Below are 57,671 nucleotides of genomic sequence, written 5' to 3'. Positions count from 1 at the left end.
TTCGGCGACAAACTCACCCTGCCGCAGATTGATCGTATCCGCTGGAATCTATTCCCTGAAATTCGCATAAACGCGCCCCAGCAAGGGCTGTTCGATGCGGAGGGTGAAGACGATGAACCAGAGGTAGGGCAGGGCGGGGCCAATGAGGGAAAGCCGGTGGTCGCGAGCCAGCCAAGTTACAACACCATCCCAGACATTGTCCGCGTGATGGACCTGCAGCAAGAACAGCTGGCCCGGAGCATGGGTGATGGCCACCGGGTTATCCATGGCGTGGCCGGCTCTGGCAAGACGCTGATCCTCGGCTATCGTTGTCTGCACTTGGCCCAGGCCGTCACCAAGCCGATTTTGGTGTTGTGCTTCAATATCACCTTGGCTGCCCGACTGCGAAGTTTTATTGCCGAAAAGGGCATCGAAGAGAAAGTGCAGGTGCACCACTTCCATGAATGGTGTGGCCGGCAAATGCAAACCTACAACGTGGACCCGATCGCCGCCACACCAGAGCTAAAACCCTGGGAACGGCAGGTGGAAACCGTTATACAGGCCGTGGATAAGAATCAGATTCCTCGTGCCCAATACAGCGCGGTGATGATCGACGAAGGCCACGACTTCGAGCAGGACTGGCTGGCCCTGATTGTGCAGATGATCGACCCGAACACCAATTCCCTGCTGCTGCTCTATGACGATGCCCAGTCCATCTACAAGAAACGCAATCTCAAGTTTCCCCTGTCCAGTGCCGGCATTCAGGCCCGTGGTCGAACCACCATTTTGAAACTGAATTACCGCAACACCCGCGAAATCCTTAGCTACGCCTACGATTTCGCGAAGGACTTCCTGCAAGCTCAAGATGCCGACGACGACCACATTCCCCTCATCGCACCGGAGGTGGCCGGTGTGAGCGGCCCGCCACCGGCGTTTCGCAAATTCGACAACTTCAACGACGAAGCCCACTACATCGCTCGCTGCATTCACAAATGGCACCAAAGCGGCCGCCCCCTCAACACCATTGCGGTGATCTACGGTTACACCTGGCAGGCAGACACTCTGCAACGAGCCCTCAACGCCGAAGGCATTCCCCATGCCTGGTTAAAAAACAGCGCCAGCAAGAAAGCCTACGACGCGAATGCGCAGCGGGTGGCGCTACTTACCCGGCAAAGCAGCAAGGGGCTGGAATTCGATACCGTGGTGCTGGCAGGGCTGGGCGGATTGAAAGACGACCAGGAGAACCTGGAGCGCGAGGTGCGGCTATTGTATGTGGGGATGACGCGGGCACGGCAGCAGTTATTGCTGACCGGGAGTGGTGAGAATTGGTTTGTTGGCCGGTTTGGGCAGTAGTTGAATAATGTAAGGGGCAAACTTAGCGCTATTGTTTTTGCAGAGTACCCGGTGGCGCAAACCACTATGGTAAGTGCAGGCTAGGCCTTCTTTGCCGTCTTTGCCTCGCAATGCCATTACCTAGCGTCATTCAGATTAAATCTGAATTACTCACATTATCTTTACCTTCGTAACCCGTCCGTAATGAACTACATCACGGCTCATGGCGGCATCGCATTACTGCGGCATTCGCCCAGCAGCGACGACCCCATGGCGCGCTTTGGTGAACAGCCCTAGCAGCGATACCATGGCCGCCACATGCGTGAAGGCCGCGCTACCGCGATGCGGTGCTGCGAATGAACCCAACAGCACAGACGGTTAGTGGTGCCTGCGCGAACCTAAATGAGGCATTTATGCATGCGTTTTGAGCACCAATAGCGCGCAGCTAGGCTGCCTACGTGCACGCATACAGGGCCTTAGCTGGCCTTTTTGCACAACTCGGCCAGCTTCTGATCTAGCATATTCAGAATATGGCGGCGGCTGATTACCCCCACCACCTTGTTGGCGGCATTCACCACCGGATAGATTTTCGGCTTGGCGTTCAGCATCTGCTGGGCCAGGTTCAGTACATCGTCGTTCAGCGATACCGTCAGTACCTCGCTTTGCATTAGGTCCCTCACGGTTGCTACGCGCTGGTTGTGATATACCACCTGTAAGGCCGCCTGCAGGCATTCGCGCTCACTGATCCAGCCCACCAGCGTTCCCGCGCTATCGGTAACGGGGCTGCCCAGCATATCCAGTTTGATCAGATTGCTGGAGGCTTCCACCACCGGCATCTCCGGGCGGATAGTCGCAAAACGGGTGCACATCAAGTCCTTGATCGATACAGAATCCATGGGGCTTACCTCTTGCTCGGGTCAGGTACCACAAAGGGTTAAGCCAGCAATATGGCTGGCCACTGAGCAAGATACTGCGGGAACCATGCCAACTATTGGATTTCGCAGAAGTGGCGGTGGAGTCGCGAACGCCTCCGTCAGCCTATTGACCCTAAGAAACACCCCCCGCAATTCTGTTCATTTATTTACACCCCACGATTATGTAGATTCGAACTGGATCGCAGGCCAGCAGCCACGACATTGCCCTGCTCGCGAGCCTGATCCAAACGAGTCAATGACAAGTAAGCTCCAATGCCATCCGGCAGGCGTATAACAACAGGTTGCACTGTTAGCAGTAGCCCTGCCGGGAGCAGTATTGGGCCGAGCAACGGAGGCAAGCATGCCTGTGAAGAAGGTTGGCTGGCGAGATTTGGCCAAAGGAGTGCGGTACATGGTGCCGCCACTGCTGGATATTCAGCGCAGTAATCTGTTGCGCCTAGCCGGGTTGCGGCCCAGCAGCAAGCAGTCCATTGGCAAGGTTATCCAATACTGGGCCAGTCGCACCCCGCACAACATCGCCTTGCGGTTCGAGGATCAGCAGTGGACCTACGCGCAATTTAACGCCTGGGCCAACCGCTTGGCCGCCTGCTGGCGGGAGCAGGGTGTGGGCGCCGGAGACACTGTCGCGATCATGATGGAAAACCGGCCTGAGGCGTTGGCCTGTGTGGCGGCCACCGTCAAATTGGGCGCCATCGCGGCCATGCTCAACCACAACCAGAGTGGCGAGGTGCTGGAACACAGTATCCAGCTGGTCAAGCCGCGGTTATTGGTAGTCAGTGCGGAATGTGCAGCGGCCCTGGCCACCACTCGCTTTACTCCAACGCCAAGCGCGCCGAACAGCTCGTCGCCCGCTTCATCAATCGGCTATCTGTGGCACGGTGGCGACCAGGGGCAGCCTGCGCCGCCGGGTTGGCTAGATCTGCATGAACACAGCAGCCGGCAATCGCAAGCCAACCCGCCCAGCACTTGCCGAGTGCGCGCCGAGCAGCCGTGTTTTTCCATCTTTACCTCCGGCACCACCGGCTTACCCAAGGCCTCGGTGATGACACATTATCGCTGGCTGGCCGCCATGGCGGGTATGGGCGGCTTGGCCTTGGGCATCCGCCGCAAAGAGGTGTTCTATTGCTGCCTGCCGCTGTACCACAACAATGCGCTTACCGTGGCCTGGGGCTCGGTATTATCCATGGGCGCCACCCTAGCACTGGATCGCAAGTTCAGTGCCTCCCAGTTCTGGGAGCGGGTGCGCCATTACGACGCCACCGCGTTATGTTATATCGGTGAGCTGCTCCGTTACCTGCTCAATGTGCCGCCCAGCCACATGGACCGTCAGCACCGTATTCGATTAATCACCGGCAACGGGCTGCGCCCGGAAATCTGGGAGCCCTTTGAGCAGCGTTTTGGTATCCACCGTATCTATGAATTTTACGGTGCCAGTGAATCTAATATTGGGTTTATCAACCTCTTTGGTGTGGCCCAGACTGCGGGGTTTACTCCGCTGCCTTTCGCCATCGTCGAATTCGACAATGACACCGAAACCCCGCGCCGTAACCGTGATGGGTTTATGCAGCGCATCCCTAAGGGTGGGGTTGGCCTTTTGATTAGCGAAGTGACCCCGCGGCGGCCCTTCGATGGTTATACCGACCCTGCTGCCGGGGAGAAAAAGTTGCTGCGCGATGTCTTCAAAAAAGGCGATTGCTGGTTCGATTCTGGTGACCTGGTGCGCGACCAGGGCTTGCGCCACATTCAATTTGTCGACCGGGTAGGCGATACCTTCCGCTGGAAAGGGGAGAACGTGGCCGCCGGCGAAGTGGAAGGGGCTATGGCTCAGCACCCTGATATTGATCATGGTGTGGTGTACGGAGTCAGCATTCCCGGCTGCGATGGCCGCGCAGGGATGGCGGCCATTACGCTCAGCCAGGGCGTCGCCCTTAATGGCTGGGGCCTGGCACAGCATTTGAGCCGTGTGCTGCCGGCCTATGCGGTGCCCCTGTTTCTGCGCATCCGTGATCATCAGGAAACCACCGGCACCTTTAAATACCGCAAGGTAGCGCTGAAAAAACAAGGCATAGCGCCCGATCAAGTGGCCGAACCCGTGTATGTACTGCTGGATAACCAGCGCGGCTACCAACCGCTGACGCCCCAGCTATACAGGCAGATACAACAAGGCGAGATACGCCTGTAATCCCAGCGAGAGCGGGTTGGCACAGGGTGGTTACCGGGCCGCACTGCGCGGCCACCACTTCAAGAATGGCTCAAACAAAGAGCAGTAGAAAGGGGGCCGGGCGGTGTAATTTGACGGTAATCAGGAATGGTGCATTTTCAACAGGCATATCATTGAAATAGCAGTATGGTAGGAATGGAATATCTGACTCCGGAGAGGTGGAATGGATTTTAAGGACTACTACGCCCTGCTTGGGGTGGAGCCAGACGCCGACGCGGCCGCTATCAAGACGGCCTACCGCCGGCTGGCCCGCAAGTATCACCCGGATATCAGCAAGGAAAACGACGCCGAAGCCAAGTTTAAGGACGTGGCTGAGGCCTGGCAGGTGCTGAAAGATCCAGATAAACGCGCTGATTACGACCAGCTACGCGCCTTTCGAAACCAGCAAGGCGATGGCGGTTCGTTTCAGCCGCCCCCTGGCTGGCAGCCGTCGAGCGGGGGCTTTGACCCGGCCGATGCGGGCTTTTCTGACTTCTTTGAATCCCTGTTCACCGGCGCCCGCCAGGCCCGTGGCGGGCACGCGCCATCGCGGCGTGGTGAAGATGTGGAAATCGAGCTGCCCATTTTTCTAGAAGACACGATCAGCAGCGAATCCAAATCTGTTTCCTACCGGCTGCCGGAATACGACCAGTACGGCCAGGTGGTCGGCGAAAAGAGCAAAACCCTGAACGTGAAAATTCCGGCCGGGGTGACCGACGGTGAACGCATTCGGCTCAAAGGCCAGGGTATTGCCGGTATCGGTAACGCCCCCGCGGGCGACGTGTACCTGCGCATTCGCCTGGTGCCGCATCCCTTGTTTGATGTGGAAGGCCACAACCTGATCGTTACCGTGCCGGTGGCGCCCTGGGAAGTGGCGCTGGGGGCAAAAATTGAAGTGCCCACCCTCACCGGCACAGTACAGATGACCATCCCGGCACACAGCCAGAACGGCAAGAAGCTGCGTATTCCTGGTAAAGGGCTGCCCAGCAAGGCAGGGAAGGGCGACCTGATTGCCGTGTTAAAAGTAGTCATGCCCGATGCCACCGGCGAAGACATTGACGCGCTGTGGCAACAACTGGCCGACAAGGCAAGCTTCGATCCACGTGCAAAATGGAGACGGTAATTATGGCCTCTCAATTAAGAATCACGGTATGCAGTAACGACATTTGCCAACGGGTGCAGATATCAGAGCAGGATCTCATCGACATCGTCAGCCTCGGTATTATCGAACCCCAGGATAGGCAGGCCAGCGAATGGCAGTTTGACGATGCCGTGCTCGCCGAAATCGCCCGCGCCACCCGCTTGCGGCGGGACCTTGAGATCAACTGGGAGGGCGTAGCACTGGCCCTGGAATTGCTCGATGAAGTGCAGGCGCTACGCCGGGAAAACCACGCGTTGCTGCGGCGGCTAAAACGATTCGAGGCGTAATTCCCAATGGCGCTTTTGCCACCAGGCTGGGCGCCTTTTTCTCTTTGTCGAGGCGCCACTGGAGGGCGGCCTCTGCGTTCTCTCTCCTGCAAAGCAAGCCTCCTGAAGCCTATTCATTTCTTTGCGCCTAAAGATTGTGTACATTCAAAGTAATCGCAAATAACACGATATCAATAACCGCGGCTGGCCAGGATGGCACGGCTTGTAATATGACTCAGGGGAAAGGATGCCAGTCTGGTTATCACCATATTCAGTATGGTCACCCCCGTTTACGGCTAAACGGGGGAGAAGCCCTTGGAATTAGGCGTTCTACTGGTTATTGCCATTGGCGTCATGCTGATCCTGGCCCAACAGAAACGGCCCGGTGGCGGGGCGCCCGCTTTTGGCTATCGCCGCAAACCTTACCTGCTGTCCAAGGCCGAACGCTCCTTCTACGGCGTGCTCACACAGGCCGTGGGCGACAAGGCCCTCATTTTCTCTAAAGTCCGCGTTGCGGATGTGCTCACCCCGCAAAAAGGCCTCAACCGGTCCAACTGGCAACGCGCCTTCAACCCGATTTCCGCCAAACACGTCGACTTTCTCCTCTGCGACCCACAAGACTGCGCCGTAAAACTGGCCATTGAGCTGGACGATGCCAGCCATGGTTCGGCCTCCCGGCAGAAGCGCGATGCCTTTCTGGAACAAGCCTGTGAGTCGGCTGGCTTGCCGCTGTTAAGAATTAGGGCGGCTAGGGGCTATGTCGTAGTGGATATTCGCCAGCAGATTGAGGCGATTCTGTTCCCTGGGACGGGTGAGGTGCCTTTGAAGAAAGCCGCCGATTCAGAAGCGCAAAAGCGCATTGCCCCCTCGGCGGGCACGACTGATGGGTTTCAAGCTGCTGCACCAGCTTGCCATAAATGTGGTGAGGCGATGGTGTTGCGAAAAGCGCGCTCTGGAAAACAGGCGGGGCAAACGTTTTGGGGATGCAGTGCGTTTCCGAAGTGTCGGGGAGTTAGGAAGTGTTGAGTTGGAAAGGATTAAGTTGATGCTCTGGGCAAGATCTGAGCCCATTGTTACGCTCACACTACTCACTCGGCAAAACAGTAAAGAATTTGGGTTCGATACCGTGGTACTGGGGGGCTTGAAGGATGACAAGGAGAATCTGGAGAGGGAGTGGAGGAGTGGACAGGAGGTCAGGCTGTTGTATGTGGAGATGACTAGGGCTAGGCAGCAGTTTTTGACGGGGAGTGGGAGGGATGGTTTTTTTGAAAAGGTTCTAAATGAGTGGGGCATAAGCGATTCATGTGTGGCTGTGTGGCTTCAATGACATCGTTGGTGATTTCTGTGTTATCCTTTCCATTGATATTGCTTTACTTGGCTAAGTTGTTGATATATGAAGAAAAAGCAAACGGTGGTGTCTCTATTTACTGGATGTGGTGGTTCTGATTCAGGGCTTCACCAAGCGGGCTATGACGTCCTAATGGCAAACGATATCTTGCCTTATGCAAAGGACTTCTACTTGGCCAACTTTCCAGAAACTGATTATCAAGTTATTGACGTTAGGGAAATTCAGTCTTTTCCTAGTGCGGATGTGCTTGTCGGGTGTTATCCGTGTCAAGGTTTTAGTCAAGGTGGAGCAAGACAGTCAAGCCGTGGAGTAAACTACCTATATAGGGAATTCGTTAGAGCCTTAAAGAGAATTAAGCCAAAGGCTTTCATCGTTGAAAATGTATCTGGGATGCAAAGGTCTGATTTTAGGCATCTTCTAAATTCTCAGCTATGCCAATTCCGACTCGCAGGTTATAGGGTTAATTATAGAGTTATCGATGTTTCTGACTTTGGGGTTCCCCAAGAAAGAAAGCGGCTGATTTTTGTTGGTGTTAGGTCAGATCTTGGCGAAGTTTTTGCTTTTCCTGAAGCAACCCATGGTACTGCAATTCAGAATAAAATTACAATTGGTGATGCAATAGGTGATCTTCCATTGTGGCCTGAGGGGGATTACTGGACAGAAACATTTCATTGGTACTATTTATCAAGAAATCGGTATAGAGGCTGGGATGAGCTGGCTAAAACTATAGTTAGTCACCCAAGGCATATGCCACTACATCCTGTTTCCCCTAAACTTAAGAGGGTGCATACAGATAAATGGGTTTGGGAGAGTGATGGGCCAGCACGCCGTTATTCATACCGAGAGGCTGCTTGTTTGCAGGGTTTTGATAGAAGTAGTTGCTTCCCTGAGACAGAGAATTCGAGTTTGAGGATGAAATACACTGTGGTAGGCAACGCTGTTCCTCCACCTTTATTTAATGTTATCGGTAAAGAGTTGCTAAATTACCTCTAGTGTCTATTGCGAAGCTATTTCTTTGGCTTTCTCCAAAATTCTATCTCTATGCAGCCACTCCGGAATTTCATCATCAAGGTCGTTAGAGATTTGAACCATGCGAAGACGATCGAATGCCAAAACTTTTTGTCTGGCAGTTTCATTTATCCAAAACTGTGACAAGCAAAAAGGCACGAAAATCGCGATAATTGGAGGGGCATAAGTAACTGTTCTGAAGTATCGGGCGAGTTTTGTCGATGGGTTTGCTTCTTCCAGTTTAGAGTCCCAGTTATTGCCGCATGCACATTGTCCAAACAAAAATAGATTGCCAATTCTTGATTCATCCAGTTTTCTTTGGACAATAATATCAATTCCACAGTCCTTTTCGTCTCTTGGAGGCGGGTCTTCTGGAAACCCAGCCTCTGGTCCCCAGTGAAACTCACCTGTCTCGCTATTGATGTTTGAATAAAGCTCCTTAATTCTTTTGGGCTGACCGTTGGACCGCGGCCATCCAGTATGCCAAGCTTTTGAGTTGCGGCCTAAAACTCTACATGCGACTTGTGTTGCTGTTCTTTCAAAAAGTGAACCCTGTTCTCCAGAATTTTGAAGGTTAGAAATCGACAATAGAAGTTCGTAAACGCCATTTTGTGAGGGCGTATACTCTAGGGTGTTGCCGTTCAGTTTGAAAGGATACAGCTCGCCAAGTATTTCGTTGCGATCCTGAATCTCTTCGAGGGTAGACCCCGCTGCTTCGTCTAATGCTAAATCTTCAGCTTCAAATCTTTCCATCCTCTGCTCTTCTGGCCCGCCAATGTCACTTGGGCCAAAATCGTCAAGAGCATCAGCAATAAGTTCATCACGAACTCCTGCTTCGATGTGGGCGGCACCATCAAGGAAAGCCTGGATTTCAGTTTCGTCAGCATTCTGGGAAAAGGTGAAGTGACGATTTCGATCGTCATGAGTGGATCTTCTACTCATCGGATATTTCTTGTAATTTGTTGAAGACAGAGGATGCTAGTTTGGAAACTTTGCTTGCTGCGGGCTTATGTTTTTCTGCAATTTCAGATGAAATATCCTCCTCCATAAGCCTAGAGGATATGTCTCTTAAAGATGACTGCGCTTCCAGCAGCCCATCTCCTAACCTTTCATCAATAGGCTGGGTTGCTTTGATAATTTCATCAATCTTTTTGCCATTTCTAAGCAAGGAAATTTTTTCTGGATCAGAAACCACTTTCGCGAGAGTACTGAGTTGTCTCGAATCGTTCAGCGCAGAATCTTTGCCTTTTGATCTGTCTCCAAACATTGCCGAGACAAGCAAGGATGCATTATTAATTTTCTCACGCTCAACGGGGTTTTCTCTTGGTTTGGAGTCATTCAATCCAAGGAAATCTCTAACAGATGCATACCCAAGAAGAGTGTAGACCCATGAAAATGGATAAGTTGTGTTGCTGCCTCGTCCTTTTCTTTGAGAGTTTGAGGGGATAAATTGATTTTCATCTTCTAGCTGTCTTATGAAATAGTAGCCTTCAAGTAATCTTGAAACTGTTTGATGTTTGTCGCCGATCATCTCTGCCACTGTTTTTACATCAATTTCTCCCTCTTGGATAACGTTTGCAATCCAGACGGCTTTAGCATAGGAATCCCACTGCTGAGAAGAGGCTATGTGGCGCACACCCAGATAGGAAAGAAGGGTTTTATCTGAATTGTTTGCAGAGAAAACAGTTACTGGCACAGGATCGAAAGCTTTTGATCCATGTTTTTCATGGATTTTCTGGTATTCTTCTGTCTTTCGTTTCCAGTTTTTGGCTCTTTCATCGCCAGCTAAAATTAAGCAAGCCGATAGTCTGCGGTTGCCCTCGGCAACGGTAAATTCTCCCTTTTTGTTAGGGCCAACACAAACTAGTGGTTCAGCTTCGAAGAAACCATTTACAGCAATAGAGCTTAAAACATCTTCTACACTAAAAGTGCTGACAATATGATCGAGAACTTCTGTTTGACTAACTAGTTTTTGTCCATGGTTGCCAAACCGTGGGTTTTTTTCGTCGAGCAATAACAGCTCTAGAGGAATATGCTCGCGTTTTGCATCGGCTGTCATAAGAATCTGCCAGTAGTTAGCACGTCGTTGAGTGATGATAGATTAAAGTATGGCAAATAAAAAACCCCGTTGGGTAGTTGGGGTTCCTGTTTCCCAGCCCTTTTCTTTTGAGGCGGGGCCGGCACAATCATTACCAACAGAGTAGACTCCCATCAATTAGCCGATCTCTTACGTCCCTGATGGGCATTGTCTGATATTACCTTGTCGGTAAGGGCAGTGTTATAGCACATCTATAGCGCATCGATGTCAGACCGCGTTGCTCTAGGCGGTTGGCATGGTGATGACTACGGGGTTGTGATGCTTGGCACAGGCACGAATAACGCCTTTCTGGCAGCGGTGTGTCCGGCCCTGCATAAGCTGCTTCGACCATTCAGTGCTTCTGTCAAGGTGGTATCCACTCCCCCTAAACGGAGACAGACGTCTGATTAGCGTTTTCTGGGAATATCACCTCTCAGGAGACGACAATGAAGAAATCACGCTTTACTGAAGCCCAGATCGTATCGATCCTTAAAGAGGTCGATCTGAGCCGGAAAACGCCGCTCGGAAGCATCTATTGGCACAAGGTTGGGGACACCATCAACTAGCAGATCCGTTGGCGGTTTTTCCTGATCTGGATCAACGTGCGTGACCTGAAACAAGGACAGACTCCGAAATAAGCATTCAAAAAGGAGGCTGCCATGAAAACCAATGTGGGTAATACAGACCGTCTTTTCCGGTTAGTGTTGGGTGTGGTTATCATTGCTCTGGGCGTTGTATTCCAGAGCTGGTGGGGGGCTATAGGCATTATCCCGCTGTTGACCGCTACCATGCGTTGGTGCCCGGCTTATTTACCGTTTGGCATTTCCACCTGCAAGACACCCAAAGTCTAGGCGTGAGGAACGGATAAACAGGAATAGGGCACCTATCCGTTCAGCCATTGTAGGCCTTGGTTCTCACTGACTGGGCGTGCAGCGGTTCGCCGTAGGCCGGTGTGTTATCACGTGGCGAAATCCGCCAGCGATGTTTAGCCTGGGCAACCGTTTCTCCCTGTTCATCAACGATATGGGTTTCTCCCTGAACCTTGTGGCTGCTTGAGCAATCTTGCTGATGCAGGATCGCTTCTGTACCCAACAGGCTGCGCCCTTCTGCTGGTATTCGATATCCATGCCGGTAACGCTCTAGCACCCATTATCCGATGTGCCCATCTTCGCATACAGGTACGGACAGCGGCCTTGAGGGATAACCTTATCGCCAGCGCCCCAATCGCAGGGTTGTGGGGCTTGGCAACCGGTCCCGAATCGTAGATCGGGTAATTTCGCCACTATCAACTTAGGAGCCGAGCGATGAAGAGAGAAGTAATAATCGCGTTAGCGATAGCGACCACATTACCAATGCTTGCTAGCGCAAAGGAGGTTAGCGCTGGCGCACACGGCACTGTAGCGGATAGCGTTATATCTAGACAAAGAGAAATGCTTGCAGAAAACACAAAGGGAAAAGGGTTTGGGCCACAATCTCCACGTGATATTGATGCGACAGAAGGGAACAATTCACGGGTATTTACTGCTGCTCCTGCACCTACAGAAATGAATCTCTGTAATATTCATTTCCATAAAAATGCTGAGCATAAAGGGGGTGAGTTTACTCAATATGCCGGTAATGGAGATGGCCACGGTTTCCACAGCGGTTACAAATATTCAGGTAAGTTGAGTGCTTCTGAGCTTAAACCCGTCGGTCATGATATCTGCCCTAGCATGCATGGGGGGTTAGCCGCTGGTGATACTATTGAAGTTCACTATGTGCTTTCAACGGCTCAAGCCGAACCAGGCCCAACGTTAGCTTCATGCCTAACGGATGCGATCAATAACCCTCAGCTGCGCGTGGAAGCACAGGTTTATGTTTTGGTTAATGATAAACAGGCTCTTGATTTCGAGAGACTAGCGCAATATAGAAGAAACAAGGGTTTGTATCAGGCAACGAATATTCCAAGCAATACGGGCACACCTGTTCAGTATGCTGGTTCAACTACAGGCCCTGGTTACAATGAAAAAGGATCACCGTTTCAGGTTTCATGGAGTGTGCATCCACATGTTGCCAAAGTGAATATCGAGAGCGTTGGCAAATGGTGTAAAGGGAATGTTTTTAATGAAGATCATGCTCATGGAGTAAGAAACCTCATTACCAACCTGGATCTTCTTTCAAACATAACAACAGGCACTCTTTAATTGGCCGATACTCTATGGTGCGGGTGGGCAGGAGTGAATATGCCCCCCCCCTCGATTAGCCGTTACCGTATGAATTTGAGGGTTGTAAGGCTACAAAGGGTCGGTGGTTCCTGTGTTGTAATGCCCAGGCAAGCTTTGCTTATTCACCGGCAATAGCAACCTGCAATAGCAATCGGCAATACCCTCAAGGCGGGGTGCTAGAGGCAAAGCCTGCCCACAGCGTAGGGGGCTGAAGTGCCGTTTAACTTATGAGCCGTTCTCTTCCACGCGACGAAAAGACGATGAGGAAGAGAAGTTGGTGGCGTTGAGGTTTTCCACAATTTTATGGAGTTTGTGGCGCTGGCGTAGCGATACCAGTTGCTTGGTGTCCCACGAGGTTGGGCTTAGAGCAAATTGGTTGGCGTTGTAGGCTAGGTCGAAGCCACGCTCCGCACCAATCGGTTTGTTCTCTGGCCCATAGATGCCGATAAGGCGCAATTTGATATGGTTGAACTCCAGCTCTCCCTTAGGCATGTGCCCGTCCATTTCGATGCCTTCATCTCTGGCCAAACGCTGGACCAGTTCACTGAACGTGCCTATATGCGAAAAACCGCCGGGTTTGACGGGGCCTTGCCGGGTGTTTTCTGTCACCTCCATTACACCGGATGATGACCCTGAGCGGTGAGTGCGCTTTTCTGGATCTTCGTCGCCTTGGTTATATTCCTGCTCGAAGTCTGTTACATCCATGGTGATGACGCCTTGTGAGGTGTGCAGTTCGGCGATGATGTATTGAATGAAAACGGATTCGGCGCTCATGTTGCTAATTAGGCAGAGCGCATTGATATCTTTGTTGCGCCCGCGATTAATAATTAAACGTGGGCTACGTTGCCGCCGGAATCCTAGATAAAGCAGCTGTGCATACACCAACCAAATAAGCACCGAGCTGAAGCTGGCGATAACCGATAGGCTTTTTTGATGTTCTGCAATCCAGCTAAGCATGCATTTATCCTCCAGGGGGCAGGTTAATAACGCTTTACCGTTTTGCGTTTTACGGTGATCAGAATTTCATACTGTACCGGAGGCAATGGTGGGAGTGCGAGAGGCAGGGTTTGCGGTGGGTCTAAGAATAACAATGGGTTTGTTAAATAAAGAAAAACCCCGGCGGGTAAGCCAGGGTTTTTTGTTTCCAGCCCTGCCCTTGTGAGGCGGGGCCGGAAATAGGGTGCCGGGCCTGAGCGCCGAAGTGTCTCCGGCGTCAGGTTTTGGGCATCAGGTGTTGGTTAAACCCGTTCAATAATGGTAGCGATACCCTGACCCAGGCCGATACACATGGTGGCAAGACCGATTTGGCCGTCTTTCCATTCCATGACGTTCAGCAGGGTGCCGGTGATACGCGCACCGGAGCAACCCAGCGGGTGGCCCAGGGCGATAGCGCCGCCGTTCAGGTTTACTTTCTCTTCCATTTTGTCCAGCAGCTTCAGGTCCTTGGCCACCGGCAGGGACTGTGCAGCGAACGCTTCGTTCAGCTCTACATAGTCGATGTCGTCGATGGTTAGGCCAGCACGTGCTAGCGCTTTCTGGGTGGCCGGTACAGGGCCGTAACCCATGATGGCGGCGTCGCAACCGGCTACGGCCATGGAGCGGATTTTGGCACGGGGCTTCAGGCCCAGGGCTTGGGCACGCTCGGCGCTCATGACCAGCATGGCGGAGGCACCGTCAGACAGGGCAGATGACGTACCGGCAGTCACGGTACCGTTGGCCGGATCGAATACCGGACGCAGTTTCTGCATGTCTTCGATGCTGGCACCCGGGCGGATCACTTCGTCGATTTCGCACAGCACTTTGTGGCCGTTCTGATCGTGACCTTCGATGGGTACGATTTCGTTGTCCCAACGGCCTTGCTGGGTGGCTTCCCACGCCAGCTTGTGTGAACGAACGCCGAAGGCGTCTTGTTGTTCACGGGTGATGCCGTGCATCTTGCCCAGCATTTCCGCGGTCAGGCCCATCATGTTGGACGCCTTGGCGGTCACTTTGGACATTTCCGGGTTCAGGTCGATGCCGTGATCCATGGCCACGTGGCCCATGTGCTCTACACCACCGATAACAAAGACATCGCCGTTGCCGGTCATGATGCTTTGTGAGGCGCTGTGCAGTGCCTGCATGGAAGAACCACACAGACGGTTCACGGTTTGTGCAGCGCTGGTGCGCGGCAGGCCGGCCAGCATGGAGATGTTACGGGCGATGTTCATGCCCTGTTCTTTGGTCTGGTTTACACAGCCCCAAATCACGTCTTCAGTGAGCTGGATGTCCCAGTTCGGGTTACGGGCCATCAGCGCCTGGATCAGCTGAGCTGACAGCTTTTCGGCACGCACGTGACGGAACTGGCCATTACGGCTCTTGCCCATGGGGGTACGGACCGCATCGACGATGACAACGTCTTTTGGATTCAAACTCATTTCATTACTCCTGCTTGTCCGTGGCTTAGGCGAAGAAAGACTCGCCCTTGGAGGCCATGTCTTTGAGCATCTGCGGTGCTTCGTAGATGCCACCCAGGTGCGCGTACTTGTCACACAGCGCGACGAATTCTTTAACGCCAACACTGTCGATGTAACGCAGCGGACCGCCACGGAAGGGAGGGAAGCCGATGCCGTAGATCATGGCCATGTCGGCCTCGGCAGCGGAACCTACGATGTTGTCTTCCAGGCAGCGAACGGTTTCGGTGCACATGGGGATCATCATGCGGGCGATGATTTCTTCCGCATCGAATTCCTTGCTGTCAGCCACGTGCGGCTTGATCAGTTCGTAGGTGGACTCGTCGACAACCTTTTTGGTTTTGCCTTTCTTGTCCAGCTCGTACTTGTAGAAACCGACGCCGTTTTTCTGGCCGTAACGATCGTTTTCGAACATCACAGTGGACGCATCTTTGAAGTCGTACTGCATGCGCTCGGGGTAGCCTTCAGCCATTACCTCAGCCGCGTGAACACCGGTGTCGATGCCAACCACGTCCATCAGGTACGCCGGGCCCATAGGCCAGCCGAACTTCTGCATCACTTTGTCGACCGCCTGGAAGTCGGCACCGTCGCGCATCAGCATGCCGAAGCCGCCGAAGTAGGGGAACAGTACACGGTTAACCAGGAAGCCGGGGCAGTCGTTAACCACGATGGGGGTTTTGCCCATTTTCTGAGCGTAGGCCACCAGGGTGCCAACGGTTTCGTCGGAGGTCTTTTCGCCACGGATTACTTCCACCAGCGGCATCATGTGTACCGGGTTGAAGAAGTGCATGCCGGCGAAGTCTTGCGGACGCTTCAGGGCTTCAGCCAGTTTGGTGATGGAAATGGTGGAGGTGTTGGAGGCCAGCACGGTGCCCTCGGTTACCTTATCTTCCACTTCCGCCAATACGGACTGCTTGACCTTCTGGTTCTCAACTACCGCCTCAACCACCACGTTCACGTTGGCGAAGTCGCCGTAGTTCAGGGTCGGACGGATAGAGGACAAAACCTGCGCCATTTTGGCGGGCTTCATTTTCTTGCGATCAACACGCTTGGTCAGCAGTTTGCTGGCTTCGCTCATGCCCAGGTCCAGCGCTTTGTCGGCGATGTCCTTCATGATGATCGGCGTGCCTTTAGAGGCAGACTGGAAGGCGATACCGCCGCCCATGATGCCTGCGCCCAGTACGGCGGCCTGATTGATCTCTTTGGAGGCTTTAGCGGTTTTGCCGTTGACCTTTTTCACTTGCTGGTCTGCCAGGAACAGCCCAACCATGCAGGTGGCTTGCGGAGACTTGGCCACTTTGGCGAAGCCTTTGGCTTCCACTTCCTGTGCTTCTTTGCGGTTCATGCCAGCATGCTTTTGCATGGCGTTTACGGCGGCTACCGGGGCCGGGTAGTTCTTGCCTGCCTGGCCCATCACCATGGCGGTGCAAGTCTGGAAGGCCATCATGTTTTCCATGGGTGGCAGTTTCAGCGGTTCCAGTTTCTCGGCACGCTTGGCGCGGAAATCGATTTTGCCGGCTAGGCATTGCTTGACCAGATCGATGGCCGCGTTCTGCAGTTCGTCGTGGGCAACGACCGCGTCGGCTACACCTACGCTCAGCGCTTTGTCCGCTTTGTGCTGACCGCCAGCGGCGATCCACTCAACGGCATTATCTACACCAATTACGCGGGGCAAGCGCACGGTGCCGCCGAAGCCCGGGTACAAGCCCAGTTTCACTTCCGGCAGACCGACCTGAGCTTTTTCGCTCAGTACGCGGAAATCTGCGGCCAGACACAGTTCTAAGCCACCACCCAAGGCGATGCCATTAACGGCCGCCACTTTGGGAATGTCGAGATCTTCAAGGGCGTTGAAGACTTCGTTAGATTTCAGACACCAGCTGGCGATTTCATCTTCCGGCAGTTTGAACATGTCGGTGAATTCGGTGATGTCGGCGCCAACAATGAAAACCCCTTTGCCGGAAGTCACGATTAGGCCTTTGATGTCGCTGTTCGTTTTAACAGCTTCCACAGCCTTACCGAGGTCTTCCACGGTTTCCTGATTGAACTTGTTAACGGACTCGCCCTGAAGGTCAAACTTCAGTTCGGCGATGCCGTCGTCAAGCAGTTGTACGCTTACGGCGTTGCCTTGATAGATCATAGCTTCTGCTCTCCAGTCCCAAAGTACGCGGTTTAAATGACCGCTTTGGTGTGCCCCAGGCCCCGAAATTCGGGGTGGGCGCGTCGTTTATATGGCATTCATGTGAGTGTTTGCTTACATAAGCGACGAAACTCGTAGGCCCGCAAGTATAGGGAAGCGGGATGACTTTTTTAGCCCTAATTTGTGACTATTTAGTCGTGATAGCCATTGGGAGGTGCTGTATGGCGAAAATTTGATCATTTACTCCATGTGTTCGTGCTGTTCGGGCGGTGCCGTGGCAGACTGCAGGGCGGGTGCCGCCTCTGCCCATTGGGGCATTTATAGTACAGGTATTTAGTACAGGCATTGGTGCCCACAAATCATCGCTCGCTCCACGCCTCACCGTGCCGCTGATGGCTGGGGCACCCTGCGAGCATGACGAATATCCAATCTGGCCAGAAATCCGCTACTACCGAGCACGTTCATGCCCATCGACACTCCTCGCTTGCCCAAGATCACCCGTCGCCCGCAGTACACGCCAGATTGGCCAGATGTGCCGCCCATGCTGGCGCGGATTTTGGCCGGGCGGGGGGTCACCGATCCGGCGTTGCTGGATCTGGGACTCAAACGCCTGCCACATCCTGAACGCTTCACAGGGTTGCGTGGGGCTGTGGCGTTGCTTTTACAAGGGCGAACTGAGCAGTGGCGCATTTGTATTGTCGGTGACTACGACGCGGATGGCGCCACCGCTACCACCTTGATGGTGCGTGGCCTGGAGCGGCTGGGCTATGCGCGCCCGGATTTTCTAGTGCCGGACCGGTTTGAGTATGGCTATGGCCTGTCGCCGGCTATTGTTGATCTGGCCAAAGAGCTGTACGACCCGGACCTGATTATCACCGTGGATAACGGTATCGCCAGTGTGGATGGCGTCGCGGCCGCACGGGCCCAAGGCATGCGGGTGCTGATTACCGATCACCACTTGCCCGGCGAAACGCTGCCGGAGGCGGACGCATTGGTGAACCCGCGCCTGCCCGGTTGCGAAGATTTTCCTGCCACCAATTTGGCCGGGGTCGGGGTAGCGTTTTATTTATTAATGGATTTGCAGCGGGCACTGCGCGAGCAGGGCGTTGCCGCCAGCGCGCCAATAACCGACCTGTTGGATCTGGTGGCACTGGGTACGGTGGCGGATGTGGTGGTGTTGGATGACGCCAACCGGGTATTGGTGGAGCAGGGCTTACGGCGGATTCGCGCCGGTAAAGGCTGCCCAGGAATTCGCGCCTTGTTACAGGTGGCCGGGCGTGATCCTAACCGCGTGTTGGCGGCGGACATGGGTTTTGCGGTCGGCCCACGGTTGAATGCTGCGGGGCGGCTCACCGACATGACTCAAGGCATCGCCTGTCTGTTGGCACAAACCGATGCCGAGGCCACCGAGATGGCCCAGGATTTGGACACCATCAACCGTGAGCGTCGCTCCATTGAGCATGGTATGCGTGATGCGGCCATGGAAGAGGTGGCCCGTCTGGATGCGGATAACCTGCCCGCAGGCCTGTGCCTGTATGGCAAGGAGTGGCACGAAGGGGTGGTGGGCATTCTTGCCTCGCGGGTGAAAGAAGCCATTCACCGGCCGGTGATTGCTTTTGCCCCGGCGCAGCAACGTGGGCAACTCAAGGGTTCGGGCCGTTCGATTCCCGGTTTGCACCTGCGCGATGCGTTGGATGCGGTGGCCACGGCTAACCCGGGCTTGCTGAGTAAATTTGGTGGCCACGCCATGGCGGCGGGGTTGTCGCTGGAGCTGGACAAGCTGGAAGACTTCAAAGCCGCGTTTGAAAAAGCGGTGGGGGAGCTGCTGTCGCCGAAAGCGCTGGAGCGCATTGTAGAAACCGATGGCGAGCTGGACGATCACGAGCTGTCGTTGACCAATGCAGAACTACTCAGCCACCGCTTTCCTTGGGGCCAAGGTTTCCCTGCGCCCAGTTTCGATGGCGAATTCGAAGTGCTCAAGCACCGCATTGTTGGCGAGCGCCACCTAAAATTGACCCTGGGCCTGCCAGGGATCAGTGGGGTGATTGATGCTATTCATTTCAATGTGGCCGTGGAAGCGTTGCCCAGCCGCATTAGCAAGGTGCGTGGGGTTTACCGGTTGGAGGTCAATGAGTTCCGGGGGCAGCGTAATCCTCAGTTGCTGTTCGAGCATTTGATCCCGCTTTGATCGCCCCGATGGGGTGGGAATGTCGAATTACGGCTACGCCTAAGCTGACCTACTAAAACCAGACTCCCCCCGTGGTTTTTAGGATGAATTAGCCTGAAAGGCGTAATCCAACATTGGGCCCACAAATCGAAACCGCATCATGTTGCGACCCCCTCAGGGCTTCCCCTGTCGTCTCCCGGCTAAATTGTCGACAATGGCTGTCGGGGCGCGTGGTTTTTGCTAGGATTGCCCATTGCGCTCAATACTGGGTGCCCTTATTTCTTTGGTGTGCGGCCCAAAAGGCCGTGCTACAACGACTTTGTGGCGTGGCTATCGCTACCGCTGTGGTGTGTCCTTAACGGAGGGGCTCAAATGAAAACGATTCACAAGCATCGGCTTAATATCAACACTGACGTGCAGGACATCCGTCTGCCGCAAGAAGGAAAGGTACTGCGGGTGGATTACGTTCCGCAGGAAGCCGTGATTTTCATGTGGGTGGAAGTGGACGCGGATACGGTGATAGACACGCCGAAAGAAGTTCGTCGCTTCAAGGTATTCAACACCGGTTCTGGCATTCCGAAAAACGCCAGCTACATTGGCACGACCATCGATAATATGAAACCGGCGGCGTACCACGTTTACGAGCTGAAAGATTGATCGGTATTGCCGCAGCAAGCACTGAATAACGTCGCGACTGGTGCAATAAAAGGCTGACTAAAAAGCCTGTTCATCACCGCGCGCGCAGAGTACACAGAGAAGTACACAAAGAGAGCCTCCTTTTCGTAGGCGATTACTGTGTACTTTGTGGTAAATCTGTCTTCGTTGGGGGTTGCGTTATCCAGCCTTAGCGCGTGGCCAGGGGGGAGGTTGCTCGCCCCTCGTCAGTTCCCCCGCAAACCGTTAAACTTCGCCGTTTGCCGAGCACCAATCCGGCTTGGCGCCTATTTCTGCAATTTCAGAGAGACGTAATGGAAGTCAATCCGCTGCGAACCCACCTTTCCGACCTCGCCGAGCGTGTCGAAGCGCTCAGGGGGTATCTTTGACTACGTTCAAAAGAGTGAACGCCTGACTGAAGTCGAGCGCGAGCTCGAAAGCCCCGATGTCTGGAATGATCCGCCCTATGCTCAGGCATTGGGTAAGGAGCGCTCTCAGTTGGAGGGGGTGGTGAAAACCATCGACGACGCTAGCCAGGGCTTGGAGGACACCTCAGCCTTGTTGGACCTGGTGGTGGAAGAGGGCGACGAAGATACTCTCTCAGAAGTGGAAAGCGATCTGCGAGATCTGGAAAAGATGGTGGCGGATCTGGAATTTCGTCGCATGTTCTCCGGCCAGATGGACCCCTGCAGTGCCTACTTGGATATTCAATCCGGTTCTGGTGGCACCGAGGCCCAAGATTGGGCAGAGATGATGTTACGCATGTACCTGCGTTGGGGCGAAGCCCACGGTTTTAAAACAGAGCTGGTGGAAGCTTCCGCCGGTGATGTGGCGGGTATCAAATCTGCCACAGTGCGCTTTGAAGGTGATTATGCTTACGGCTGGTTGCGCACTGAAACCGGCGTGCATCGGCTAGTGCGCAAAAGCCCTTTCGATTCTGGTGGCCGCCGCCATACCTCATTCAGTTCCGTGTTTGTGTCTCCTGAGGTAGATGACGACATCGATATTGAAATCGATTTGGGCAATATGCGGGTGGATACTTACCGGGCGTCCGGCGCGGGTGGTCAGCACGTTAACCGGACCGATTCTGCGGTGCGCCTGACCTATCTCTTTAAGGATGATGGGGGCACTGAGCATACCGTAGTCACCCAGTGCCAGAGCGAGCGAAGCCAGCACCAGAACAAAGACAAGGCCATGAAGATGATGCAGGCTAAGGTCTATGAGCTGGAAATGCAGCGGCGTAATGCCGAGAAGCAAGCCTTGGAAAACAGCAAGGCTGACATCGGTTGGGGCAGCCAAATTCGCTCTTATGTTCTCGATGATGCGCGCATTAAGGATTTGCGCACAGGGGTGGAAAACCGTAATACCCAGGCGGTACTGGATGGTGCCCTGGATCCCTTTATTGAAGCGTCCCTAAAAGCGGGATTGTGATTGATACGCTGGGTGCCTGACGCTTGCCGCTTGACGCTAACTCCAAAGCGTCAGGCGTTAAGCGTGCGGCGCCTGGCGCTTTACCGGAAGCACTGAGTTATGAGCCAAGACAACACCACACAGAATGTCGATGCCTCGCAGCAGGCCGCTGCTGAAAACCGTCTGATTGCAGAACGTCGTGCCAAGTTGGCCGAGTTACGCGAAGGCGGTAACCCGTTTCCCAATCATTTTCGTAGGGATTCCCTTGCCGCCGATTTGCAGGCGCAGTATGGCGAATTCACCAAGGAAGAGCTGGAAGAGAAAAATATTCAGGTGGCGGTAGCCGGCCGTATGATGCTGGATCGCAAAGCCTTTAAGGTGCTACAGGACATGTCTGGGCGCATTCAGATTTTCGCGCCCAAGGACGAAACCCGCGATGTGCGTAAAGAAACCAAGAGCTGGGATCTGGGCGACATCATTGGGGTGCGTGGCACGCTGTGCAAATCCGGTAAGGGCGACCTGTATGTGATGATGGATGAGTATTTTTTGCTCACCAAATCCCTGCGCCCGCTGCCCGAAAAGCATAAGGGGCTCACTGATACCGAAGCCAGGTACCGCCAGCGTTATGTGGACTTGATCGTTAACGAGGACACTCGAAAGACGTTCCAGATCCGCGCCAAAATTGTGGCCGGGATTCGCAACTTTCTGGTACAAAAAGATTTCGTGGAAGCGGAAACACCCATGCTGCAGGTGATTCCAGGCGGCGCGACTGCACGTCCGTTTATTACTCACCACAATAGCTTAGACATGGACATGTACTTGCGCATTGCGCCGGAACTGTACTTGAAGCGGTTGGTGGTCGGCGGTTTCGAAAAAGTGTTCGAGATTAACCGTAACTTCCGCAATGAAGGGCTCTCGACCCGGCATAACCCGGAATTCACCATGCTGGAATTTTACCAAGCGTTTGGTGATTACCACGACCTGATGAACCTGACCGAAGAAATGCTGCGCACCTTGGCCGAGACGGTGTTGGGCAGCACGGATGTGGCTTACCAGGGCGATGTGTTTGATTTTGGCAAACCTTTTACCCGCATGACGGTGTTCGATTCCATTTTGCATTTTAATCCTGATATTGATGCCGCCAAATTGGCAGATATTGAGGGCGCTCGAGAGATCGCCACCGGCTTGGGGATTCCGCTTAAAGACGGTTACGGCTTGGGTAAGGTGCAGATCGAGATTTTTGAGAAGACGGTGGAACACCGCCTGAAAGATCCCACCTTTATTACCGAGTATCCCACCGAGGTTTCGCCGCTGGCGCGTCGCATGGACGATAACCCCTTTGTGACAGAGCGGTTTGAATTTTTTGTGGGTGGTCGTGAAATTGCCAACGGCTTCTCCGAGTTGAATGATGCGGAAGACCAAGCCGAGCGTTTCCGTCAGCAGGTGGAAGAAAAAGCCGCAGGTGACGACGAAGCCATGTTCTACGATGAAGATTATGTGGTCGCGCTTGAGCATGGCCTGCCACCGACCGCTGGTGAGGGCATCGGCATCGATCGTCTGGTAATGTTGTTTACCGATGCACCGTCCATTCGTGACGTTATTCTGTTTCCGCATATGCGGCCCCAGGGCCGGTAAGAACGGTATTTTCGGGCGTCATTTTTGCCCGTTGTGTTGCAGGAGCGTCGCAGGGAGAGTGATACAATTTAGGGTGTGATAACACAGGCTGGCTGTATCCATGACAACTGAAATTCAGTACCAGGGAAGGAAAACCCGCCGAACGGGTAGCGAGCAGCGTCGACAGGCTATTCTTGAGGCCTCGTTGAATATTATTGTGCGCGATGGTATCCGGGCGGTTCGCCACCGTTCGGTTGCCCGTGAAGCGGGCGTTCCGCTTTCTGCGACAACCTATTACTTTAAAGATCTCTCTGATTTGATCGCTGACACCTTCGCATTGTTCGCAGAACGAGCAATAAAGGAGGTGGTTGAACCCTTTAAAGAGCAGGCGTTCGGGTTGATGTCGCAGTTTTCCCGCGACAGCCTGAAAAACCCGCAAGAACGTGGGCGGTTGGTGCAGCTGCTTGCTCAGATGATGGGCGCTTTCATCGTTGATGAGTTGCAAAATCGTCGTGATCATATTGTGGCTGAGCAGGCGTTTATTCAGGAAGCCGTTCTGGATCCGCGGCTGCGGGAAATGGCTGATATGTATTTGGCCCAGCATGTGGAAACCTTGGCCATGGCGTGTGAGCTGTTTGGTTGTAAACACCCCAAGCTGGATGGGGAGTTAATCTTCTCTACCTTCCTGACCATTGAGCAGCGTTTGTTGGTGCACCCGGAAAAAGTCTCCCAGGCGTTTGCGGAGAAACGGATGCACAACTTGATGGAGAAAGTGATCCCCCATGGTTAATGCCTATGCCGTGAACACCCCTGACAGCAAAGTTGTGCCGTTGGAGCCGGGCTGGAAACAGCACCTTGAGGGGGAGTTTCAACGGGACTATATGGCGCAGTTGCGCCATTTTTTAGCGCAACAGAAGCGTGAAGGAAAAACGGTTTTCCCGCCGGGGCCAGATATTTTTAACGCCTTCAACTTGACGCCCTTTGACTGTGTGAAAGTGGTCATCCTGGGACAGGACCCTTACCACGGCCCCAACCAAGCCCATGGTCTGTGTTTTTCCGTTCAGCATGGCGTAAAGACTCCGCCATCACTGATGAATATCTACAAGGAAATTCACCGAGACCTGGGTTTTGATATTCCTACCCATGGCAACTTGACCTATTGGGCAGAGCAGGGTGTTTTGCTGCTTAACGCGGTGCTCACCGTGGAAGCGGGCCAGGCTGGCTCTCACCAGAAGCAAGGGTGGGAAACGTTTACCGATCAGGCCATTGAGCACTTAAACCGCGAACGTGAGGGGTTAGTGTTTTTATTGTGGGGCAGTCATGCTCAGAAAAAAGGCCGCCTGATCGACCGCGAAAAACACTGTGTGCTAAGCGCTCCACATCCGTCTCCACTGTCGGCTTACCGAGGTTTTCTCGGCTGTGGTCACTTTTCCCGTGCCAATCAATATTTGCTCCAGCACGGTGAAACCGCTATTGATTGGTCCGTGCCAGAATAATAAAGGCAAGCCGCCCACTACAAGGCGAATTGGGGTCTGCGGCCACAGAACAACTAACGGCGTTGTACCCACGAGTAAGCTGCTTTGTTGGCCGCGGCTCACATCACCAATCTTCCCGTAGCGACCTTTCGGTGTGAACATCGCTTGCCTCACTACCTGCTAGCTTGCAGCGCGGAGTAAGGCATTCATAATCTGCATGGCCTTTTGCCCGTTTCCAGCTTGGAGCTTGCCGCCCACCGCGGTACCATCTTTGCCGAATTGAGACCAAGGAGTTGTTGTGTCTGACTGCGTGTTGTTTTCCGAAATCGAAACCCGTTGCGGCCGTGTTATTGCCCGCGCGACGTTGAATGCCCCCAAATCCCTGAATGCGCTGAGCTTGGAAATGATCACGCTGTTGAGCGAGAAGCTGGATGCTTGGGAGCAGCGTTCCGATATTGTGGCGATCTGGCTGGATGGGGCTGGCGACAAGGCGCTCTGTGCGGGTGGTGATATCGTGCAGATGCATAAATCCATGGTGAAACATGCCGGTGAAGGCCGAAACCCGGTTACCGAAGAGTATTTCGCAGCGGAATATGTGTTGGATTATCGTCTGCATACGAGTGCGATTCCGGTGATCGTCTTTGGTGATGGCATTGTTATGGGCGGTGGCATGGGGCTGCTGCAGAGTGCGGATTTCCGTTTGGTAACGCCACGCTCGCGCATGGCCATGCCGGAAATTACCATCGGCCTGTTCCCCGATGTGGGTGGCAGCTGGTTCCTGAATCGTTTGCCTGGAAGGGTGGGCTTGTTCCTTGGCCTTACTGGGGTTCACATCAACGGTCGTGAAGCTGTGGAAATTGGCATGGCTGATCGCATGGTAGAGGCGGATGCGGACAGCCTGCTGGACGCGCTGGCCGAGCAGAATTATGCGGATACCGAAGCGGAAAATCGCGCGGTGATCTATCGCTTGTTCAAACAGCAGGCGGTGGACATGAGTGATCTGCCGCACCCGTTGATTGACCATATGCCATTAATTAACCGTTTGTGCGATGGCGAGGACATTACCGTTGTCACTGAGCAGCTGCTGAGCGTGAAAGAACGTGACCGTTGGCTGGACAAGGCACTGGGTAACCTTGAGCGAGGTTGCCCGCAAACGGCTCATCTGGTGTGGGAGCAACTGGATCGTTCCACTTATTACGACCTGGCAGAGGTGTTTAGGATGGAGTGGTGCTTGGCGGTGCAATGTTCACTACACGGTGATTTTCGCGAAGGGGTGCGAGCTTTGTTAATCGACAAGGACGGCAAACCCAGCTTCCGGCATCGTGATGTGGCGTCGGTGCCAAAAGAGTACATCGAGGGTTTCTTCCGCTGCCCGGCGCCAAAGCACCCACTGGCGGATTTGGGTAAGGCTTGAGTAGGGGCTAGAAAGACACATAAAAAAAGGCGCTTCGGCGCCTTTTTTTATGTGGAAAGACTTGGGGCTAATTCGGCCTACGGGCGCGTGTGGGCTCCGTGGGGCTTAATCTTTCCAGGGCAAGGTATAGGGTAGAGTGCCGAGCTGGCTGTTGAGCGGCTCAGCGTCTTTGAACAATACACCATCGGTGTTGCGGCGCAGTACCACGAGGGCACTGTGCCCGGCAGGGGTGCGGGCACTGCTGACCACTTCACCGGCGGCTTTGCCGTTGCTGTCGCGTAGCGTTTCACCGGGTGTCAGATCCATATCGGCGGTGTAATCGACCCGTTGCATGCGTTGCTTGAGCTTGCCCTTGAAGTGCATGCGTGCAACTACTTCCTGGCCTGTGTAGCAGCCTTTCTTAAAGTTCACCCCGGCGGTGACGTCGTAGTTAAGAACCTGAGGCAGGAATAGATCTTCTGCGCCCGGGTAGACCATGCCTTCGCCGGCGTCGATGTCGGCCAGCCGCCAGCCGTTGCCGTTGAGGGCTGTGCGTTCCTGAGCCTGTGCCGCCCATACGGCTTCCGCTTGCTCTGTGTGGGTAATCAGCAGTGCGTGATCGGTGTTGGGGTAGCGTAGCCACAGGCCTTGATCGTTGCGGGTGCTTTGCCCAGGTTGGGGAAGGGCGCCGGGCAATGCGCCTGAAAGCCCCAGAATTACGGCCTGGTTGTCCACTTGAAATTCCACTTTGGCGCGCAGGCGGTATTTCATTAATGATTTGATTACCGCTTCGCTTTGCCCGGCTGGGCAGAGCATCAGGTAGTCGTTACCGTCGCGAACAATGCGTACGCTGACCAGGCCACGGCCTTTCAGGCTCAGATGCATGCCGGTGAGGTGCCCTCCGTTATCCACTTCGCGCAGGTCGCAGGACAGCTGACCTTGCAGGTAATGGCCGGCTTCCTCGCCATGAGCGCGGATAATAGCCAAGTGATCGCAGTGGCTTAATGTGGGGGCGTTATCCGTGGGGGCGTGATCTGCCAGGGGTTGGGCGGCAATAAACTCGGACCAGCTCATGGGGCTCCTGTTATCCTAACGTGTAACGTGGCGTGGGACTCCGGGGGAGTCGAGAAATCATCAGCCATGATAGATAATGCGCGCACAGCCTGAAAGCTGTATGGGTTAATTGTCGAAAGACGCCGGAGTGTTTGATCAGGGTAGTGCTGAATGAGTAATGAAGACCTGAAGCGGAAATATCGTTGGCAGTGCCGTCGGGGTGCGTCAGAAGTGGAGGTGGTGCTGTATGGCTATCTGGATAATCACTTTGATGCGGAGCCGGTGGAGCGCCAAGTACAGTTTGCCACCTTGCTTGCCTGTGAAGATGCGGACATGTTCGAGTGGTTCACCTACCGCAGTGAGCCTGCAGATACGCAGTTAAATGAGTATGTGAGCCATGTCCTCGGGTTGGTCTCCGCGAAGAAAGGTTAAGCTGGCCGCTTCGCGCTATCCTGCGCGTTTACGGTGGTTGGCGGCATTGCTGGCAGCGGCGGCCATAGTCTTGTCGCAATTACCGGCTTGGGCCATGCTGGTGCTGCTTGGTGTGCTGCCTGTTCTGGTGAGGAGCTGGCGTTTGCCTCAGCCGGAGGCGCTAGAGCTGGATGCGCAAGGGGTGACGATCATCGGCCGGCATAAGCAAGTCATGGCGCGCCCCCTGCGTGTTATTCGCCATGGCCCTTGGTTGGCAATGCAAACGCCGAAGGGGTGGCAGCATGTGTTTGCTGACCAAGCGCCCGTTGCCGAGTTACAGCCTTTTTATCAGTGGTTTTGGGTTAAGCGTCAGCGGGGCTAGCGCACGCTACAACATTGGAAGGGAAAGCCGGGACGTTCCCCGGCTTTTTTTTCAACGTTGAACGTTCAATTGAATCGCTCGTGCAGGACGGTCATCGTGTGGCTCCGTCCTTTACCCGTAACCCGGCTTGATTCTATGCCAGTCAAAACGTCCCCGGTGTTAGGATCGTATTTCCGGTTTCTTCATTCGTTGCTGGGAAATCGCGCATGTAATGCAAGCCGCGGCTCTCTTTGCGTTGCATGGCAGAGCGAATAATCAGTTCGGCGATGACCACCAGATTACGTAGCTCCAGTAGGTCGTTGCTGATGTGGTAGTTGCTGTAATACTCGGCGATTTCGCTCTTTAGTAGCTCGGCGCGGTGCAGGGCTCTCTCCAACCGTTTTTCCGTTCTCACGATGCCCACGTAGTCCCACATGAAGCGACGCAGCTCGTCCCAGTTGTGGCTGATCACCACGTCTTCATCCGAGTCGGTAACCTGCGATTCATCCCATTCGTTGTCGTCTCTTGGCGTGGGAATTTTATCCAGGTGGGCGCGAATATGGTCGGCGGTGGCTTTGCCGTACACAAAGCACTCCAGCAATGAATTGCTAGCCATGCGGTTGGCTCCGTGTAAACCGGTAAAACTGGTTTCGCCAATGGCATAGAGGCCAGGCACATCGGTTTGTCCATGCTTGTTAATCATCACGCCGCCGCAGGTGTAATGAGCCGCAGGGACCACCGGAATGGGGTCGCGGGTGATATCCAGCCCCAGCTGCAGGCATTTGGCGTATACGGTGGGGAAGTGCTCGATAATGAAGTCTGCGGGTTTGTGGCTGATATCAAGGTAGAGACAATCCGCGCCCAGCCGTTTCATTTCATGGTCAATGGCGCGGGCAACCACATCCCGGGGGGCTAACTCGCCGCGCTCATCAAAGCGGTTCATGAAGCGTTCGCCATTGGGGAGTAGCAGGTGCCCGCCTTCGCCGCGGATGGCCTCGGTGACGAGGAAGCTTTTTGCCTTGGGGTGATAGAGGCAGGTGGGGTGGAACTGCATGAATTCCATATTCGCGACCCGACAGCCGGCTCGCCAGGCCATGGCAATGCCATCGCCGGTGGCCACATCCGGGTTGGATGTGTAGAGGTACACTTTGGAGGCCCCGCCGGTGGCCAGTACCACGGAGCGGGCGAGAATAACGTCGGTTTCGCCGGTTTGAATGTTGTGTACGTAGGCGCCACAGCAACGTTTTTCTTTGCCTTGCGGTCCGTCGTGTTCCTGTACGATCAGGTCCACCGCCACCCGGTGCTCAAAGCGGATCACGTTTTCTTTTTTGCAGACTTGTTCGATCAGTGTGCCGGAGATGGCTTTGCCGGTGGCATCGGCGGCGTGAATGATGCGCCGATGGCTATGCCCGCCTTCACGGGTTAAGTGGTAGGGCAATTTACTGCCATCACCGCTATCGAAACGGGTGAAGTCCACGCCTAGATCAATCAACCAGCGAATGGCGTCGGGGCCATTTTCCACGGTAAAGCGTACCGCATCATCCTGGCATAGCCCGGCGCCAGCCACATGGGTATCGGCCACATGACTTTCCAGTGAGTCTTCTTGGTCTAGCACCGCGGCCACTCCGCCCTGGGCGTAGTAGGTGCTAGCGCTGGTGAGCTCTCCTTTGGAGAGCAGGGCAACCTGACACTCATCAGGCAGGCGAAGTGCGGCCGTAAGGCCTGCGGCGCCGGAGCCGATAATGAGTACATCGTGTCGATAGGTAGCCATGGAGCATCCTTTATTCGTTAGCAGCTGGTCGATTTCGCAGGCTTAGGGGTCTCAGGCGGCCAGTATAGCGGCGATTGCTCCCCCTGCTAATGACGTTTTTATCAGCGGATCCCCCATTTGGGTGATGTGTAGCCTATGGCCTGTGGCTATATTGCGATGCGATTTCTATCGTAATTTGGGTGAGAGTGTTCGTCTGATGGGCAACAGGTGAAGAGGAATGCCTGTGGCGGATTAAGACGGCCGACTAATACTGTCTGGGGAAGACAATGAAAAAAATATCGATGCATCTGGCCGGGGGGCTGGTGCTTGTCGCGGGTTTGAGTGGCTGCATGTCTGCGAATTATTATACTGAACAGGGTACGCCGATTACGCAGCAAACGATCGATCACTTTAACACTAACCCGAATGACCCGATTATCCCCTACAGTAAAGGCAAGACCTCTTACGATGCTTACCCATGGGCCAGCGACAAATTTCAGGAATCACTGAACGCAAAGCCAAAAAGTAGTGCGAATGATGAATTGGCTCAGGTCGCAGATTATTGGTTGCATGATGGCGGGATGCCGCCGCTGGATATTACGGTAACGCGCCAGCCTCCCGAAAATAGTGTTGGCACAATTGCTACGGTCGTCTTTAGCACGTTGGGTTGTACGTTCAGCCTTTGTTTGATTCCTATGGTGGCGCCTCAGCAGTTCGAGACGACCATTGAAATGCGCTCAGAAGGTGAGCTGGTTTACAGTGCTAACGCCCACTATCGCGGCACGGTTTTCATGAGCTGGTTTCCACTAGGTAAATTACGCGGCACACAAAAACTTACTGATGCAGCTTGGTATGCTTCAGCTTTTTCCCATGAAGAAAAGCTGGTGCGTAATATTGCTGTCGAAGAGTCTCTTTACCAGTCGCTCAAAAAAACAAAAGATGTAGATACGCTTGCCGCTGCCCTTGATAACCCGTCGCTTAAATTTTACCGGCCGCTGGTTTCTGCGCGCTTGGCAGAGGTGTTGGCTGGCCAGAGCCGTAGCCAGCGCCTCAAGCATTATGCTGCGATCGTTGAGAAACACCCTGACTTTACGGGTGACATTCACGGTAATGAGCGCCTGTTTTTTATGGGGCCGGCGGATTTACGCGTAATGGATGTGCTTAAGGAGACCTATCGCAAGCGCTCAGCTCCGGCTATGGCCGCCAGCATTAAAGCCGCGGGCAAGCCTTATGCCGTCTTCACTCCGGAGGAGTCGAGTTGGTTGGTTAAGGAAGGGCTGCCGGTGGACGTGGTCGCGGCGATGATCAGCGCGAGTGAACCGAAATTAGCACCTGAGGCTGTGCCTGTGGGTTTGTTAGCAGGTGCCGCCCCTGGTGATCAGGCGGCGGGGCTTCCAGTGGCGAGTAACGCACTTGAAGCCACTGCTGCTGAATGCTCTAAGGCATATGCCGCTAAGAAAGTCTGTGAAAATATACCCGGTGATCCTTTCGGCTTGTTGACGCGAGGGTGCATGGCCCAGGTCAAGAAGAAATTCGGCGGCTCTGGCTGTTCTATTTTCTAATACTAGAGCGTTCTGGTGGCGCTCACTGGGGCCTGGCTGGGCTGTGTGAGCGTGCCTGTTTTCCCGGCATTTTGCCCTGAGTGTGTCCAATATGCAGTTTCACAGGAACCATCTGTGGGTTCCTGTGTCCGATTCTGTCCTATAACCGGTTGTCTTGTCGCCCCTGCGTCACCCCTTTAATTGTTCAAGCAATGTGAAAAGGTGGCGAAATCGCGTTCCTATTGTAGCCGCCGCTCAGGCAGCTGCTACAATGGCGCGTTTTACAGGCTGCTTGATCGTCAGGTAGTCATGGTTACTTTACGCGTTTCGCGATAGATCCGGGGGATCGGTGTCAGACGAAGAGTTGGTCAAGAAAGCCAAAGCTGGCGATCAGCGTGCATTCGAGGTGTTGGTGCGAAAGTACCAGCAGCGCCTTTTTGCGTTGATTAGCCGTTATGTGCGTGACCAGGACGAGGTTCAGGATGTTGCCCAAGAAGCCTTTATCAAGGCTTGGCGCGCGCTGCCCCGATTCCGTGGAGACAGCGCCTTTTATACCTGGCTTTATCGTATTGCGGTCAATACCGCTAAGAATCATTTGGTGTCTGCCAGCCGGCGGCCACCGGGCTCTGACCTGGATGCTGCTGAAGCCGAGCAGTATGCCGGTGCAGAAATGCTGCACGAGATTGGAACCCCGGAGTCCCTCGTGTTGTCAGAGGAACTGGAGGCGGTAATCCATGCAGCAATTAATGAGCTGCCTCAGGAATTAAAGACGGCGGTGACCCTGCGTGAATTCGAGGGCCTAAGCTACGAGGATATAGCGGTCGTCATGGAATGCCCGGTGGGTACAGTTCGGTCTCGGATTTTTCGGGCCAGGGAAGCAATTGACACAGCTGTCCGCCCGCTTTTGGGCTCACAGCGCGGCGATAAAGGGTGAGAGTATGAACAGGGATTTGGAAGCGTTGTCTGCGTTTCTCGACGATGAAACCAGCGAGCTGGAAGCCCGTCGTGTAATGCGCGATATTGACGATGGCGATCTGGATACGCTGGCGCGCTGGCAGTTGGCCCGTGATGTTATGCACCACCAGCCGACCATGGCCGTGCCGGCGGACTTTAATGCCCGCTTGTCTGCCGCGTTGGCGGATGAGGCTTTGCCTGTGCAGCGCCCTGCATGGCTCGGTGGCATGGCGCGCTTGGCAGTAGCCGCCTCTGTGGCGGCGGCCACGGTGGTTGGTTGGCAGACCTGGGAAGGTAGTCAGGCGGCGAATGGTACGGCTGCGCCAGTGATGGCGGCTGCTGCGGATAACCGCGTAAGCCGGCCATTCGGCGAGACCTCGCTAGTGTCTCAGGCATTCATGGCGAGTAACAATGCAGTGGTCGTGCCTGCTTCGGCGGTGCCGGCAGCCCAGCCTCGCGTGAACAACATGCTGTTGCGTCACAGTGATTTCGCAGCGCGCCATAGTGGCCAAGGGATGATGCCTTTCGCTCGCTTGGTCAGCATGGATGCCCGCCACGGGGCTCGCTAACGGATGATGTTGCGAGTTCTTGCTTTCTCTCTGACCCTCTGCTCGCCGGTGATGGCGCTGTCTGAAGTGGCGCTGGCGAATACTTCCCCAGCGCAGGACCAGCTCCAATCGATGGCCCAGGCTAATCGATCCCTCAATTACACCGGTCGTTTTCTTTATCAGTTTGGTGCGGAAGTGAGCACCATGGAAGTGAGCCACGCGGTGATCGGTGGCCGCGAGTTTCAACGACTGACCCACCTTGATGGTCGTCTAGTCGAGGTGCTGCGCCGCGGTGATGAGGTGGTATGCCTACACCCCAATGGCACGCTTACCCGCATCAACCGTAAGCACTCAGGGCCGTTGGCGTTGGGTGATCGTATCGCCCGCGATGTGCCCGCCCAGTACAACATTCTTGTGGATGGCGATGGTCGTGTTGCGGGCCGAGCGACCACACGCATGCGTGTGGCGCCGCTGGATACCTATCGCTATGGTTATCGGTTGTGGCTGGATAACGACAGTAGCCTGTTGCTGAAATCCGAAATAGTTGATGGCAGCGGGGTGGCGCTTGAGCGGGTGGAGTTTGTGTCTCTGACATTAGCGGCCCCGCTTACCGAACAAGATTTTTCGATCCCTGAAACCGTGAAAGAAAGCGACCTGAAGCCACTAGAGGACTCTCACCCCTCACACCGGTTGTCTGTGGAAGCGCAATGGATGCCGCCGGGCTTTACCTCTGTGGATCAAGATTGGCGGCAGAGCGGTTCCGATCGCGAGCCGGTGGCGGCACAAGGTTACAGTGACGGCTTAGCCGCTTTCACCGTTTTTGTAGAAGCGGTGGACGGTGGCTCCGTGGAAGAAGGCGTGAGTCGTGTCGGCCCGACGGTGGCAGTCAGCCGCCGCCTCACCGCGCCCAGCGGGGCCTACTTGGTCACCCTGGTGGGTGAGGTGCCGCAAAGTACAGCAGAACGGGTAATCGAAGGTATCCGTGTGCGAGATAGTCAGCTCTGATGTTGGAAGAGCAGGGGATTGTTGTGGCGGTGGAGCCTGGGGCTATTTGGGTGGAAACTGTGCGCGCTTCCACTTGCGGTGCCTGCAAGGCAAAGGCCGGTTGCGGGCATCACCTCATTAATGAACAGCAGTCCGGTCAGCGCGCTCGTTTGCGCGTTCCTTCTCAAGATTCTCACCAGGTTGGCGATACCGTAAATGTGGCCTTACCAGAGGGCGCGCTGATGCGCGGTGCGCTGTGGGTGTACGGCTTGCCGTTAGTATTGCTGTTTGCCGGCGCGTTGCTGGGATCGGCGTTGCCCATTGAGATGGTTGATGCTTCGGCTGTACTGGGCATGGCGGGCCTGTTCCTCGGTTTCGCGATCAACCGTGTTATGAGCCGCCGGGCCGGGCATACTCAAGCATATCAGCCACGGGTCGTTCCTGCTGCGGATAGCTGCCAGGCCGTGGTGATTCAGCCCGCATCGCAATAGTGAGGCCATGAAAAAGGCCGCCTGATAAAAGGAGACTTCAATGGAACGAGGATATCGTCGTTTCGCAGCAGTGTGGCTTGTCATCTTGAGCGCTGTACTGACAGCTTGCTCCGACCCTTCTTCTGAATCGTCCTCTACCCGCGGAGAACCGCTTGTCACAGGCCTGCCTGATTTCACCCGGCTGGTCGAGAAGGAAGGCCCGGCGGTGGTTAATATCAGCACCGTTACTCACCGAGATGCATCGTCTGCTACAGATCAACTCAAACAGTTACCTGAGTTTTTCAAACATTTTTTTGAACAGTTTGGCGGTGAGGGTGAAATGCCGTCGCTGCCAGAGCAGGGGGACACCCGTTCGCTGGGCTCCGGGTTCATTATTTCTGCTGATGGTTATGTGCTGACCAATAACCATGTGGTGGCGGAAGCGGACGAAATTATGGTGCGCCTGCAAGACCGCCGCGAATTGCCTGCCACGTTGGTGGGGGCAGATGAGCGCAGCGATCTGGCATTGTTGAAAGTAGATGAAGGGGATTTGCCGGTGGTAAATATCGGCTCCTCCGCTGACCTGAAAGTGGGCGAATGGGTATTGGCTATTGGTGCTCCATTCGGTTTCGACAGCAGCGTTACCGCAGGGATTGTCAGTGCCAAGGGCCGCAGTTTGCCCAGTGATAGCTACGTGCCTTTTATTCAAACCGATGTAGCGATTAACCCGGGTAACAGTGGGGGACCGTTGTTTAACCTGAGCGGTGAAGTGGTTGGTATCAATTCGCAGATATTCAGCCGTTCCGGTGGCTATATGGGCGTGAGTTTTGCCATTCCGGTGGATATGGCCATGGATGTGGTCAACCAGTTGAAAGATGGCGGCAAAGTTAGCCGGGGCTGGTTAGGTGTATTAATTCAGGAAGTGGACCGGGATCTGGCGCAATCGTTTGGCTTAGGTTCACCTCGTGGCGCGCTAGTGTCTCAAGTGCTAGAGGGTTCTCCGGCTGAAGCTGCCGGGGTGGAGCCTGGTGATGTGATCATTCGGTTTAATGGTGAAACGATTTATCGCTCTTCTGAGTTGCCCCGTTGGGTGGGCCGGGTGAGGCCGGAATCGGACGTGGATATGGTGGTCATCCGTGATGGTGAAGAGAAGACCTTGTCGGTAACGATCGGGTTGTTGCCGGATAATCCGGAAATGGCCTTAAGCAGTGGTGCCCAGAAGGGTGAAAATGCTGCGGGTGCCAAGTTGGGGCTGACCGTGCGGAAGGCTTCGGCGTCGGAATTGAGCCACCTGGGTTTGAAGGCCGGTGTGGTGATTACTCAGGTTACAGAGGGGCCGGCCCGTAAGGCGGGGCTGCAGGTAGGCGATATTCTGGTCACGCTGCAGGGCTCTCAGATCAATAGCGCCGCTGATTTAGCTGAGGCTGCGGCGAATTTGCCGGAAGACGGTACCGTGGCGGCATTGGTTAATCGTGATGGCACCCCTCGCTTCTTGGCACTTAAGCTGCCATAGCCCCTTTATTTGGGCCCCGCTGTAGGGTTTTTCGGCGCACTGGACGGTGCGCCGTGCAACTCCCCCCCGATATCCGCTAGAATCGCGGCCCATTGTTTGTCGTTTTGAGTATCACGGTGTGTTGTCCGGCGCAGGGTCGGGCAGCAGGACGGCTCTTTCTGTCACTCGGGTTTAAGAATCTGGGGCAGGGAAGGCCGGTGCGGCAACGACTTTTTGTTCAACAGGCCTTATGACTGACATCAAGAATATTCGCAACTTTTCCATTATTGCCCATATTGACCATGGCAAATCGACCCTGGCGGACCGTTTTATTCAGGTTTGCGGCGGCCTCAGCGAGCGTGAGCTGAAAGAGCAGGTGCTTGATTCCATGGAGTTGGAGCGGGAAAGAGGCATTACCATCAAGGCCCAGAGTGTGACCCTGCACTATACGGCCCGTGATGGCGAAACCTACCAGCTGAACTTTATTGATACCCCTGGCCATGTGGATTTCTCGTATGAGGTGTCCCGCTCCCTGTCGGCCTGTGAAGGGGCGTTGTTGGTAGTGGATGCCGCCCAGGGCGTTGAAGCCCAGTCGGTGGCTAACTGTTACACCGCCATAGAGCAAGATCTGGAAGTGTTGGCGGTTCTGAACAAAATTGACTTGCCCCAAGCTGAACCTGAAATGGTGATCAACGAGATCGAGGAAATTATCGGTCTGGATGCCCATGACGCTTGTCGGGTGTCGGCGAAGACCGGCGTTGGCATTGATGACCTGCTTGAGCAGTTGGTAGAGCGTATCCCCGCCCCTGAAGGGAAGCGCGAGTCGGACTTGCAGGCCCTGATTATCGATTCTTGGTTCGATAATTACATGGGTGTGATCTCGTTGGTTCGGGTGAAAGAAGGACGCCTGAAGAAGGGCGACAAAATTTTGGTGAAATCCACCGGCCAGACTCACGTGGTTGATAGCTTGGGTATCTTTACGCCGAAGCGTACCGAGACCAAATTGCTGGAAGCCGGTGAAGTGGGCTGGGTGAGCGGCAGCATCAAGGATATTCATGGCGCACCGGTGGGTGACACCCTGACTTTGGCGAAAACCCCGAACGTGGCCGCCCTGCCTGGCTTTAAAAATGTGAAACCGCAGGTGTATGCCGGCATGTTCCCGGTGAGTGCGGATGATTATGAAGATTTCCGTGACGCCCTGGCCAAGCTAACACTTAATGACGCCTCCCTGTTCTACGAACCGGAAACGTCCGATGCGTTGGGCTTCGGTTTTCGGGTGGGTTTTCTGGGCATGTTGCACATGGAAATCATCCAAGAGCGATTGGAGCGTGAATACGATCTGGATTTGATTACCACGGCGCCTACGGTGGTATATGAATTGGCGTTGGTATCCGGTGACATTCTGCATGTGGACAACCCGTCTAAACTGCCTGAAGGCAGCAAGATAGAAGAATTCCGTGAACCGATTGCGCGGGTGAACATCCTGGTGCCCCAGGAATTCGTGGGCAATGTGATCACGCTGTGCGTTGAGCGCCGCGGCGCGCAGATCAACATGCAGTACTTGGGCAAGCAGGTGGCGCTGACCTACGACATTCCCATGGCCGAAGTGGTGTTGGATTTCTTCGATCGAATTAAGTCGGTGAGCCGGGGCTTCGCCTCCATGGACTACGCGTTCGAGCGTTTTGAGGCGACCAAGCTGGTGCGGGTGGATGTGTTGATCAACGGCGACAAAGTGGATGCGCTAGCGATGATCTGCCACTTAGATCAATCTGCTTACCGGGGCCGGGCCCTGTGTGAAAAGATGAAAGAATTGGTGCCACGACAAATGTTCGATGTGGCCATTCAAGCTGCCATTGGTAGCAAGATTATCGCGCGCCAGACGGTAAAAGCCCTGCGTAAGAACGTGACCGCGAAATGTTATGGCGGCGACGTATCTCGTAAGAAAAAACTGCTTCAGAAGCAGAAAGAAGGCAAGAAGCGAATGAAGCAGGTGGGCAACGTGGAAATTCCCCAGGAAGCGTTCCTGGCTGTGCTCAAAGTGGATGATTAATTGATAAATGCCTGACGTTAGACGCTGGACGTAAAACCACAAGGCGTCCAGCTGTTGCCTGCTGCGGTTCTGTTAATGGAGATTTCTGTTGGATATTGATATCGGTTTCTGGTTGACCCTGGCTCTGACCATTACGGTGATTGTCTGGCTGATCGACAAGGCGCTTAAGCTGAAGAGTAAGGGCGGCCCGGTGGGCAGTGTGGTGGAAACCTCCAATTCACTGATCTCGGTGTTTTTTGTGGTGCTGGTGATTCGTTCGTTTATTGTTGAGCCTTTTACCATCCCGTCGGGCTCCATGTTGCCAACGCTGAAGGTGAACGATTTTATTCTGGTGAACAAGTTTGCCTATGGGCTACGTTTGCCGGTAACTAACACCAAGATAATTGAGACTGGCGAGCCGGAACGGGGTGATGTCATGGTGTTTAAGTTTCCGGATAACCGGAAACAGAACTTCATCAAGCGCGTGGTTGGTTTGCCCGGTGATACGGTTCAGGTGAAAGACAACGTGTTAACGGTGAACGGTGAGACAGTCGATCGAGACTTGGTGAACGAGTGGGTTGGTTCTGGCGTATGGCGCAAGCAATATGTGGAACAGCTGGGTAACGCTAGCCACTTGATCTGGCAGGAAGGCAAAATTAACCCCTACACTGGACGGAAAACCCCGCAGGCGCGCACCCAGGGTGAGTGGACTGTGCCGGAAGATGCTTACTTTGTGATGGGCGATAACCGGGATAACAGTAACGACAGCAGATTCTGGGGTATAGTCCCTGAGGAGCTGGTCGTGGGGGAAGCATTTATGATATGGATGCACTGGAAACCGATTTTCTCTCTGCCCAGTTTTTCTCGTAATGGTGCCATTGATAAGGTGGAGGCAAATTACAATGATGACAACTAAGCCCTCACAGCAACGCGGGATGTCACTGATCAGCGGGGCAATTGTGCTGATCGTTGTGGCAATCTTGGGGACAGCTGCATTTCGTATGATCCCGGCTTATATGGAACATAATACGATTTCGACGGCCATCCGTTCATTACTGCAGGATAGCAAAACGGCGCTGATGTCTCCGCGCGAAATTCGCGACGGACTGAGCAAGCGGTTCACTATCAACCAAGTTAATGTTATTTCTGTTGATGATCTGGTTATCGTTAAGAAAGGCGGTGTTCTGACCGTCTCTACAGATTATGAAGTGCGAGAACCGTTGTTCTACAACGTAAGTATCGTGATGAGCTTCAATGATGAGTTCAAAAAAGACATTCGCCAGTGAACGGTGACCTTAATAGGCTGATGGCCCGCCTGGGCTATCAATTTCAGGACCTCTCACTTCTTGAGTTGGCACTCACGCATCGTAGTGTTAGCCGCCATCGTAATTATGAGCGGTTGGAATTTCTTGGTGATGCTCAACTCGGGCAGATCATCTCTGTCGCTCTGTTTGAGCAATTTCCAGAGGCTGCCGAAGGGCAACTTACCCGCATGCGTGCTTCCCTTGTTCGCGGTCAGACGTTGGCTTTGGTGGCGCGGGAATTAGGCTTGGGTGAATATCTGGTATTGGGAGGGGGGGAATTGAAAAGCGGCGGTTTTCGTCGTGATTCCATTTTGGCTGATGCGCTGGAGTCGATTATTGGCGCTATGCTGTTGGATGGTGGAGAGCCCCGCTGTCGTGAGGTGGTGCTGGCCTGGTTTGCGCCGCGTCTTGACGCAATTTCTCCACAGAGCGCCCAGAAAGATGCTAAGACCCGTTTGCAGGAATGGCTGCAAGCGCGCAAGTTTGAATTACCGACCTATGAGGTGACCCAGGTAGAAGGCCTGGCGCCGAAACAGACCTTCGATGTGCAATGCTCACTGGATAATGTGCAGCAGATATTTATCGCCCAAGGTGCAAGTCGCCGAAAGGCTGAGCAAGAGGCGGCAAGCCTGGCGCTTGAATGGCTGGAGCAGCAGTATGACTGATACCCCGTCGTCTCAACCCGACAACCCTCAAACCACCCGGTGTGGCATGGTGTCGATTGTTGGACGCCCCAATGTGGGTAAATCCACGTTGATGAATCATCTGATTGGTCAGAAAGTAAGTATCACCTCGCGCAAACCGCAGACCACTCGCCATCGGATTCATGGCATTCTTAGCCGCGATAATTACCAGATTGTGTTTGCTGACACTCCGGGTATTCACACTGGCCAGGAAAAGGCGCTAAACCGCGCCATGAATGAGGCTGCGGTATCGACCCTGTTTGGGGTGGATGTGATCTGCATGATGGTGGATGCCATGAAGTGGACACCGGCGGACGAGCACGTGCTGTCCTTGCTGCCAGAAGGAGGCGACGTTCCGGTATTGTTGATCATTAACAAGGTCGACAATGTGGATGACAAGAGCGCTTTATTGCCGCATATACAGTCTCTGAGTGAGCGCTATCCCTTTGACGCGGTTATTCCGGTATCTGCACTGCGTGAACAGAATTTGGTGGAGTTGGAAAAAGCCTTGGTTGATCGCTTGCAAGAAGGAGACTTCTGGTACGAGGAAGATCAACTTACCGACCGTAGCTTACGGTTTATGGTGGCAGAGATTATTCGTGAGAAAGTGGTTCGCCAACTGGGCCAGGAAGTGCCGCACCAGGTGAGTGTTGAAGTGGAGCTGTGGGAAGACGGCCCCCGCGTCACAGAGATTTCGGCCGCCATTTTGGTGGAGCGCCGTGGTCAGAAAAAAATTCTTATTGGCGACAAGGGCGAGCGGATCAAGCAGATTGGTATTCAAGCCCGTGAGGATATCGAACGCCTGATTGAGCGCAAAGTGATGCTTAATCTGTGGGTGAAAATCAAGGCGGGCTGGTCTGACGATGCCCGTGCGTTGCGCTCCCTTGGCTATGATGAAAGGAATTGAACGCTCAAAGTTGAAAAGCGCGGATAAACAGGGTGTAAGTCATGAAAGCTACTTTGCGCGTTTCTGTGTTGGCTGAGGTGCGGGCACGGCATAACCGTAACGGCGCGATCCATCTCGCACTGTTGAACGTTCAACTGCATCCATGATTCCTGATAGTAGCGCGCTGCAAGCCGCTTGGTTGATTCACCGGCGGCCTTTTCGTAATACCAGCCTGACGGTGGACCTGTTTCTGCCAAACTTGGGCCGTGTTGGTGCGGTGGTTCGCGGTGGGCGTAAAGATCCTCTGTTGGCTCCGTTTACTCCTTTGTGGGTGGAGTTGAAGCCCTCCGGTGATATGTACTCCCTGCGTGCCTGTGAACCACGGGGCAATCGACTATTGCTGAGCGGCAAGGCGCTATATTGTGGCTTCTACCTGAATGAGCTCCTCACTCGGCTGCTGCATCGGGATGACCCCAATCCCGCGATATGGCCGTTATACGAACAGGCGTTGTCTGATTTACTAACCGATATTCCGCTGGATATTACCCTGCGGCAATTCGAGTTGGCGGCGCTGGAGGAAATCGGTTACGGCATTGCTCTGGACCAGGATGTCCATGGTCAGGAATTGGAGGCGGATGCCCGCTATCAGTTAAATCCTGAGCAGGGTCTGGTGCGGACAGAGGCGGCCCCGAGCTATGTGGGAGCGGATTTGTTGGCCATTTGTGGCGGAAATTGGCATCCCACTGCTCGTAAGGCAGCACTAAATGTGTGTCGTCAAATGCTGGCCCCGCATCTAGGAAATCGCCCCCTGAAAAGCCGCGAACTGTTTCGGGGGAAATGAAAGTGACAATCAAAATATTAGCTACCCGCTAGAAGCTAGAATTCCGGGTCGGCCTCTACCGTCCGGCCAGATAAGAATGCGTTTAAGGTGAGTTTTATGTCCAGAGTACTTCTCGGCGTTAACATCGATCATATTGCTACCCTACGCCAGGCCCGAGGTACCCGTTATCCGGAGCCGGTACAGGCGGCTTTGGTGGCGGAACAGGCGGGTGCTGATGGCATTACCGTGCACTTGCGTGAAGACCGCCGTCATATCAATGATCGGGACGTAGAGTTGCTCGCCCAGACACTACAAACGCGGATGAACCTGGAAATGGCGGCCACGGAAGAAATGGTGGTTATCGCCTGTCGGATTCAACCACCGCATTGCTGCTTGGTACCGGAAAAGCGTGAAGAACTGACCACCGAAGGGGGGTTGGATGTAGTGGGTAATAAGGCTTGGATTGCTCAGTGTTGTCAGCGATTGGGGCAAGCGGGAATCGAGGTGTCGTTATTTATTGATGCAGAGGAATCCCAAATTCTCGCCGCTCGTGAATGCGGAGCACCGGCCATTGAAATTCATACTGGCGGCTATGCTGACGCGCAAACTATTGATCAACAGCAGCAGGAACTGGCGCGTATTCGTTCTGCCGTGGCGTTTGCTTTGGCGCAGGGGTTAATTGTGAATGCGGGCCACGGGTTGCATTACCATAACACCTTGGCGATTGCTGAGATTCCCGGCATCAACGAACTGAATATCGGGCATAGCATTATTGCTAGGGCCGCGATTACCGGTCTGGATGAAGCCGTGCGTAGCATGCGTAGCTTGCTCGACACAGTGTGATTCTTCCCGCAAGTTCCCTTAAACGCAGGGAATTCAAGGGGCGTTAGGCTTCTGACCCAAAGTCATAGCGTGGCCTTGATCTTGGTAGAGTTGCTCTAGGGCACAGATTTCATCACACAGGGCGGAGACCAGTGGCCGGAGCCGGTCTCGGCTACTACCTGTTTTCAATGCTTCTTCCAATCGCCGGGCGGCTTGTTCTAGCCGTGCAGCACCGCAGTAGCGAGTGGCGCCATGGAGTTTGTGTACTCGCTCCAATAAGTCACTGTTATCGTTTCGATCGAACGCTGCAGAGATGGCCGGTCGATCCGTCTCCAGGCTATCGAGTAGCATTTCCAGCATTTCGTCGGCTAGCTGATCACGACCCCCTGCACGACGGCGGGCCAGCTCGGGATCAAAGACCTGATCGCTATCGTCGTTGTTATCAGGTGCATCTGGCAGGCCACCATTGGGGCAATCCAGCACCCACTTTTGAAGCGTATGGCGCAACTGCTCCTCTGTAATGGGTTTGCTCAGATAATCATCTAGCCCACTGTCCAGCAGTTCGCGGCGCTCGCTGTCCAGTGCGTGGGCGGTGAGCGCCACAATTGGAGTATGTGTTCCATCGGGCTCCGCGGCGCGCATGCGTTTGCTCGTCTCCTTACCGTCCATACCGGGCATCTGGATGTCCATGAAAACCAGGTCGAAGGGGTGTTTCTGGAAGGTGTCCAGAGCGCTCTGGCCGCTATCACAGGCGGTAACCGTGACACCGAGCTCTTCTAGGAAAACCCGGGCCAATTTCAGGTTCCCCGGATGGTCATCCACCAGCAGTACCGAAATGGGTTGTGGAAACTGGCTGCGAACCTGTTGTCGGGGGGGGGGCAGTGTGTCTTGGCCGCTTAGGGAAAGCAGCGCGCTGTGTAGCCGTTGGCGGGTGACGGGTTTGCTCTGAACCTGGCAGTGTGGGTAAGTCTCTAGCCAGCGGGAAACATGTTCGGGATTGTTGCACAGTATCAGCGTGGGAATCTCTCGCGCCGCTAGATTATTCAATAGCTTTGGTAGGTCAATGCTCGTTGCTTGGCAGGGCAAGCCGACAACCAGAAAATCGCTTTGCGCCAGCTCTCCGTTATCCAGCGTGGTCATGAGGCCGTCGAGACTGTGTTGTTCGTGGATATGCAGTTGCAGATGGCTGAGCATGTGGTACAGGCCCATGCGGCCGTATTCATCATTTTCGATCAAGGTGACTGTGCAGCCGATCAAGGCCTCAGATAGCGCTTGGACGGGTTGTTGGGGGGCACGTTCGGTGCGCAGGGTGAACCAGAAAGTGGAGCCGCGTTCCTCACAGCTTTCAATACCAATTTCACCGCCCATGCTTTCCACCAGACGCTTGCTGATGGCTAGTCCAAGCCCGGTGCCGCCTTCTTGTCGGCGAGCGCTTTGATCAGTCTGGGTAAACGCACGGAACAAATTCTTCTGATTTTCTTGGCTTAAGCCGTGACCGGTATCGGTGACAGTAATCTTGATGATGGCTTCGGCCCCTCGATCCTCTTCTAGCATGGCGCGTACCACTACCGAGCCGTGATCGGTGAATTTAATCGCGTTGCTAAGCAGGTTGGTCAGTACCTGGCGAATGCGCAGGGGGTCGCCCAGCAGGGCCACGGGCACATCGGAATAGATAATGGACGCTTGCTCCAGGCCCCGTTCCTGGGCCATGGGGGCCAGCAGTGTCTGTACGTCCTCGATTAGATCGTGAAGGTTAAGAGGGGTGTGATCCAGAGAAAGTTTGCCGGCTTCGATTTTGGAGAAGTCGAGCACGTCGTTAATGATAGCGAGCAGCGATTCCGCGCTTTTATGAATCGTGGATAGGTACTCTTCTTGACGAGCGCTCAGCGGTGACCGATGCAGTAATTTGGTGAAGCCGATTATGCCGTTGAGTGGGGTGCGAATTTCGTGGCTCATGTTGGCCAGAAATTCAGACTTGATGTGGCTGGCTTTCAAGGCTTCCTTGCGGGCCATATCCAGTTCGATGTTCTGAATCTCGATGGTTTCCAGGGTTTCACGCAAATCTAGAGTGGCTTGGTCTACATTCTTCTGCAATTCCGTTTGCGCGTCTGCTAGGGCGGCAATCATTTGCTGCAGGGCGGTTTCCAGTTCAGAGAGCTCGCTCTTGGCTTGAGTCTGAATTGTTATGCTCAAATCACCATCGCGAATACGATGCACGGCATTGACCATCTCGCTGATGGGTTGAGTAAGTTGCCGGGAAAAACGCATGGCGGGGATCATGGCGGCCATGATTAGAGCAAGCATCACCAGAAACAAAGTGAGCAGGTTTTCCAGCGTGGATAGGTATTGTCCTTGACGGGAAAATTCTACAGTGAGTTGAGCGGGTAAGTTGCCGCGCAGACTTCGCTGAAGTTGCCAGCTAGTATCGGTGATAATACGGCCTTGTTCATCGGTTGTTGCGGTGGGGGATGTGGGGCGCAACCGTGGCCCGGCGTGAAGAGAAGGCCTACCATCGTTGAATATCAGGGTGGCGGCGCGCACATCCTGTTCTTCCAGCAATTGGCGTAACAGCATTTGCTGTTTGTTCTGTTTGTTCTGTTTGTTCTGGCTGTTATGGGGCAGGGTTTCCAGCTGGGCGGCATAGCTATCGGTGACCAGCTGCTGACGTTGGGCATTGGTATCACGGACATCGATAATCCGGTTCACCATTGAATAGCCACCAATGATCAGTGCCGCCAATAAAGCGGGCATAGCGGCCATTAACATCAGGCGTGAGCGAAGGCTTTGATTGACCATGAATTCCCGATTGCTGTTATTTGCCCCATTATGCATGAAGAGCATCAACATGCAGCACGCCTCACGCAACGGCACATTTGTAGAGAGTGAGGACGCTAAGCATGAAGGTCGAGCGCCATTAGCCGGCACGAATTTTTTGGCCAAGGGGCGTGATGACGACAACCGACTCGTTGTGTGAGGCGTGCAGCGCGCCGCCATTTTTTAGGTACAATACGCGCCATGAATTATAAAACCATTGAACAGACCGTGGGTAATACGCCTCTTGTGCGCTTGCAGCGCATGCCGGGAAAGACCAGCAATACCATTTTGGTCAAGCTCGAGGGCAATAACCCCGCCGGTTCGGTAAAAGACCGCCCGGCATTAAACATGATCCTCAAGGCCGAGCAGCGTGGCGATATCCAGCCCGGTGATACCTTGATCGAAGCGACCAGTGGCAACACCGGTATAGCGCTGGCCATGGCCGCCGCCATGCGCGGTTATCGCATGAAATTAATCATGCCGGCTAACCAGAGCCAGGAACGCCGTGATGCCATGGCCGCCTACGGCGCCGAGTTGATCTCCGTGAGTAAAGAGCAGGGCATGGAAGGCGCGCGGGATTTGGCTCAGGCCATGCAGGCGCGAGGTGAAGGCACGGTGCTGGACCAATTTGGTAACCGGGATAATCCGCTGGCCCACTATGAAAGCACCGGTCCGGAAATTTGGCGCGATACGAATGGCACCATTACCCATTTCGTGAGTTCTATGGGCACAACCGGCACCATCATGGGCTGTAGCATGTACCTCAAGGAGCAGAATCCGGCTATTCAGATTGTCGGCCTGCAACCGGTGGACGGCGCATCCATTCCCGGTATCCGCCGCTGGCCGAAGGAATACCTGCCGACTATTTATGACGATTCCCGGGTGGATCGAGTGGTGGATATGGGGCAGACGCTGGCAGAACGCACTATGCGTCGCCTGGCCCGCGAAGAGGGAATTAGCTGCGGAGTGTCGTCCGGTGGAGCGGTGGCCGGTGCATTGCAATTAAGTGAAGAACTGGAAAATGCCGTTATCGTGGCGATTATCTGTGATCGGGGTGACCGTTACTTGTCCACCGGCGTGTTTCAGGAAGCACAGCAAGGAGAAACTCAGGGATGAATGTTCTGGTTTTTGATATCGAAACCATTCCAGATCTGGACGGCGGACGCCGTATTTATGATTTGGGTGGCCTGAGCGACAAGGATACGGCCAGTGCCTTGCTGAACCTGCGTCGACAGGAAAATGGCACCGAATTTCTGCGCCTGCACTTGCATCGCATTGTTGCTATTTCCGTGGTGTTGCGCTCATCGCAAGGCCTTAAGGTGTGGACACTGGGCGATGAAAACAGCACGGAAAAAGAGCTGATCGAGCGTTTTTACGATGGCATCGATCGCTTTACTCCCAACCTAGTAAGCTGGAATGGCGGTGGTTTTGACCTGCCTGTTCTGCATTACCGCGCGCTCAAGCATGGGGTCACCGCCCACCGTTATTGGGAAACCGGCAACGAAGACAACAGCTTCAAATGGAACAACTACCTGAGCCGCTACCATCAGCGTCACCTGGACCTGATGGACGTGCTGGCCATGTACAACGGGCGCGCCAATGCCCCGCTGGACCAGATCGCCACGCTGCTGGGCTTTCCGGGCAAAATGGGCATGAGCGGCGGCAAGGTTTTCGATGCCTTCCAAGAGGGCGACCTCAAGGGCATTCGTGATTACTGCGAAACCGATGTGCTCAACACCTGGTTGGTTTACCTGCGCTTCCAATTGATGCGTGGCGAGCTGGATGCCACCGGATACGATCAGGAACTGACCTTGCTGCAGGATTACCTGAAGCAGGAAGGGCACCCACATTTTCTGGCATTTCTGGATACCTGGCAGAAGGCATCGGGGGTGTGATGCCCCCGGTCGCGTTGCAAATCTGACGCCCGCCGCCTGAAACGATACAATCCGCACCACATTGGCAGCCGCTGTAGCACGGTTGCCCACCTAGCTGTTCACTCCAGAGCATTGAGATTTCCATGGCACGACGTCGCAAGCAGTTACCGGAAACGCCGGAACCCGCCAGCATTGAAACCCTGAGTCACGATGGCCGGGGCATCGCCCGACGCGATGGCAAAACCACCTTTATTGATAATGCACTTCCCGGTGAAGAGGTGATGTTCAAGTTCACCTATATGCGCCGCAAGTTCGATGAAGGCAAAGCCGTGGAAATTGTGACTGCCTCGCCGGATCGGGTCACCCCGCCTTGCGAGCACAGTACTCTGTGTGGTGGCTGTAGCCTGCAGCACATGAGCCCTGAGGTGCAGGTATCGCGCAAACAAGCAGTATTGCGCGAACAACTAGCGCATTTTGGTGGGCTGGAACCGGAGGAATGGCTAGCGCCGCTGACCGGGCCGGTAACCGGTTATCGCAGTAAGGCGCGCATGGGCGTGAAATACGTGGAAGCCAAGGGCGAAACGCTGGTGGGCTTTCGGGAGAAACGTAACAGCTTCATCGCCCAGTTACACACCTGTGAGGTGCTGATTCCAGATGTGGGCCACCGTATTGATGAGTTACGTACTCTGATGCACGGCCTAGAAAGTCGTAGTCGCATTCCGCAGATCGAATTGGCCGCCGGCGATGACGACGTGGCGTTGATTATCCGTCACTTGGACCCACTGTCTGAGGCAGATCAACAAGCCCTGCTGGGCTTTTGCCAGAATCTAGGTTGGCACTGTTATCTGCAGCCGGGCAACGAAAGCACGGTGCATCGTATTTGGCCGCAAGAGGGTGAACAGCGCCTGTACTACAAACATCCGTCGGCAGGGGTTGAACTGGCCTTTCACCCAACGGATTTCACCCAGGTGAATGCAGAAATTAACCGCAAGATGGTGCCGTTGGCATTGGACTTGCTGGATATCTCACCGGATCACACGGTGCTGGACCTGTTCTGCGGCCTGGGGAATTTCACCATTCCTGCCGCTAAGCGGGCCGGCAAGGTGGTGGGCGTGGAGGTCAGCCAAGCCATGGTCGAGCGCGGTTACGAGAATGCCCGCCGTAACAGCTTGGAAAACCTGGAGTTTCACGCCTGGGACCTGAGCCAGGACGTTAGCGGCCAGGCCTGGGCCAGACAGACCTATGACCGTATCTTGATTGATCCGCCGCGTACCGGGGCACTGGAAATGGTGAAACTAATGCCCCGCCTTGGTGCGTCCAAGATTGTTTATGTGTCATGCAACCCCGCCACATTGGCCCGTGATGCCGGGGAACTGATGGCGCTGGGCTACCGTCTTAAAGCGGCCGGTGTGATGGATATGTTCCCCCATACCACCCACGTTGAGTCTATCGCTGTATTCGAAAAAATGAAGAAAAAGTAGCAGGGTTTGCCATGGTAACGGTTCGTCGACAGCCTTCTGAAGGTTCTATCGTTCACTGGAGAGATTGGGTCGTCCAGTTGGAGGACCGTGCACCGGTCCGAGAGCGTGCTTTGTTGGAACAAGCCTGCGAACGCGCAGAGCAATGTCAGCTGGCCGGTGAAGCGGCTGGGCGGGTATGGCCCTACGGCAAAGGCTGCCTGGATATTGGCCTGGAGATGGCCGAAGTGCTGGTGGACCTAGGCGCTGACAGCGATGTTCTTCCTGCCGCTATCCTTTATCGGGCGGTGCGTGAAGGGCAGGTCACCCTGCTGGAAGTGGAGAAAGAATTTGGCCCGGAGGTAGCGAACCTGATTGAAGGCGTGCTGCGCATGGCGGCAATCAGCACCTCACTTAACCCTACCCGGAAAGCTGTATTGGGCCAGCAGGATGGCCAGCTCGACAACATGCGCAAGATGCTGGTGGCCATGGTCGACGACGTGCGCGTTGCCTTGGTAAAGCTTGCCGAACGTACTGTGATCATTCGTGCCGTCAAGGAATCGACCCCGGAGCGCCAGAGCAAGGTGGCGCAGGAAATCTTCGATATCTACGCGCCGCTGGCCCACCGACTCGGTGTGGGTCAGTTGAAGTGGGAGCTGGAGGATCTATCTTTCCGCTACCTGCAATCAGGTGCCTACAAAAAAATTGCCAAGCTGTTGGATGAGAAACGCTTGGCACGCGAGCAGTATATTGAAAATGTACTGGATCAGCTGCGCGGTTATCTGAAAAAGAACGGCATCGGTGGTGCCGAAGTGAATGGTCGTGCCAAGCATATCTACAGTATCTGGCGCAAGATGCAGAAAAAGCATCTGGACTTTGGTGAAGTCTATGATGTGCGCGCGGTGCGTATTCTGGTGCCGGAAGTGCGCGATTGTTATGCCGCTCTGGGGGTGGTTCATTCACTTTGGCAGCATGTGCCTAAAGAGTTCGATGACTACATTGCCAGCCCCAAAGGCAATGGCTACCAGAGCCTGCATACCGCGGTAGTTGGCCCGGAACGCAAGATGCTTGAAGTGCAGATTCGTACCTTCGATATGCATGAAGAGGCGGAGCTGGGTGTCTGCGCTCACTGGCGTTACAAAGAAGGGGCCAAGAAAGGCAAAAGTGGGGTTACCGATTACGAACAGCGTATCGCCTGGCTTCGTCAGGTGCTCGAGTGGCATGAAGAGCTGGGCGATGATAGCCCGGATGCCATGGTGGATGAACTGCGCCACGGCCTAGTCAGTGACCGGGTGTATGTCTTCACCCCGGAAGGGCATGTGGTGGACTTAGAATCTGGCGCTACGCCGGTGGACTTTGCCTATCACATTCATACCGAAGTGGGGCATCGCTGCCGTGGCGCCAAGGTTAACGGCCATATCGTGCCATTGAACTACAGCCTGAACACCGGCGAACAGGTCACCATTCTCACCACCAAGGAAGGTGGCCCCAGCCGTGACTGGTTGACCCCGTCGCTGGGTTATGTGGCTACCTCGTCAGCTCGGGCAAGAATCCAACAATGGTTTAAACGTCAGGACCGCGATGTCCACATCGTCCAGGGGCGCACCATCCTGGAAAAGGAAATGTCGCGGTTAGCGTTGGATAAAGTAGACCTTGATACCCTTGCTCCTCACCTTAACTTGAAAACCGGTGATGACGTTTTGGCGTCGTTGGGGGCGGGGGATTTGCGGCCCGGGCATGTGGTTAATCAAGTTCAGGCCCTGCAACCAGACCACAACCAGCAAGAACTGGAATTTGTTCCCGCCAAACCGAAAGCATCCACCAGTGGTGATATTACCATTCATGGCGTAGGTAATTTACTGACGCACATGGCGGGTTGTTGCCAACCGGTACCTGGCGATCAGGTCATGGGTTTCATCACCCAAGGGCGGGGCGTGACAGTGCACCGCGCCGACTGTGAAAAGCTGCTAGCGATGCAGGGTGATGACCCTAACCGTGTGATCGAGGTTACCTGGGGCGAAGCGGATCGGATTACCTACCCAGTAGATGTGTTCCTGCGTGCCTGGGACCGACAAGGCTTGCTCAAGGACGTGATTGCGGTGCTGGCCAATGAAAAGGTCAACGTGACCGCGGTGCACACCCAATCTCATCAGGACGACAACACCGCCACCATGCTGCTCACGCTGGAAATTGCGACCTTGGGTAACCTGGGCAAAGTATTGGCCAAGCTGGATCAGCTCAAAGGCGTATTGGAAGTACGACGCTACAAGAAATGAGTAAAGGAACGCATGTCTAATATCGAAATGTTGTTGTCCATCATGGCCCAACTCCGCGACCCGGAAACCGGCTGTCCGTGGGACATCAAACAGGATTTTGATTCCATTGCGCCTTACACCATTGAGGAAGCCTTCGAGGTGGCCGAGGCCATTGCCTTGCGGGACTATCCTGAGTTGAAGGAAGAGCTGGGCGACCTGTTACTGCAGGTCGTGTTCCATTCGCAAATGGCGCAGGAGCAGGGGCTGTTCGATTTCAATGAGGTTGTGCAGGTGCTGTGTGACAAGATGGTTCGCCGTCATCCTCATGTATTTGCCGGTACCCAGGCCGATGACGAACAAGCAGTAAAAGCAAACTGGGAACAGATCAAGCAACAGGAGCGCACCCGTAAGGGCCGCGAACATAACAGCACCATCGATGGCGTCCCGGCAGGGCTTCCCGCATTGCAGCGTGCGGGCAAAGTACAGAAGAAAGCCGCCAAGGTGGGTTTTGATTGGCGCGCCCCGGAGCCGGTTCGTGAGCAGGTGAGCCGGGAGTTGGCGGAGCTGGATGAAGCGCTTTCCAGTGGTCACAAAGATGCCATCGAAGATGAGTTCGGCGACGTGCTGTTTACCCTTGTAAACCTGTCGAGGCACCTAAAAATAGACCCGGAGCAAGCACTGCGTCGGGCAACCAACAAGTTCGAACGGCGTTTTCGGGTCATGGAAGCACTACAGACCCGCCCTTTGAGTTTGTTAGATGAGAGTGCGCTGGAAGCCGCTTGGCAAGAAGCGAAAAAAGCGTCAGATTGACCTCGCGCACGCCGCCTTGTTCCCTTGACATAAAAACTTCACACAAAAGAAACTTTTCAGTCACCCACTCTCCCCATACTGCGCCACCAAGCAGTCAACGTTACCTCGTAGGGTTGGGGTTTCAGTCACGCTGTTACGTTGCATACAAAATATTGCCTGATTGAAGGAGTGTTGGAATGAAGAAGAATTTGCTTGCGATCGCTGTGGGGGCTGCCGTAGTCATGCCTGGTCTGGCTTTAGCCGATGGCCCGACGGTTTACGGTAAAGTTAATGTTTCTTTGGAAAACGCCGAGTTCGACAATGGCGTGGACTCCAGCGAAGATGCCTGGGAACTCAACAGCAACGCTTCTCGCCTGGGGGTTAAAGGTGATTTCGACCTAGACGTGGCTGGCCTGAAAGCTATCTATCAAGCTGAGTTTGAAATTAGCGTGGATGATGGCGACAAAGGTGGTGAAACCTTTAGCCAGCGTAACATCTTCGGTGGTTTGAAAGGCAGCTTCGGTACTCTGAAAGCGGGTAAGTTTGATACTCCGACCAAAAAAGCCCAAGGCAAAATCGACCAGTTCAATGATCTGAGTGGCGATATCAAGAACGTTTTGTCTGGCGAGAACCGAGTTTCTAACATCATTCAGTACAGCACCCCTACTCTGGGTGATCTTGTTACTCTGAACGCGGCGTTTATCCCGGCAGAAAACGATGATATCGACGGCGACGGTGATCCGGAAACTGGCCTGGCAGACACCATTTCCGTGTCTTTGGTCGCTGCAAAAGACATGTTTTACGGTGCGGTTTCTTACGATGCGGACATGGTCGATGAGCTGATCACTGACGAAACGGGTAATAGCCCGACTATCGATATTACCCGTGTTGTGGTCGGTCTTAAGCCGGGTAACGTTGAGTTAGGTGCCCTATATCAGGTGGCTGAAGAAGCAGAATCTGCCCCTGGCATGGATAAAGGCGAAGAATCGTCCTATATCTTGAGTGCAGCGTTCAAGATTGATCGCGTGAAGTTGAAAGCTCAGTACGGCATGACTGAAGCCGATGTGTCCGACGAAGAAGTAACCCAGGTAAGCTTGGGTGCAGACTACAAACTGGCCAAAGCCAGCAAGGTTTACCTCTACGGTACACAGCTTGAATTCGACTTGGCTGATACTGAAGAAACCATCTTCGGCATTGGCATGGAACACAAGTTTTAAAGAAAACCCCAGGCGGCGTTTAGCCGCCTGGGTAATGATTCCTCGACGCAAGTTATTGCCCGCCTTTTGGCGGGCTTTTTTGTTTGCGAAACCGCCGACTGATATTCAGCATAGGGTTTGAGGTGCAGGCCACTACGGCCTCGGCCAAAGCATGCTCACCTCTGATTACTGCGGATGTTCTTTGTCTTTGTTTAATGCTGCAGTGCTGGCGGCCTTTGGAGTGCCGGGTTGCGTTGCGGGGGCCAGCAGGTGATAGATAAATCGACCCACCCCTAGCCAAAGCAGCAAACCCAGAATAAGAAAAAGTACGCTGCCATCGTTATAAAGCGCGAGAGTCAGGGGCGCGAACATAATGCCACTGACCAATAGCGCCATGAAGATGGCGAGTTGCTGGCGCCGGCGTAGGCTGTCCGGGTTTTTGTGTTGGCGCATGCTCATGGTGATCAAAGGTTCGGTCATAGAAGAAACTACCTTATCATAGCCGCTTGTGTCCCATCTTTGCCCGGAGGCCCAACATCGACGGTTATCCCGTTCCCGCATCGCCGATTGATTGCGAAATCGTCATCAATAAAAGCCGTTTCATCGCTTGGTTGAGGCCGGTAACCCGGCGAGCAGAGGCCATGGCAATAGTGGATGAGGCTCGTCGTCGGTACCCGGATGCAACCCACCATTGTTACGCCTATTTGCTGGGCAGCCCGGCCTCTGCTCAAGCGGCCATGAATGATGATGGCGAGCCTTCGGGTACGGCAGGGAAGCCCATTTTTAATGTGATTCAGCACAAGGGTATAAGCGATGTGCTGGTGGTGGTGATTCGTTATTTTGGCGGGGTAAAACTTGGTGCCGGTGGCTTGGTGCGAGCCTACGGCGCTGCGGCACAAGCTGTGCTGTCAGAAGTGGAGCGGGTGGAGCACTCGCCGCAGGTGACGCTAACGCTGGCGGTGCCGTTTGCTCTGGAACAGCGGATACGGCTCTGGGCCGAACAGCATGCAGCACAGCTGGGGGAGGTGACATATGGCGAGCACGTGAGTATCACGCTGACCTGCCAAGTTACAGACCAAGATGATTTGCGTGCTTTGTGTGCAGCCGAGCAAATAGCAGTGACACGCCCGTAGCAGCCTGTTGTGTTTCGATAGCGTCTTTCACTTTTCACTTAGGGCCGGTTGGGCCAATTCAGCAAGAGCCGCTTTCCCTGGCCGTATTTCGCGCTACGCTACCGGGTAATGTACCCCAATAATGAGGATGCTCCATGACGAATCAACCGGTAGGGATTGCCCTTCCCGACGGGCATGTAATGCGCGCTCGTTGGCTGCGGCCAGCAGGCCCCCAGCCACATAAGGCGGCGGTGATCGCCATCCACGATATTTTTGGCTATACCGATGACATTGAGCGTATTGCCACGCGTTTGGCGGATAACGGTTATCCGGTGCTGGTACCCGATCTCTATGACTTGCCTGGCAGTAAGGCACTGTGTGTGGTGAAAACCCTTAAGGCCCATGAAACCGGCAAAGGAACCGCGTTTGTTCAGCTGGAGGCTTGCCGTAAATGGTTGCTAGCGCAGACGGATGAGCCGGTATCCCAGGTGGGTGTTATGGGCTTTTGTATGGGGGGGCGTTTCGCCGTGCTCTATGCCAGCCAGGCGCCGGTGCAGGTCGTCGCTCCTTTCTATGGTGGTATTCCGAAAAAGGCCGAGACGTTACGTGGTATTTGCCCTGCGGTGGGAGGTTGGGGCAAGCAAGATATGCTGTTCGGTGATCATGGTGAACGACTGGCCAGCCATATGGAATCGCTGGGAGTGCCGCATGATATTCGCAGCTATGACGATGTGGGGCATTCGTTCATGAATGACCACCAGACCTTCACCTTTAAGAAGCTAGGGCCGTTACCGCCGCTTCGGTCGAAGTTTGATGCAGGGGCTTCGGAAGATAGTTGGCAGCGCGTGTTGGCTTTTTTCGAGAAGGTATTCAGCGGTGAGTTGGATGCCACCGCTTAAGCCTTAGCCAGACAAGCCCCGTGCCTTTGCTGCCGAAAGCGAAGCAACGCGGGCAGGATCAGATACGGCTGAGCCTTTAACTATAAGAGGGCAGCCGGCGGCTAATGGCGGGGCTCACCATGCTCCGTTAGCTAGGCCGCTGGCGAGGCGGAAACTCGCATAGATCAGCGATCAAGCATTCTCCGCACTTGGGTTTACGGGCGGTGCACACATAGCGGCCATGCAGAATTAGCCAGTGATGGGCGTCACGTAGAAACTCCTCCGGCACCAGCCGCACTAGGCGTTTTTCTACCTCCAGCACATTTTTACCCGGAGCAATGCGGGTGCGGTTGGAGACGCGGAAGATGTGGGTGTCCACGGCCATGGTGGGGTAGCCGAAGGCAGTATTAAGCACCACGTTGGCGGTTTTGCGGCCAACACCGGGAAGGGCTTCTAGCTCTTCACGGGTGCGGGGTACCTGGCTCTCATGCTGTTCGATCAATATTTTACACAGTTGAATGATGTTTTCGGCCTTGGAATTAAACAGGCCGATGGTCTTGATGTACTCTTTGAGCCCATCTACACCTAGAGCGAAAATCGCCTCTGGCGTATTCGCCACCGGATATAGCCGCGCGGTGGCTTTGTTGACGCCCACATCCGTGGCCTGGGCTGAGAGCACCACGGCAACCAGTAGCTCGAAATCCGACTGGTATTCCAGTTCGGTGGTCGGGTGTGGATTCTGGGCACGCAGACGAGAAAAAATTTCAGTACGTTTTTCGCGATTCATATCATCTTCCTGTGTTCGCGAGGCAGTATAGCGAATCAAGTGGCTACTGTGAGGGGTAACCCCTGTGAACGGTGGTGTGTCAGGTCCGGATAGACGGATCAAAAAGGAGAGTTAGATGCAGTTTTCCGCCATGGAAACCCTGATGATCGCCTTGTTGGTTCTTGGGTCAGGTCAGTGGCTGGTGCACCGGGTGTCCATCCTTTCCCGGTTGAATATGCCGGAACCGGTGGTGGGCGGTTTGTTAGCAACCATCATTGTGACCGGGCTTCAGCTTGGTGGGCTTTCCCTAACGTTCGATGAAAGCATGAAGATACCCTCCATGCTTTTTTTCTTTGGGGCGGTGGGCCTAGCTGCAGATTTTCGTCTGCTGAAGCAAGGTGGCTGGGCCATGTTGTTGTTTGCGGTGTTAGTGATCGTATTGGTGGCACTGCAAGATCTGGCCGGGGTTGGCATGGCCAAGATCTTGGGCCTAGAGCCTTACTACGGGTTGATCGGTGGCTCGGTGACCATGACCGGGGGCCACGGTACCGGCGCAGCTTGGGCCGGGGTGTTCGAAAAAGACTTTGGGTTAACCGGAGTGTCGGAGCTGGCGGCAGCGTCAGCCACCTTTGGTCTGATATTCGGGGCCTTGCTGGGCGGTCCGCTGGCCATGTTTTTGATTCGCCGTTATCGGCTCGCGGCTCCTGCCCATGGGGCCGCTGAAGATGCCTCAGCCTACGACAAGGCAGAGAAACCACACCCTATTTCCGCAGGCAGTGTGATTCGGATTTTAATGTTACTTTCCATCGGCGTTGTTGTCGGTAAAGCGGCGGCAGAAACGTTTGCCTCTGTGTTCCGCTTGCCGACGTTTGTCTGGGTGTTGTTCGTGTGCATCCTGCTGGGCAATACTGCGCGCCGTCTATGGAAGGTCAATGATGCCACCATTGATGTGGTGGGCAATACGGCGTTGGGAATTTTTCTGGCAATCACGCTGATGAGTTTGCAGCTGTTGCAGTTAGTGGATCTGGCTTTGCCGATGTTGGCAATGCTGATCGGACAGGTGCTGTTGGCGTTGGCCTTCATTACCTTTGTCACCTTCCGCCTGATGGGGCGTAACTACGATTCGGCAGTGCTCTGTGCAGGCCACTGTGGTTTTGCCATGGGGGCAACACCAACCGCGGTGGCGAATATTCAATCTGTGACACAGCATCATGGCCCCTCACCGTTGGCGTTTATTATCGTACCGGTGGTGGGGGGCTTTATCGTGGATATTGCTAATGCCACTATCATTCAAACGTTTGTATCGATGTTGTCGGGATGATGGCCTGCAGACAGCGCACTGCTATGTGCAGAAAGCCCAAAAAAAGAAGCCCGCTAATGCGGGCTTCTTTTTGCGTAGTTGGCGTTATTGCGTGACCACGTCGCCATCTTCAATGCGGAGCCGTTCGCCGGGTTTCTTGTCCATGCGAATGGTCTGTTCGTTGTCATTGAAGGTATAGGTCACGTCATAGCCTTCGGTCCGGCTTTTGTTTTCCATTACCGTATTGCAACGCTGCTCTGTTGCAGTGTAAGTGTTTTTTTCCTGCATTCCTTTTTGGATCTGGTTGCCAGCCACACCGCCGGCAATGGCACCACCTGCGGTGGCGGCATCTTTACCGCTGCCGCCGCCAAACTGGTGGCCCACAACGCCGCCGATAACGGCACCAACCACACTACCGGTGACCCGGTGTTGGTCTTTGACCGGTTTTTTGCGCTCTACACTCACTTGCTGGCAAACCTCACGGGGTTCTTGCCAGCTTTTCACAATGGGTTCTACATTGAGCACTTTGGCATAGCCTGATTTTTGTGGGGTAACGGCCTGATAAGCCCCATAGCCCACACCCGCGATGGCCACGGCACCCACAATACTTAAGGTGGCAATTGCTGCGCTTTTCATGGCTGACTCCTTATTTGTTAGTTGTGTTCATTATGATTCAGTAGCAGTGAAAATGTTCGCTGTGTGGCTCACAACAAGTGCAAAAGAATGTGAATTGTGCTGTTCAACAGAGTAAAAATATTTACATGCACAGCAAATAAATGAGCATGATGGCCTCTTCCTCATTTTTTTATATGAAGAAGAGGTCATGGCAAATGGGCGCGGCACCATTGAGGTTTTGGTGGCCACTTTTGTTGGTTGAGCCGCTCCTACGAAGAGGGCGTAGGAGGGCAAGAAGGCGACAGGCTTGGCTAGCCGACTTTTCCGGTGGTGCGCACCCGACGGCTGGTTTTAGGTTCGTCGCTGGCTTTGCGTTTCTGGACTTCTTTGATGCGCTTGTCGATGACGTTTTTACCCGCGATGATCAGCCCCAACCCAAGGAAGGCGCCGGGCGGCAAGATGGCGAGCAGGAAACCGCCGTAGTTATCGATGACCGTGAGCTCCCAATGGGCAGCCATGGGGCCGAAGAGCAGCTGCATGTTGCTGAACAGTGTGCCTTGGCCTACCAGTTCGCGCATGCCACCGAGAATCAGCAAGATCACCAAAAAGCCCATGCCCATCATCACGCCGTCCACCATAGCGGGCAGAACCGCATTTTTACTGGCGAAGGCATCGGCGCGGCCCAGCACGGTGCAGTTGGTTACGATCAGCGGAATG

Annotated in this window: 54 protein-coding genes (2 of these 54 only partly in view); 40 read left to right on the top strand and 14 right to left on the bottom strand. The window is 54.4% G+C overall.

The window, feature by feature from the left end:
- Positions 1-1,332, top strand: partial view of a 3'-5' exonuclease gene (locus tag ABO_RS08625; protein ID WP_011588946.1) — the 3' portion only. It extends 564 nt beyond the left edge of the window; only the last 1,332 of its 1,896 coding nucleotides appear in the window; the start codon falls outside the window, past its left edge; it ends in the stop codon at positions 1,330-1,332.
- A 455-nt stretch (positions 1,333-1,787) separates the two neighbouring features.
- Here the strand turns inward: ABO_RS08625 and ABO_RS08620 are convergent, their stop codons facing one another.
- On the bottom strand, positions 1,788-2,207 hold the full coding sequence (locus ABO_RS08620) for a CBS domain-containing protein (RefSeq protein WP_011588945.1): 420 nt from the start codon (positions 2,205-2,207) through the stop codon (positions 1,788-1,790).
- Between the two features lie 379 nt (positions 2,208-2,586).
- Here ABO_RS08620 and ABO_RS08615 point away from each other — a divergent pair, with 379 nt between their 5' ends.
- From ABO_RS08615 to ABO_RS14230, 6 genes are all read left to right on the top strand, one after another.
- Positions 2,587-4,428 (top strand): long-chain-acyl-CoA synthetase, encoded by a 1,842-nt coding sequence (locus ABO_RS08615; RefSeq protein WP_011588944.1) that lies wholly within the window; start codon positions 2,587-2,589, stop codon positions 4,426-4,428.
- Positions 4,429-4,630: 202 nt separating this feature from the next.
- On the top strand, positions 4,631-5,569 hold the full coding sequence (gene cbpA / locus ABO_RS08610) for a curved DNA-binding protein (protein ID WP_011588943.1): 939 nt from the start codon (positions 4,631-4,633) through the stop codon (positions 5,567-5,569).
- A gap of 2 nt (positions 5,570-5,571) precedes the next feature.
- Complete coding sequence (locus ABO_RS08605; RefSeq protein WP_011588942.1) at positions 5,572-5,874, top strand: chaperone modulator CbpM; 303 nt, start codon at positions 5,572-5,574, stop codon at positions 5,872-5,874.
- A gap of 294 nt (positions 5,875-6,168) precedes the next feature.
- Positions 6,169-6,879 (top strand): DUF2726 domain-containing protein, encoded by a 711-nt coding sequence (locus ABO_RS08600; RefSeq protein ID WP_011588941.1) that lies wholly within the window; start codon positions 6,169-6,171, stop codon positions 6,877-6,879.
- Position 6,880: 1 nt separating this feature from the next.
- Positions 6,881-7,180: a hypothetical protein gene (locus tag ABO_RS08595; protein ID WP_148201443.1), complete on the top strand. Its 300-nt coding sequence runs from the start codon at positions 6,881-6,883 to the stop codon at positions 7,178-7,180.
- 66 nt (positions 7,181-7,246) lie between these two features.
- Complete coding sequence (locus ABO_RS14230; RefSeq protein WP_081424061.1) at positions 7,247-8,194, top strand: DNA cytosine methyltransferase; 948 nt, start codon at positions 7,247-7,249, stop codon at positions 8,192-8,194.
- Between the two features lie 3 nt (positions 8,195-8,197).
- On the opposite strand, the gene ABO_RS08590 is transcribed toward ABO_RS14230, so the two are convergent.
- Both ABO_RS08590 and ABO_RS08585 read right to left on the bottom strand, forming a co-directional pair.
- Positions 8,198-9,151: a hypothetical protein gene (locus tag ABO_RS08590; protein ID WP_011588939.1), complete on the bottom strand. Its 954-nt coding sequence runs from the start codon at positions 9,149-9,151 to the stop codon at positions 8,198-8,200.
- Positions 9,144-10,268 (bottom strand): hypothetical protein, encoded by a 1,125-nt coding sequence (locus ABO_RS08585; RefSeq protein WP_011588938.1) that lies wholly within the window; start codon positions 10,266-10,268, stop codon positions 9,144-9,146. The genes ABO_RS08590 and ABO_RS08585 overlap by 8 nt, the downstream gene beginning before the upstream one ends.
- Before the next feature lie 677 nt (positions 10,269-10,945).
- Here ABO_RS08585 and ABO_RS08580 point away from each other — a divergent pair.
- Positions 10,946-11,137 carry a YgaP family membrane protein gene (locus tag ABO_RS08580; protein WP_011588937.1) on the top strand — a complete coding sequence of 64 codons (192 nt, stop codon included), beginning with the start codon at positions 10,946-10,948 and terminating at the stop codon, positions 11,135-11,137.
- 40 nt (positions 11,138-11,177) lie between these two features.
- Here the strand turns inward: ABO_RS08580 and ABO_RS08575 are convergent, their stop codons facing one another.
- Entirely contained in the window at positions 11,178-11,432 is a 255-nt protein-coding gene (locus ABO_RS08575; RefSeq protein WP_148201441.1) for a hypothetical protein, read from the bottom strand.
- A gap of 158 nt (positions 11,433-11,590) precedes the next feature.
- Between ABO_RS08575 and ABO_RS08570 the strand changes: the two genes are divergently transcribed.
- Positions 11,591-12,469, top strand: a complete 879-nt coding sequence (locus ABO_RS08570) for a delta-class carbonic anhydrase (protein ID WP_011588936.1) — start codon at positions 11,591-11,593, stop codon at positions 12,467-12,469.
- 246 nt (positions 12,470-12,715) lie between these two features.
- Here the strand turns inward: ABO_RS08570 and ABO_RS08565 are convergent, their stop codons facing one another.
- From ABO_RS08565 to fadB, 3 genes are all read right to left on the bottom strand, one after another.
- Entirely contained in the window at positions 12,716-13,447 is a 732-nt protein-coding gene (locus ABO_RS08565) for a hypothetical protein (protein WP_011588935.1), read from the bottom strand.
- Positions 13,448-13,728: 281 nt separating this feature from the next.
- A complete protein-coding gene (gene fadA / locus ABO_RS08560) occupies positions 13,729-14,904 on the bottom strand; it encodes an acetyl-CoA C-acyltransferase FadA (RefSeq protein ID WP_011588934.1) in 1,176 nt (391 codons plus the stop codon).
- A gap of 25 nt (positions 14,905-14,929) precedes the next feature.
- On the bottom strand, positions 14,930-17,077 hold the full coding sequence (fadB, locus tag ABO_RS08555) for a fatty acid oxidation complex subunit alpha FadB (protein WP_011588933.1): 2,148 nt from the start codon (positions 17,075-17,077) through the stop codon (positions 14,930-14,932).
- A 463-nt stretch (positions 17,078-17,540) separates the two neighbouring features.
- On the opposite strand from fadB, the gene recJ reads away from it, so the two are divergent.
- From recJ to ABO_RS08520, 7 genes are all read left to right on the top strand, one after another.
- Positions 17,541-19,265, top strand: coding sequence for a single-stranded-DNA-specific exonuclease RecJ (recJ, locus tag ABO_RS08550; protein WP_011588932.1), 1,725 nt, complete (start codon positions 17,541-17,543; stop codon positions 19,263-19,265).
- A gap of 351 nt (positions 19,266-19,616) precedes the next feature.
- On the top strand, positions 19,617-19,901 hold the full coding sequence (locus ABO_RS08545; protein WP_011588931.1) for a DUF7352 domain-containing protein: 285 nt from the start codon (positions 19,617-19,619) through the stop codon (positions 19,899-19,901).
- 311 nt (positions 19,902-20,212) lie between these two features.
- A protein-coding gene (prfB, locus tag ABO_RS08540) for a peptide chain release factor 2 (protein ID WP_101235026.1) occupies positions 20,213-21,329 on the top strand; the annotation gives its coding sequence in 2 pieces (ribosomal slippage) (positions 20,213-20,284 and positions 20,286-21,329; 1,116 coding nt in all).
- A 99-nt stretch (positions 21,330-21,428) separates the two neighbouring features.
- Complete coding sequence (gene lysS / locus ABO_RS08535; protein WP_011588929.1) at positions 21,429-22,943, top strand: lysine--tRNA ligase; 1,515 nt, start codon at positions 21,429-21,431, stop codon at positions 22,941-22,943.
- Between the two features lie 100 nt (positions 22,944-23,043).
- Positions 23,044-23,712, top strand: a complete 669-nt coding sequence (locus tag ABO_RS08530; RefSeq protein ID WP_011588928.1) for a TetR/AcrR family transcriptional regulator — start codon at positions 23,044-23,046, stop codon at positions 23,710-23,712.
- Positions 23,705-24,418, top strand: coding sequence for a uracil-DNA glycosylase (gene ung, locus ABO_RS08525; RefSeq protein WP_011588927.1), 714 nt, complete (start codon positions 23,705-23,707; stop codon positions 24,416-24,418). The genes ABO_RS08530 and ung overlap by 8 nt, the downstream gene beginning before the upstream one ends.
- 277 nt (positions 24,419-24,695) lie before the next feature.
- Positions 24,696-25,811 carry an enoyl-CoA hydratase/isomerase family protein gene (locus tag ABO_RS08520; protein WP_011588926.1) on the top strand — a complete coding sequence of 372 codons (1,116 nt, stop codon included), beginning with the start codon at positions 24,696-24,698 and terminating at the stop codon, positions 25,809-25,811.
- Between the two features lie 105 nt (positions 25,812-25,916).
- Here the strand turns inward: ABO_RS08520 and ABO_RS08515 are convergent, their stop codons facing one another.
- Positions 25,917-26,864 (bottom strand): YgfZ/GcvT domain-containing protein, encoded by a 948-nt coding sequence (locus tag ABO_RS08515; protein WP_011588925.1) that lies wholly within the window; start codon positions 26,862-26,864, stop codon positions 25,917-25,919.
- Between the two features lie 150 nt (positions 26,865-27,014).
- Between ABO_RS08515 and ABO_RS08510 the strand changes: the two genes are divergently transcribed.
- Together ABO_RS08510 and ABO_RS08505 are read left to right on the top strand one after the other, a co-directional pair.
- Positions 27,015-27,275, top strand: a complete 261-nt coding sequence (locus tag ABO_RS08510) for a succinate dehydrogenase assembly factor 2 (RefSeq protein ID WP_011588924.1) — start codon at positions 27,015-27,017, stop codon at positions 27,273-27,275.
- A complete protein-coding gene (locus tag ABO_RS08505) occupies positions 27,241-27,636 on the top strand; it encodes a hypothetical protein (protein WP_232501264.1) in 396 nt (131 codons plus the stop codon). The genes ABO_RS08510 and ABO_RS08505 overlap by 35 nt, the downstream gene beginning before the upstream one ends.
- Before the next feature lie 142 nt (positions 27,637-27,778).
- Here the strand turns inward: ABO_RS08505 and nadB are convergent, their stop codons facing one another.
- Complete coding sequence (gene nadB / locus ABO_RS08500) at positions 27,779-29,386, bottom strand: L-aspartate oxidase (RefSeq protein WP_011588922.1); 1,608 nt, start codon at positions 29,384-29,386, stop codon at positions 27,779-27,781.
- Between the two features lie 266 nt (positions 29,387-29,652).
- On the opposite strand from nadB, the gene ABO_RS08495 reads away from it, so the two are divergent.
- The 13 genes from ABO_RS08495 (at position 29,653) to pdxJ (ending at position 41,919) form a co-directional block, all read left to right on the top strand.
- Positions 29,653-30,927, top strand: a complete 1,275-nt coding sequence (locus ABO_RS08495) for a hypothetical protein (RefSeq protein ID WP_011588921.1) — start codon at positions 29,653-29,655, stop codon at positions 30,925-30,927.
- A 328-nt stretch (positions 30,928-31,255) separates the two neighbouring features.
- Positions 31,256-31,840 (top strand): RNA polymerase sigma factor RpoE, encoded by a 585-nt coding sequence (gene rpoE / locus ABO_RS08490; RefSeq protein WP_011588920.1) that lies wholly within the window; start codon positions 31,256-31,258, stop codon positions 31,838-31,840.
- Between the two features lie 4 nt (positions 31,841-31,844).
- Entirely contained in the window at positions 31,845-32,429 is a 585-nt protein-coding gene (locus ABO_RS08485) for a sigma-E factor negative regulatory protein (RefSeq protein WP_011588919.1), read from the top strand.
- Positions 32,430-32,432: 3 nt separating this feature from the next.
- Positions 32,433-33,413 (top strand): MucB/RseB C-terminal domain-containing protein, encoded by a 981-nt coding sequence (locus ABO_RS08480; protein ID WP_011588918.1) that lies wholly within the window; start codon positions 32,433-32,435, stop codon positions 33,411-33,413.
- Positions 33,413-33,883 carry a SoxR reducing system RseC family protein gene (locus ABO_RS08475; protein ID WP_011588917.1) on the top strand — a complete coding sequence of 157 codons (471 nt, stop codon included), beginning with the start codon at positions 33,413-33,415 and terminating at the stop codon, positions 33,881-33,883. The genes ABO_RS08480 and ABO_RS08475 overlap by 1 nt, the downstream gene beginning before the upstream one ends.
- A 40-nt stretch (positions 33,884-33,923) precedes the next feature.
- On the top strand, positions 33,924-35,375 hold the full coding sequence (locus tag ABO_RS08470) for a DegQ family serine endoprotease (protein WP_011588916.1): 1,452 nt from the start codon (positions 33,924-33,926) through the stop codon (positions 35,373-35,375).
- A gap of 229 nt (positions 35,376-35,604) precedes the next feature.
- On the top strand, positions 35,605-37,404 hold the full coding sequence (gene lepA / locus ABO_RS08465) for a translation elongation factor 4 (RefSeq protein ID WP_011588915.1): 1,800 nt from the start codon (positions 35,605-35,607) through the stop codon (positions 37,402-37,404).
- Positions 37,405-37,492: 88 nt separating this feature from the next.
- Positions 37,493-38,299, top strand: coding sequence for a signal peptidase I (gene lepB, locus ABO_RS08460; protein ID WP_011588914.1), 807 nt, complete (start codon positions 37,493-37,495; stop codon positions 38,297-38,299).
- Positions 38,286-38,669 carry a DUF4845 domain-containing protein gene (locus ABO_RS08455; protein WP_011588913.1) on the top strand — a complete coding sequence of 128 codons (384 nt, stop codon included), beginning with the start codon at positions 38,286-38,288 and terminating at the stop codon, positions 38,667-38,669. The genes lepB and ABO_RS08455 overlap by 14 nt, the downstream gene beginning before the upstream one ends.
- On the top strand, positions 38,666-39,352 hold the full coding sequence (rnc, locus tag ABO_RS08450; protein ID WP_011588912.1) for a ribonuclease III: 687 nt from the start codon (positions 38,666-38,668) through the stop codon (positions 39,350-39,352). The genes ABO_RS08455 and rnc overlap by 4 nt, the downstream gene beginning before the upstream one ends.
- Positions 39,345-40,277 carry a GTPase Era gene (gene era / locus ABO_RS08445; RefSeq protein WP_011588911.1) on the top strand — a complete coding sequence of 311 codons (933 nt, stop codon included), beginning with the start codon at positions 39,345-39,347 and terminating at the stop codon, positions 40,275-40,277. The genes rnc and era overlap by 8 nt, the downstream gene beginning before the upstream one ends.
- A gap of 142 nt (positions 40,278-40,419) precedes the next feature.
- Positions 40,420-41,097, top strand: a complete 678-nt coding sequence (recO, locus tag ABO_RS08440; RefSeq protein ID WP_011588910.1) for a DNA repair protein RecO — start codon at positions 40,420-40,422, stop codon at positions 41,095-41,097.
- A 96-nt stretch (positions 41,098-41,193) separates the two neighbouring features.
- The gene (pdxJ, locus tag ABO_RS08435) at positions 41,194-41,919 is read left to right on the top strand and encodes a pyridoxine 5'-phosphate synthase (RefSeq protein WP_041704968.1); all 726 of its coding nucleotides are present in this window, start codon (positions 41,194-41,196) and stop codon (positions 41,917-41,919) included.
- Positions 41,920-41,952: 33 nt separating this feature from the next.
- Here the strand turns inward: pdxJ and ABO_RS08430 are convergent, their stop codons facing one another.
- Positions 41,953-44,745, bottom strand: coding sequence for a response regulator (locus ABO_RS08430; RefSeq protein ID WP_011588908.1), 2,793 nt, complete (start codon positions 44,743-44,745; stop codon positions 41,953-41,955).
- A 168-nt stretch (positions 44,746-44,913) separates the two neighbouring features.
- On the opposite strand from ABO_RS08430, the gene cysM reads away from it, so the two are divergent.
- The 6 genes from cysM (at position 44,914) to ABO_RS08400 (ending at position 52,304) form a co-directional block, all read left to right on the top strand.
- Complete coding sequence (cysM, locus tag ABO_RS08425) at positions 44,914-45,828, top strand: cysteine synthase CysM (protein WP_011588907.1); 915 nt, start codon at positions 44,914-44,916, stop codon at positions 45,826-45,828.
- On the top strand, positions 45,825-46,607 hold the full coding sequence (locus tag ABO_RS08420) for a 3'-5' exonuclease (RefSeq protein WP_011588906.1): 783 nt from the start codon (positions 45,825-45,827) through the stop codon (positions 46,605-46,607). The genes cysM and ABO_RS08420 overlap by 4 nt, the downstream gene beginning before the upstream one ends.
- A gap of 122 nt (positions 46,608-46,729) precedes the next feature.
- Complete coding sequence (gene rlmD, locus ABO_RS08415) at positions 46,730-48,067, top strand: 23S rRNA (uracil(1939)-C(5))-methyltransferase RlmD (RefSeq protein WP_011588905.1); 1,338 nt, start codon at positions 46,730-46,732, stop codon at positions 48,065-48,067.
- A gap of 11 nt (positions 48,068-48,078) precedes the next feature.
- On the top strand, positions 48,079-50,319 hold the full coding sequence (gene relA / locus ABO_RS08410) for a GTP diphosphokinase (protein WP_011588904.1): 2,241 nt from the start codon (positions 48,079-48,081) through the stop codon (positions 50,317-50,319).
- A 12-nt stretch (positions 50,320-50,331) separates the two neighbouring features.
- Positions 50,332-51,108 (top strand): nucleoside triphosphate pyrophosphohydrolase, encoded by a 777-nt coding sequence (mazG, locus tag ABO_RS08405; protein WP_011588903.1) that lies wholly within the window; start codon positions 50,332-50,334, stop codon positions 51,106-51,108.
- Between the two features lie 176 nt (positions 51,109-51,284).
- Positions 51,285-52,304: a porin gene (locus tag ABO_RS08400; protein WP_011588902.1), complete on the top strand. Its 1,020-nt coding sequence runs from the start codon at positions 51,285-51,287 to the stop codon at positions 52,302-52,304.
- A gap of 165 nt (positions 52,305-52,469) precedes the next feature.
- Here the strand turns inward: ABO_RS08400 and ABO_RS08395 are convergent, their stop codons facing one another.
- Positions 52,470-52,763: a hypothetical protein gene (locus tag ABO_RS08395; protein WP_041704967.1), complete on the bottom strand. Its 294-nt coding sequence runs from the start codon at positions 52,761-52,763 to the stop codon at positions 52,470-52,472.
- Between the two features lie 26 nt (positions 52,764-52,789).
- Between ABO_RS08395 and ABO_RS08390 the strand changes: the two genes are divergently transcribed.
- Together ABO_RS08390 and ABO_RS08385 are read left to right on the top strand one after the other, a co-directional pair.
- Positions 52,790-53,416: an IMPACT family protein gene (locus ABO_RS08390; protein ID WP_255357389.1), complete on the top strand. Its 627-nt coding sequence runs from the start codon at positions 52,790-52,792 to the stop codon at positions 53,414-53,416.
- 134 nt (positions 53,417-53,550) lie between these two features.
- Entirely contained in the window at positions 53,551-54,294 is a 744-nt protein-coding gene (locus tag ABO_RS08385) for a dienelactone hydrolase family protein (RefSeq protein ID WP_011588899.1), read from the top strand.
- Positions 54,295-54,421: 127 nt separating this feature from the next.
- On the opposite strand, the gene nth is transcribed toward ABO_RS08385, so the two are convergent.
- Entirely contained in the window at positions 54,422-55,060 is a 639-nt protein-coding gene (gene nth, locus ABO_RS08380) for an endonuclease III (RefSeq protein WP_011588898.1), read from the bottom strand.
- Positions 55,061-55,175: 115 nt separating this feature from the next.
- Here nth and gltS point away from each other — a divergent pair, with 115 nt between their 5' ends.
- Positions 55,176-56,360, top strand: coding sequence for a sodium/glutamate symporter (gltS, locus tag ABO_RS08375; protein ID WP_011588897.1), 1,185 nt, complete (start codon positions 55,176-55,178; stop codon positions 56,358-56,360).
- Between the two features lie 84 nt (positions 56,361-56,444).
- Here gltS and ABO_RS08370 read toward each other — a convergent pair whose 3' ends face one another.
- Positions 56,445-56,975, bottom strand: coding sequence for a glycine zipper 2TM domain-containing protein (locus ABO_RS08370; RefSeq protein ID WP_011588896.1), 531 nt, complete (start codon positions 56,973-56,975; stop codon positions 56,445-56,447).
- Positions 56,976-57,265: 290 nt separating this feature from the next.
- Positions 57,266-57,671, bottom strand: the 3' portion of a protein-coding gene (locus tag ABO_RS08365; RefSeq protein WP_035461174.1) for an electron transport complex subunit E. The gene runs 308 nt beyond the window's last position; only the last 406 of its 714 coding nucleotides appear in the window; its start codon lies off the right edge, out of view — the gene reads right to left on this strand; the stop codon is at positions 57,266-57,268.

It is taken from the genome of Alcanivorax borkumensis SK2 (assembly GCF_000009365.1).
Classification (GTDB): Bacteria; Pseudomonadota; Gammaproteobacteria; order Pseudomonadales; family Alcanivoracaceae; genus Alcanivorax; species Alcanivorax borkumensis.
The sequence above is the reverse complement of the archived record's forward strand: the minus strand, read 5'-3'. Positions and strand labels throughout refer to the sequence as shown.

What these genes read in the sequence shown, in the direction of transcription:
- ABO_RS08475 (WP_011588917.1), top strand. Translation starts at nt 33,413, where the DNA reads ATGTTGGAAGAGCAGGGGATTGTTGTGGCGGTGGAGCCTGGGGCTATT.
- ABO_RS08545 (WP_011588931.1), top strand. Translation starts at nt 19,617, where the DNA reads ATGAAAACGATTCACAAGCATCGGCTTAATATCAACACTGACGTGCAG.
- ABO_RS08495 (WP_011588921.1), top strand. Translation starts at nt 29,653, where the DNA reads ATGAAAAAAATATCGATGCATCTGGCCGGGGGGCTGGTGCTTGTCGCG.
- ABO_RS14230 (WP_081424061.1), top strand. Translation starts at nt 7,247, where the DNA reads ATGAAGAAAAAGCAAACGGTGGTGTCTCTATTTACTGGATGTGGTGGT.
- rlmD (WP_011588905.1), top strand. Translation starts at nt 46,730, where the DNA reads ATGGCACGACGTCGCAAGCAGTTACCGGAAACGCCGGAACCCGCCAGC.
- ABO_RS08570 (WP_011588936.1), top strand. Translation starts at nt 11,591, where the DNA reads ATGAAGAGAGAAGTAATAATCGCGTTAGCGATAGCGACCACATTACCA.
- ABO_RS08510 (WP_011588924.1), top strand. Translation starts at nt 27,015, where the DNA reads ATGAGTAATGAAGACCTGAAGCGGAAATATCGTTGGCAGTGCCGTCGG.
- recO (WP_011588910.1), top strand. Translation starts at nt 40,420, where the DNA reads ATGATTCCTGATAGTAGCGCGCTGCAAGCCGCTTGGTTGATTCACCGG.
- ABO_RS08615 (WP_011588944.1), top strand. Translation starts at nt 2,587, where the DNA reads ATGCCTGTGAAGAAGGTTGGCTGGCGAGATTTGGCCAAAGGAGTGCGG.
- ABO_RS08530 (WP_011588928.1), top strand. Translation starts at nt 23,044, where the DNA reads ATGACAACTGAAATTCAGTACCAGGGAAGGAAAACCCGCCGAACGGGT.
- lepA (WP_011588915.1), top strand. Translation starts at nt 35,605, where the DNA reads ATGACTGACATCAAGAATATTCGCAACTTTTCCATTATTGCCCATATT.
- ABO_RS08620 (WP_011588945.1), bottom strand. Translation starts at nt 2,207, where the DNA reads ATGGATTCTGTATCGATCAAGGACTTGATGTGCACCCGTTTTGCGACT.
- ABO_RS08605 (WP_011588942.1), top strand. Translation starts at nt 5,572, where the DNA reads ATGGCCTCTCAATTAAGAATCACGGTATGCAGTAACGACATTTGCCAA.
- nth (WP_011588898.1), bottom strand. Translation starts at nt 55,060, where the DNA reads ATGAATCGCGAAAAACGTACTGAAATTTTTTCTCGTCTGCGTGCCCAG.
- ABO_RS08485 (WP_011588919.1), top strand. Translation starts at nt 31,845, where the DNA reads ATGAACAGGGATTTGGAAGCGTTGTCTGCGTTTCTCGACGATGAAACC.
- pdxJ (WP_041704968.1), top strand. Translation starts at nt 41,194, where the DNA reads ATGTCCAGAGTACTTCTCGGCGTTAACATCGATCATATTGCTACCCTA.
- lysS (WP_011588929.1), top strand. Translation starts at nt 21,429, where the DNA reads ATGAGCCAAGACAACACCACACAGAATGTCGATGCCTCGCAGCAGGCC.
- ABO_RS08385 (WP_011588899.1), top strand. Translation starts at nt 53,551, where the DNA reads ATGACGAATCAACCGGTAGGGATTGCCCTTCCCGACGGGCATGTAATG.
- gltS (WP_011588897.1), top strand. Translation starts at nt 55,176, where the DNA reads ATGCAGTTTTCCGCCATGGAAACCCTGATGATCGCCTTGTTGGTTCTT.
- ABO_RS08505 (WP_232501264.1), top strand. Translation starts at nt 27,241, where the DNA reads ATGTCCTCGGGTTGGTCTCCGCGAAGAAAGGTTAAGCTGGCCGCTTCG.
- fadA (WP_011588934.1), bottom strand. Translation starts at nt 14,904, where the DNA reads ATGAGTTTGAATCCAAAAGACGTTGTCATCGTCGATGCGGTCCGTACC.
- fadB (WP_011588933.1), bottom strand. Translation starts at nt 17,077, where the DNA reads ATGATCTATCAAGGCAACGCCGTAAGCGTACAACTGCTTGACGACGGC.
- ABO_RS08565 (WP_011588935.1), bottom strand. Translation starts at nt 13,447, where the DNA reads ATGCTTAGCTGGATTGCAGAACATCAAAAAAGCCTATCGGTTATCGCC.
- ABO_RS08395 (WP_041704967.1), bottom strand. Translation starts at nt 52,763, where the DNA reads ATGACCGAACCTTTGATCACCATGAGCATGCGCCAACACAAAAACCCG.
- ABO_RS08580 (WP_011588937.1), top strand. Translation starts at nt 10,946, where the DNA reads ATGAAAACCAATGTGGGTAATACAGACCGTCTTTTCCGGTTAGTGTTG.
- ABO_RS08420 (WP_011588906.1), top strand. Translation starts at nt 45,825, where the DNA reads ATGAATGTTCTGGTTTTTGATATCGAAACCATTCCAGATCTGGACGGC.
- mazG (WP_011588903.1), top strand. Translation starts at nt 50,332, where the DNA reads ATGTCTAATATCGAAATGTTGTTGTCCATCATGGCCCAACTCCGCGAC.
- ABO_RS08400 (WP_011588902.1), top strand. Translation starts at nt 51,285, where the DNA reads ATGAAGAAGAATTTGCTTGCGATCGCTGTGGGGGCTGCCGTAGTCATG.
- ABO_RS08370 (WP_011588896.1), bottom strand. Translation starts at nt 56,975, where the DNA reads ATGAAAAGCGCAGCAATTGCCACCTTAAGTATTGTGGGTGCCGTGGCC.
- ABO_RS08515 (WP_011588925.1), bottom strand. Translation starts at nt 26,864, where the DNA reads ATGAGCTGGTCCGAGTTTATTGCCGCCCAACCCCTGGCAGATCACGCC.
- era (WP_011588911.1), top strand. Translation starts at nt 39,345, where the DNA reads ATGACTGATACCCCGTCGTCTCAACCCGACAACCCTCAAACCACCCGG.
- relA (WP_011588904.1), top strand. Translation starts at nt 48,079, where the DNA reads ATGGTAACGGTTCGTCGACAGCCTTCTGAAGGTTCTATCGTTCACTGG.
- ABO_RS08480 (WP_011588918.1), top strand. Translation starts at nt 32,433, where the DNA reads ATGATGTTGCGAGTTCTTGCTTTCTCTCTGACCCTCTGCTCGCCGGTG.
- nadB (WP_011588922.1), bottom strand. Translation starts at nt 29,386, where the DNA reads ATGGCTACCTATCGACACGATGTACTCATTATCGGCTCCGGCGCCGCA.
- cbpA (WP_011588943.1), top strand. Translation starts at nt 4,631, where the DNA reads ATGGATTTTAAGGACTACTACGCCCTGCTTGGGGTGGAGCCAGACGCC.
- ABO_RS08455 (WP_011588913.1), top strand. Translation starts at nt 38,286, where the DNA reads ATGATGACAACTAAGCCCTCACAGCAACGCGGGATGTCACTGATCAGC.
- ABO_RS08585 (WP_011588938.1), bottom strand. Translation starts at nt 10,268, where the DNA reads ATGACAGCCGATGCAAAACGCGAGCATATTCCTCTAGAGCTGTTATTG.
- recJ (WP_011588932.1), top strand. Translation starts at nt 17,541, where the DNA reads ATGCCCATCGACACTCCTCGCTTGCCCAAGATCACCCGTCGCCCGCAG.
- ABO_RS08430 (WP_011588908.1), bottom strand. Translation starts at nt 44,745, where the DNA reads ATGTTGATGCTCTTCATGCATAATGGGGCAAATAACAGCAATCGGGAA.
- ABO_RS08590 (WP_011588939.1), bottom strand. Translation starts at nt 9,151, where the DNA reads ATGAGTAGAAGATCCACTCATGACGATCGAAATCGTCACTTCACCTTT.
- ung (WP_011588927.1), top strand. Translation starts at nt 23,705, where the DNA reads ATGGTTAATGCCTATGCCGTGAACACCCCTGACAGCAAAGTTGTGCCG.
- ABO_RS08470 (WP_011588916.1), top strand. Translation starts at nt 33,924, where the DNA reads ATGGAACGAGGATATCGTCGTTTCGCAGCAGTGTGGCTTGTCATCTTG.
- cysM (WP_011588907.1), top strand. Translation starts at nt 44,914, where the DNA reads ATGAATTATAAAACCATTGAACAGACCGTGGGTAATACGCCTCTTGTG.